The sequence below is a fragment of the Pseudomonas sp. HN2 genome, from assembly GCF_020736465.1.
Taxonomy (GTDB): domain Bacteria; phylum Pseudomonadota; class Gammaproteobacteria; order Pseudomonadales; family Pseudomonadaceae; genus Aquipseudomonas; species Aquipseudomonas moraviensis_A.
Genome location: NZ_CP085885.1, coordinates 2,639,228 through 2,696,898 on the forward strand (window position 1 = coordinate 2,639,228; position 57,671 = coordinate 2,696,898).

The window sequence follows — 57,671 nt, forward strand, 5'->3', positions numbered from 1 at the left end:
TCAATCCAGATCAGCAGATCAGCACGGGCCACGCGGTTTTCCCACGTGGTCGAATGGCCACCTTCGAATATCCAGCGATCGCGCGCCTCGACCTCCAGGCAAAGACGCGTCTTCTCATCCGGGCTGCGCTCGTTCCAGCCTGGCTGCCAATGGATCGTGTCGATATGCAACACCGGCAACCCCGTGCGCTCACCCAGCTTGCGCGCCAAGGTACTTTTGCCAGATCCTGGTTGGCCAACAATCATCACCCGTTGCATCGAAGCTCCTTCTCGCTCTGCAAGCTGATTTTTTGGGCGGGCGATTCTACGGCAATGCCGGTCTCCGTCAATGACTCTTCAACGCTAGGCGGGGGTTTGGCGCGCTGCCGACACACTGGATTGTCGGTCCGCCCGGTCGCCGAGCCGCCAACCCAGCAGACCCCATAGCAGTGCACACAGCGCGCCGACCAGCGCTGCCATGCCTGCACCTTGGCTGAGGGCGTCCAGCGCGCTTTTCGCCCAGGCACTGATGGCGTCGCCGGCGCGATAGACCACGGTGTCGATGACGTTCTTCGCCTTGTACTTGCTTTCGGCATCGAGCGGGGCAAACAGCATCTCCCGGCCTGGGCGCACGAAGGCGTACTCTCCGATGCGACGCACGATCATCAGCGCCGCGATCAGGCCGAAGCTGGGCGCAAAAATCAGGCCGATGAACCCCGCGCACATGACCAGCGGCACCATGGCCAACAGCACGCCGACGCCGAGCTTTTGCGCGAGGCGTCCAGTGATGAACAGCTGGCAGAGCAGGGCGCCCGCCTGCACGACAAAGTCGATGATGCCGAACACCCGCACCTGCGCCTCGCGGTCCGGGAAGTGTTCGGCGACGACACGTGCCTGCTCGAAGTAAAGGAAGGTGGAGACTGTCGCCAACAGCACCACAAAGCCGCAAATACCGAGCAGATAGGGTGATTTCAAAACGGCCGTCATACCGCTGAACGGATTACCCGGCAACGGCCTGCGGGGGCTTTCGCTCGACGGGGCATCGGGGCGTCCTGCGCCACCCCGTTCACGCCAGTGCATCAGCCTGCGCTTGAACAACATGGCAGCGCCGAGCAAAACAGCGGCCAGCAACATCAGGCCGGACTCACCCAGCGGACCGATCAGCAAGGCGCTCAGCGCAGGGCCACTCAGGCCGCCGACGCTGGCGCCCGCTGCGATGAAAGCGAACAGGCGTTTCGCCTGGGCACTGTCGAACACGTCGGCCATCAGGCTCCAGGCGACCGATACGACAAACAGGTTGTAGACCGATATCCAGACGTAAAACACGCGCGCCAGCCACGGGCTTTCCTCACCCACAAACAAGACGGCGAACAACAGCAGGTTGGCGCAGAAAAATCCGTACACCCAGTCCACGAAATGCAGGCGCGGCACGCGTGCGCTGAGCCAGGCGAACAGCGGAACGGCCGCCAGCATCACCAGGAAGGTCGCGGTGAACAGCCACTGCAGGTTCTCGACGCCGGCAGTGATGCCCATCGATTCGCGGATCGGGCGGAGCATGAAATAGCCGGCGAACAGGCAAACGAACAGCAGAAAGCCATGGAGCGCAGGGCGCAGCTCGTGCGCCTCGGCATTGATGATGGCGCCGGCGCGGTGGGCGAGAAGAGACGTATCCATGTTGCGCTCCTGTAGGAGTGTCGAGGCAATGGCACGGGGCTTGGCCGTGCCGGCGCAGTCAGCGGTAAGTGACGCCGGTCAGTCGCTCGGAGAGTTGCCACAGTGTGTCCGAATTCGAGCGATCGGCAGCGGCCGGTGGCATCCTGGCAAAGCCCAGCGGCCCGCGCTTCTCGTTGTCTCCGGTGGGCCCATAGTAGGCGCCGCCGACGGCCTCCAGCGCCGTCGCCGCATACAACGTCGGCAGCGCGCCCTGCGCTGCGGAATGATACATGTCCCGCTCTACAGCCCATTGTTTGCCGAATTCACTGTCCAGGCCAGGCCCCCGGGCGATCAGCTCCGTCACGGCAACGCCGGGGTGAGCGGCGATGCTGCGTATCCCCCAACCGGCGGCATCGCTGCGCTGCTGCAGCTCGATACTCCACTTTAGAACCACCAGTTTCGATTGGCTGTAGCTGGCGAAAGGGTCGTAACTGCGCTCAGCCTGCAGGTCATCGAAGTTCAGGCTTGCGCGTCCGGCGGCGATGCTCGACAGGCTGACCACCCGAGCATCGTCGCTTTTGCGTAGCAGAGGCATCAGCAGGCCGGTCAAGGCGAAATGCCCCAGGTAATTGGTCGCCAGCTGCATCTCGTAGCCGTCGGCCGAAACGCCTCGAACAGGCGGCGACATGATCGCGGCATTGTTGATCAGCACGTCGAGCCTTGGCAGGCGCCCTTGCAGACGGTTGGCGAGGTCGCGCACCGATTGCAGATTGGCAAGATCCAGGGTTTCGAATTGCACGCGCGCCTCAGGCACGGCCTGTTTGATGTTGGCGATCGCTTCGCGGCCGCGCTCGGCGTTGCGTGCGGCGATGATCACCTCGGCACCGGCTCGTGCCAAGGCCAGCGCGTCCTCGTAGCCCATGCCGCTGGTCCCTCCGGTGACCAGTACGATGCGGCCTTTCTGGCTGGGCATGTCCTGGGTGGACCAGTCCGGCTTCGGCTCCGTTCGGGGAGTGGCCTCCGCAGCCAGTGTGCCGGTCAGCGCGGAAATGGCGAACAGCGTTCGGGCGGCCTTGAGGATGCGTTGGGTCGCGGTATTGCTCGGCGTAGCGGGTGAATGAATCATCGGGGAGTTCTCATTCGCGTCATAGATTCCCGGTTGGCGGGGCGAGTGAGCAGTATCGGTGTACGACTGCGCGAGGATAAGCCGGGCATTGGTGGATGGCCCGTACGGTATGGCGTACAGTCAGTTGCCTGCGGAGGAAGCGTCCATGCGTAAACCAAACCTTACCGATGTGTCGATATTTGCTGCGGTGGTCGAGGCGGGGGGATTTCGTGCTGCGGCGCAGAAGCGCGGTTTGTCCGCCTCGTCGCTGAGCGACTGCATGCGTCGGCTGGAAGGCGATCTGGGCGTGCGCCTGCTCAATCGAACCACCCGCAGCGTCACGCCAACGGCAGCCGGCGAGCGACTGCTCGAGCGCCTGCGCCCGGCCTTGCAAGAAATTGACGCCGCTTTCAACGATCTCGACGACGACGCTCAGCGCCCGGTCGGCACGCTGAAGCTCAACGTGCCAGTGCCGGTGGCACGCTTTCTGTTGCCCGACCTGCTGGCGCGTTTTCTGCGCCTTTATCCAGGGGTCAGTGTCGAAGTCGTCATAGATAACACCTTCGTCGACGTCAACGCTGGCGGGTATGACGCCGGCGTGCGCTATGAAGAGAGCCTGGCCAAGGACATGATCGCCGTACCCATCGGCCCTCGTCGCCAGCGCTTCGTTGCAGCGGCCGCCCCGCGCTATCTGGCTGAACGTGGGACACCCACTCACCCCGAAGAACTGCCAGGCCATGACCTGCTTGGTCATCGATTCGAGAGTGGAAAAGTGGGCGTATTCGAGTTCCATCGAGACGGCCGTACCGTGCGTATCCCGCCTCAGGGGCAACTGCTGACGTCGTCCCACGATTTGACAATTCGTTCGGCCATTAATGGGCTGGGCATCATCTATACCTTCGAGGATTTTCTGCGCGAGCCGCTCTCCGATGGTCGACTGGTGCCGATCCTCGAGGACTGGTGGCAGGCCTTCGACGGGCCGTTTGTTTACTACCACGGACGCCGTCATATGCCTTCGCCGCTGAGGGCGTTTGTGGATTTTTTGCGTGCTGAACAGCAGATTGCGGAGAGTTCAGGTGTCTTTAGCATCGTTTCGTAAGGCCAATCACCCCTCAATCGAACTCTGCATCACCCCCAATGCCCCAATCTGGGGTACATATGGTTGGCGACCCTTCTTTTATGCCAGAATTCCGCTGATTCTAATTTTACAAGGATGTTAAAGATGTCAGGCAAACCTGCCGCTCGCGTTACCGATCCTACTTCTTGCCCTCTGCCTGGTCATGGCGTTAATCCAATTGCCTCTGGGTCTCCAGACGTTTTCTTCGATGGGTTAGCTGCCGCTCGGCAAACTGATAAGAGCGCATGTGGCAGCCCTATCGTCGGAGATGTAGCGTCGACGGTGCTCATCAATGGATTACCTGCAGCAACCGTTGGTAGCACTGGCGCCCATGGGAATAACGTCATCGCTGGCTCCAGTACCGTAATAATTGGTAACTCGCATACTCCAGCGGATTTCACACCTCCTTCCGCAATGCCGCTTTGGGCACTGGTCTTCGATGAGCAGTTTCGTATCGTTGGTACTGATGGTCAGCCATTAGCTAACGTTCCCTACCACATCAAAGATGAGTCAGGAATGGTCTATACCGGGTTTTCAGATGAGTCAGGACGTACTCCGAGAATTGCTACGAGCAAACAAGAAACTCTGGAAATTACTACAGGAGTTGCGGCCCTTGAAAAGTGGGGTGAAGCATGACGGAGTTTTCTTGCAAAGTACCCACAAACAAGGAAGCCGGCTCGGTAAGTAACGTACCTGGCTATGCGATGCCGGCGAATATTCATCTTTTCGTCGCAGTCGATGAAATCGGAAAGGATGGATTTTTAGTTAGAAAAATTTACTCGTCTCCGGACAATCCTCATCTTGTTGCAAAAAATTTACCGGAATTCCAGATGAAACACGAAGTCTGGCCCGAAAAATATGGTATGCGCCCCGTCGCTCCGAACTCAAATGCCACCGTAGCAGAACACGTATTCAGCAGCAGGAAATATCCATCAAGCTATCTTTCAACAAGCTCCGAGTTTCCCGGTGGCTCTCCAAGGTTCGACGGAAAAGTTGTCTATATCGACATTGAGAAAGCGAAGGCGGCTGGGGCAAAGCTAGTTACGACGGAGGAAATCCTTAAGTCGTTAGAAGACTATAAAAAAGTAGCTCCGAAGAACTCGGCGAGAATCGACCAGATTGCTAGCTGGGTGAGAGATATCGACAAAGAAGTACTGGTGAAAGCAGAAAAAGTACCAGCTAATGCGATTTTCACACCAAGGTCTTATCAAGTGACCAATACGCTCATGAAGGGTGCAAGAGTCGTAAGGGTTTTCGCCATTGGATTTACTGCGTATGACCTAAAATTAGCCACAGAAGAATCAATTAAGCAGAAAAGCGTCAAACCTATTTCTGTCGAAGTGGTGAAACAAGCAGGCGGCTGGGGAGGCGCGATGGCCGGTGCAAGGATAGGGTTCGTTGCAGGTGCTGCGGTTGGTATAGAAACCGGGCCTGGTGCATTTGTAAGTGGTGCAATCGGTGGAATAATATTTGGCACTGCAGGGTACCTGGGCGCGACCTGGCTCGCTGACTACCTACAAGAGTGAAAAAGTATATGAGCTGGTTAGGTCGTATGAAAAACGTGTTCAAGACTACCCCCGAGGAGCAAATCATTGGTTATTCGGTTGTAGAGTTAAAATCTATATTTGGAATCACGGTCACTGAGGCTGTAGCAGGACATCGAAATTACCCTGTTTACTCAGCGTTGACTCCTGCAGGAATACAAGCCTATTACTCAAGTTTTGTCATCGACAAAGCTGAGGTAGCTGATCTTGAAAGCCTCATTAAAGAACGGTTCACACCTATCAATGAAAGAGTGTTCAATGGATTGGTCGTAACCCGCTTTCAACATCGACTGAGTGGTGAGCAGCTTATATTTTCTATTTCATATAAAGAATTCAATAGCGCTACGATTCGGCTGGTCACCAACAGTTCTGAGCTATTGTCCCTGTTAAGCGAAACAAAAATTGCGGCTCCTCCTCCGTGGTTGGTCTTCGATGGATACGAGGCGTCTTGGTGGGGAGGTGACATGCAGGGGGCACAAGGTTTTTACAACGACAACTATTTCTTTCCGTTTTTTTCATCGCTAAGTCCAGCAGAAAGAACCGCTTATTACGCAAGATATTCCGCATCTGAGGAGTGGATCAGGAGCCTAGAGTTGACTCTGGATCTCGAATAGCGATAGCTATAGCTCTGCTTCGGTCAAAAGTAGGGCACAGTTCGATGGCTGCTTTCGGCCAAAAGCGGTCATCCTCCACCGTTAGGTGTCGACCCATTGCGGCCATTCACAGGAGCCACCAGAATCGGAGGACTGTTGGTGGTGAGGTGACGCATAGTGAGGATTGAAGTATCAGAAGAAGCCGACTGGAAGCTTTTCGAGGACGTGGCCCGGGTTATCGAGCAAGGGCTGGGCGGTTGCTGGAAAGAGAGGCTCGATGGCCTGGGCCAGCGCTATTGGGATCTGTTGGTGGGTGAACACACGCTTACCCTACACCTTGAACACTATTTAGGCATTTCAGTGGTCATTCCCGATAGCGCAGATGACATCGCTCGAAGAGTATGTGCGTTGCTTAAGCAGCCTCCTTGCGGGTAAGCCCGCTCTAACAAAGATCCCAGCTGATTTAGAAGGCAGCTGTGAGTCGATTTCTGCCTGTAGCTACCGTCAGCTTCTGGCCGAAACCCGACATTCGGTAGCTGGCCCCTGCGTATATCTTGTAGCTTCTTGCGGGCAAATACTTCAGTCGCTCTTGGCGGGCTTATTTATTCACCATCGCCTGCTTTAAGCGGAATTCGCCTGATAACGTCGTCATAAGGCACCAAGTCGAGAAAGGCATTGACTTCGACTGCCCGCATATTTCGCATGCGCATAATCCATACGTAGCTGTTGCGATAAGGCGCGCCGTCGGCTGCGGTGGCGCTGCCGTCCCAGTACACGATGACGTCATCGCCTTCAGCCCAGATATCCGTCACCGTCGGGCGAACGGGCGAGGCAAGCCGTTTTGCGAAGGGTTGGACTGCGCGTTTCAGGAAGTCATCTCGGCCCCGATAAGTACCCGCCGAAGGGCTCGTCCCCTTGATTGTCCAGATCACATCGGGAGCCAGGACATCTGTGAAGAACGTCCGGCCGCCCTGAGCCCACTGGTTGAACGCTTGCGCGATGAATTGGCGATTGCGTTCCGTAGTCGGTTCGCTGGCCACGGCGGGCGCCGGCCCTGCAATGAAAGTGGAGAGGACTAGTGCTACCGCTGTAGCGAGGCGTTGAATAATCGTCATTTCCTGTGTTCCTTAATCTGTCCGATGAGCCCCGCCGAGTTCGATGGGCCGTTGTTGTCATCTGTAAGCCGCTAGTTGCGTTCCCCGACGCCGTTGTTCTATATGGGTCTTTCGCGAAGAGTCGTCGGCGCGGGACACTAACCTCCGGGCTTCATCTGAAGTGTGGCTTACGAGCGGAGGAGGGCTGTTGCAGGATCGTCCTGATTTCTTGCTTGATTATCCGATACCAGTTGTTTAACCGCCGCATGCCCTCGTTTTGGAGTTGCGTTTGAATTCCCTTTCCAAGCTTGTCGATATCGTTGGTCGTCACGCTCAGAGTGATGGCATTCACAGCACCGCGATTCCGGGTGTCAGCTTGATTCGCTCGGCTTCGCCCACGATGCCTATGCCGGTGGTGTACGAGCCGACGCTTTGCCTTGTGGCTCAGGGACGAAAACAGGCGATGCTGGGTACTACCGCTTATGTTTACGATCCGGCCAAGTACCTGATTGCATCGGTAGACCTTCCGGTGATGGGCTCGGTCATCGAGGCGAATGAGGCTGTTCCTTATCTGTGCCTGGCGCTGGATCTTGATACGACTGTGTTGAGCGAACTCGCGCTGCGCCATCCGCTACGAGAAGAGAGCGTCAGTGCGCCTCCCGCAGGCATCGTGCTCAACGATACGACTCCAGAACTGCTCGATGCCGCGGTTCGGCTGGCCGGGCTGCTCGACAGGCCTCGGGATATCGAAGCGCTCGCTCCGCTGGTGATTCGCGAAATTCTTTATCGCCTTCTAACCGAAAACGGCAACAGCATCATCAGGCAGATGGCGCAGGCAGGCAGCCGCTTGAACCAGATCGCCAAGGCCATTGCCTGGTTACGCAGCCATTACAACGAAGCGTGCCGGATAGATGACCTCGTCGGTATCGCCGGGATGAGCCGTTCCTCGTTTCATGCGCATTTCAAAGCGATTACCTCAATGAGCCCGCTGGAATTTCGTAACCAGTTGCGGCTACAGGAAGCCCGGCGGCTGATGGTCACCGAAGCGGTCGACGCCGCAGAGGCAGGATATACAGTCGGTTATGAAAGTCCCTCGCAGTTCAGCCGAGACTACGCCCGCCTGTTCGGTATGCCGCCGGCGAAGGACGCCTGGCGGCTGCGCAGGGCGGTCGAGGTGTCGAGCGGATGACCGGGCGACGGTTGCCCTGCTGGCTAAAGCAGTTGGCGTCCGGAGACGTGGTCCATAGCCGTCACAGGGCGGTATCGATTAATCCACCGGCACGACGTTATCCAACGCCTGATTAACTGCCAGCTCGCCGAGCATGACGACCTGCGCGATACCTTGCAGTGTCTTGCGAGCAGATCCTTCAACCATCCCAATCACATCACTCAACATCACCGAAGCCGAGCCCAGCGATTCGCTGGCGTTGACCAGCAATTCTTCGGTCGCGGTTTTCGGGTTGGCGAGGAACATGCTGCTGGTTTGGTAGGGCGTGGTTTTGAGGGTGTCGGTGGGTTTGAGGTAGTGGTCGAGGGCGCGGTCGGCGGCTTCGTGGAGTTTTTTTGAGTCGAGGGATTCGTAGGGGGAGGTTGGGTCCGACTGTGGCGGGTTAGGCGTTACTTTGAACATGGTGAAGCTCCATATGTGACCAAGGGAGCCATCACTCTCGCTACCAAACGAAGGGTGGTGGCCATACGAAGGTTGGTAGACCGGCCCACATGGAAAAACCGGCGCGCTCGAAAACGCCCTGCGCATGGCCACCATAAAACCGATGCGAAAGCATCTGCAGACGGTGACGTTATGCGCCATGTGGAAAGCGGGCTACCAAACCCGATCACTGCTTTTCAGTGACCGGCCAACGATAGAACCACGGCCCGAGGCGCACAAGCCGGCGGATTCTGGCGTAGTCGTAGGCAATGGCGCAAGGCGTTGTAGCTTGCTGGCATGGTCTGGATATCGCTTTTAAACGAGGTGTTTAGGAAATTGGGTTTGGCTGATGTTGTGTGTTGACTGGGCTGGAGTCTTCGCGAGCAGGCTCACTCCTACAGGGGAGGCACTTTGTACTCTGCGGTTCATCCCATCACAGATTTTGAACTTTGCTTTCGGCGCCATTTCCATTGTTTGAGGTGACAACCACCAGCTCCTCCACATCTGAACCAAGGAATGACCGTGACGGCTCCCACTGATAAAACTTCTCTGCGCCGGGCTATCACTTTCCCGATGCTGTTTCTGTTTATTCTCGGCGATGTACTCGGCGCGGGGGTTTATGCCCTCGCCGGAACGATCGCAGGGGAGGTGGGCGGCGCGATTTGGGTGCCGCTGCTGATTGCGCTGTTCTTCGCCATGTTGACGGCGGGTTCCTACGCGGAGCTGGTGACCAAATATCCCCACGCCGGCGCGGCTTCGGTGTTCGCTGAAAAGGCGTTCAAATCGCCGCTCATTTCCTTCCTCGTCGGTTTTTGCATGCTGGCCGCGGCGGTCACCAGCGCTGCGGGTTTGTCGCTGGCGTTTGCCGGTGATTACTTGAACGCCTTCGTCGACGTATCGCCGCAGGTTGCCGCGCTGGTGTTTCTTCTGGCTATCGGCCTTCTCAATGCGCGGGGGATCAAGGAGTCGCTTGGGGCGAACCTGGTGATGACCGTGATTGAGCTGTCCGGGCTGCTTCTGGTGATCGTCGCTGCTGTCTGGTATTTCCGCACAGGCGAGGCGGATCTGGGACGGACGCTTACGTTCAAACCGGGCGTTAGTCCCATGCTGGCAGTTCTGGGTGCGGCATTGCTCGCGTTCTACTCCTTCGTGGGTTTCGAAACTTCGGCCAATCTGGCCGAGGAAATCAAGGACGTGCGCAAGGTCTACCCGCGCGCCTTGTTCGCGGCTTTGATTACGGCTGGCGTGGTTTACATGGCAGTGGGTGTGGCGGCTTCTTCGGTGTTGCCTACCGAGAAACTGGTGGCGACGTCGGCGCCTTTGCTTGAAGTTGTCCGCACGTCGACCCTCGCAATCCCGCCGGCGCTGTTCTCTTTCATTGCGCTGATCGCTGTGGCCAACGGTGCGCTGTTAACCATGATCATGGCCAGTCGATTGACGTATGGCATGGCCAATCTGGGTCTGTTGCCGGGGGTTTTGGGGGCGGTGCTGCCTGAACGAAAAACTCCTTGGGCGGCCATTGTCGCAACCACCCTGGTGGCAATTGCGCTGACGCTCACGGGCACTTTGGCAACGCTGGCAGAGACGGTGGTTTTACTGTTGCTGTTCGTGTTTCTGAGTACCAATGTGGCGGTGCTCGTGCTTCGTCGCGACAGGGTCGAGGAGGATCACTTTCGCGTGCCGACCTTCGTTCCGGTGCTTGCGATCGTGTCGTGTCTGGTGTTGCTCAGTCAGCAGGGCTGGGAGACGTGGTTGCGGGCGGGGGCGTTGATCATTGTCGGGATGTTGCTGCATGGCTGTTCTCGTATCAGGTTGTCTGCGATCAGTAAGGCCGGTTAGCGTCGCGGTTCTTGGCAGGTGATGGGCAGGAGAATTGGTGTCGTTTGGGCGGGCGTATTCGCGAGCAGGCTCGCTCCCACAGTGGATGGGTGGTGATATTAAGAATATGCAACACGTTGTCAGTCGGCGGGCGGGTGAGTAAGCTGCCGACATGAATCAGACCTCCGTTTCCCCATCCTTCCCCGGCCCGCGTGGGCCAGTCGATCACGACATTCGTGATCAGATTGTCGCGGCGGCCAACGAGCATTTCAGCCAGTACGGCTACGCCAAAACCACGGTATCCGATCTGGCCAAGACCATCGGTTTCTCCAAGGCGTACATCTATAAATTCTTCGATTCCAAGCAGGCAATTGGCGAGGCCATCTGCGCGAACTGTCTGGCGCAAATCGTTGCGGCGGTCGAGCAGGCGATCAACGAAGCCGACCTGACGCCCACCGAGCGCTTCCGCCGTTTGGTGAAAACTGTGATTGCTACGGGCGTGAACCTGTTCTTCAACGATCGCAAGCTTTACGACATCGCAGCCTTTGCCGCCGGCGAAAACTGGCCGAGTGCGCAGCGTTACGATGCGCAGATCAAGCGCTTTATCACCGACATTGTCCGTGAAGGGCGCGAGGTCGGTGAGTTCGAGCGCAGGACGCCGCTGGATGAAACCGTAGAATCGATCCACTTGGCCCTGCGGCCCTTCGTCAATCCACTCATGCTGCAACACAACCTCGATTTCATCGAAGTGGCGCCCACGCTGACTTCGAACCTCATCTTGCGCAGCTTGATGCCTTGACCGTCTGCTGATCCGAGGAGTCGGATCAGTCGCCCCAACCCAATCCTGTTCCTGACGAAACGACATTGCCGCTGTTCTGGGTATGACTGTTGACTGGTACGGTCACTAGGACTACATGGCCGCCGCAGTTTGGTTATTTCAGTGCTGCGTACCGGGTTCCCGGTTGATCAGTCTCCGACCAACAACACCAATCGCTTACCGCGTATTCAACGACACCTCGGTAGGCAAAGGTTCGTACAAGGCCAAATACGTGAACAGCGCCAGCGGCCTCGGCACTTCTGTCAGCTACCGCTTCTGATTCAACGCTGAAAATCGGGCCGGCGACTCAGTGACCGTTGACGATACTGGTCACAAGACTGAGAATATGATGATCATCCTATTTTCAGTAAAGGAATTCCATGCGCCGGCTCCGACCTTTCCCCCTCGCGGTATGTTTGTTGCCCTTGGCCCTGACGGCGTGTGGTGATTCTTCCAGCGCAAAAGACCCGCGTACCCTGGCGCCCTTGGTGAGGTCGGCTGCGGTGCAACTTGCAGAGGACGGCTCCCGATCATTCACCGGTGTCGTGGCGGCGCGAGTGCAGGGCGACTTGGGCTTTCGCGTCTCGGGCAAGGTGCTTGAGCGTCTGGTTGATACCGGCCAGACGGTCAAGCGCGGGCAGCCACTGATGCGTCTTGACCCGATCGACCTCGGCCTGCAGGCGCGAGCGCAGCAAGAAGCGGTGAGCGCCGCTCGCGCCCGGGCAAATCAGACAGCCGGTGACGAAGCGCGCAATCGCCGGCTCGTCGCCGCCGGCGCCATTTCGGCATCGGCCTACGATCAGTTCAAAGCCGCCGCTGACACCGCCAGGGCGCAACTCAATGCCGCTGTCGCGCAGGCGGACGTTGCGCGCAACGCTTCCGGTTACGCGGTGCTGGTGGCGGACGCTGATGGCGTGGTGGTGGAAACCCTTGTGGAACCGGGGCAAGTCGTCAGCCCCGGCGAACCGGTGGTGCGACTGGCGCGCGCCGGTCAGCGTGAAGCCATCGTTCATCTGCCCGAAACCTTGCGCCCCGCAGCAGGCTCAACCGCTCAGGCAAAACTGTATGGCGATACGTCGGCTGCCGTCAGTGCAAAACTGCGTCTGCTTTCCGACTCCGCCGACCGCGCCACTCGCACCTTTGAAGCGCGCTATGTGCTTGAAGGCAAACTGGCCGATGCGCCGATCGGCTCGACGGTCACCATTGAAATCCCGCAAAGTTCTGCGGCAAAACAGGCGCTGAAGGTGCCCATGGCCGCAATCTACAACCCGGGCAAAGGCCCCGGCGTTTGGGTGATCGCAGGCACACCGGCGAAAGTCTCCTGGCGACCGGTCGAGGTGCTCGGATTGAGTGACGATTCGGCGCGCATCGCTGGCGAACTCCAAATCGGTGAGCCGATTGTCGCGCTGGGTGCGCATCTGCTGCGCGATGGCGAAGAAGTGCGATTGCTTGCCCGCGACGATGGCCAGGTTGCCGGGAGCCGTCCATGAGCGAGGGCCGGTTCAACCTTTCCGCGATCGCCGTTCGCCAACGGGCGATCACGGTGTTTCTGATTTTTCTGATTGCCGTCGCCGGTGTCCTGTCGTTCTTCAAGTTGGGCCGGGCGGAAGATCCGCCGTTCACGGTCAAGCAGCTAACGGTGATTACCGCGTGGCCGGGGGCGACCGCGCAGGAGATGCAGGACCAGGTCGCCGAACCCCTGGAAAAGCGTTTGCAGGAATTGAAGTGGTACGACCGCACGGAAACCTACACGCGCCCGGGGCTTGCATTTACCGTGGTGTCGTTGCTCGACAGCACACCGCCGGGGCAGGTGCAGGAAGAGTTTTATCAGGCACGGAAGAAACTCGACGACGAAGCAATCAGGCTGCCGGCGGGTGTCATCGGGCCGATGGTCAACGACGAGTTTTCCGACGTGACCTTCGCGCTGTTCGCCTTGAAAGCCAAGGGCGAGCCGCAGCGCTTGCTGGTGCGCGACGCAGAGACATTACGCCAGCGCCTGTTGCATGTGCCGGGGGTGAAAAAGGTCAACATCATCGGCGAGCAGGCCGAGCGGATATTCGTTTCGTTTTCCCATGATCGGTTGGCGACACTGGGTTTGTCGCCGCAGGACATCTTCGCCGCGCTGAACAATCAGAACGTCCTGACCCCCGCCGGATCGGTCGAAACCAAAGGGCCGGAGGTTTTTCTGCGCGTCGATGGCGCGTTCGATACGTTGCAGAAAATCCGTGACACGCCTGTGGTTGCGCAGCAGCGAACCCTCAAGCTATCTGATGTCGCGACGGTCGAGCGTGGCTACGAAGACCCGGCAACCTTTCTGGTGCGCAACAATGGCGAGGAAGCGTTATTGCTCGGCGTGATCATGCGCGAGGGCTGGAACGGTCTCGATCTGGGCAAGGCGCTGGATGCCGAAACGATCAGGATCAACGAGGAAATGCCCTTGGGCATGTCCCTCTCCAAAGTCACCGATCAGGCAGTGAATATCGACTCGGCCGTCGGCGAGTTCATGGTCAAGTTCTTTGTCGCGCTGCTGGTGGTCATGCTCGTGTGTTTTCTCAGCATGGGCTGGCGTGTCGGCGTGGTAGTCGCAGCGGCGGTGCCGTTGACCCTGGCGATCGTGTTTGTGGTGATGGCAGCCACCGGCAAGAACTTCGACCGGATTACCTTGGGTTCATTGATCCTGGCGCTGGGGCTGCTGGTCGACGACGCGATCATCGCCATTGAAATGATGGTGGTGAAAATGGAGGAGGGCTACGACCGCATCAAGGCCTCGGCTTATGCCTGGAGCCATACCGCAGCGCCGATGCTCGCCGGTACGCTGGTCACGGCGATAGGTTTTTTGCCAAACGGGTTCGCCCAGTCCACGGCGGGCGAGTACACCAGCAACATGTTCTGGATTGTCGGCATCGCGCTCATTGCGTCGTGGGTCGTCGCCGTGGCTTTCACGCCGTACTTGGGCGTGAAGCTGTTGCCGGACATCAAGAAAGTCGAAGGCGGGCATGCGGCAATCTACGACACGCCGCGCTACAACCGCTTCCGGCGGATTCTGACGTGGGTGATTACGCGCAAATGGCTGGTGGCCGGTGCGGTGGTCGCGCTGTTTGCTGTTGCGATCCCAGGCATGGGGCTGGTGAAGAAGCAGTTCTTTCCAACCTCGGACCGCCCCGAAGTGATGATCGAAGTGCAGATGCCTTACGGCACGTCCATCGAGCAGACCAGCGCGGCGGCTGCCAAAGTCGAAGCCTGGCTGCAAAAGCAGGAAGAGGCCAAAATCGTCACGGCCTATATCGGCCAGGGCGCGCCACGGTTTTTCCTGGCGATGGCGCCGGAGTTGCCGGATCCATCGTTCGCCAAAATCGTCGTGCTCACCGACAGCCAGGAAGCCCGCGAAACTCTCAAGTTGCGATTGCGCGAAGCCGTCGCTGAAGGGCTTGCTCCAGAGGCACGCGTTCGGGCCACGCAAATCGTGTTCGGCCCGTACTCGCCATTCCCGGTGGCCTATCGCGTGATGGGGCCTGAACCGGCGAAGCTGCGCGACATCGCCGAGCAGGTCAGGGCGGTGATGCAGGACAGCCCGATGATGAGAACCGTCAACACGGACTGGGGGCCACTGACGCCGACGCTGCACTTCAACCTGAATCAGGATCGCTTGCAGGCGGTGGGGCTGACGTCCAGCGCGGTGGCCCAGCAGTTGCAATTTCTTCTGAGCGGCGTGCCGATCACGGCGGTTCGCGAGGACATCCGTTCAGTCCAGGTCGTCGGCCGTGCGGCGGGCAATATCCGCCTCGACCCGGCACAGATTGAAGGCTTCACCCTGGTCGGCGCGGCGGGGCAGCGCATCCCGTTGTCGCAGATCGGCCAGGTCGAAGTGCGCATGGAAGATCCGATCCTGCGCCGCCGTGATCGCACGCCGACCATCACCGTGCGTGGCGACATCGCCGAAGGTTTGCAGCCACCGGACGTCTCCGGCGCGATCATCCAGCAGTTGCAGCCGATCATCGAAAACCTGCCATCCGGTTACCGGATTGAACAGGCGGGCGCCATCGAAGAATCCGGCAAGGCTGGCAAGGCGATTCTGCCGTTGCTGCCAATCATGATCGCCATGACGTTGCTGATCATCATCGTGCAGGTGCGTTCGATCTCGGCGATGATCATGGTCTTCCTCACCTCGCCGTTAGGCTTGATCGGTGTCGTCCCGACGCTGCTGATCTTCAATCAGCCGTTCGGCATCAACGCGCTGGTCGGGTTGATTGCGCTGTCGGGGATTCTGATGCGCAACACGCTGATCCTGATCGGGCAAATTCATCACAACGAGCAGGAAGGCCTGGCGCCGTTCCATGCCGTGGTCGAAGCGACAGTGCAACGGGCGCGGCCGGTGTTGTTGACCGCGCTGGCAGCCATTCTCGCGTTCATTCCGCTGACCCACTCGGTGTTCTGGGGCACGCTGGCGTACACGCTGATCGGCGGCACGTTTGTTGGCACCATCATTACGTTGGTGTTTTTGCCAGCGATGTATGCGATCTGGTTCAGGATTCGGGCTGAGAACAACCAGCAGGCTGCAACGGTGAGATCAGCCTGAAGCGAAGTACAGGCATAAGAGGCTCGTCACGCGGCGGGTCTTTTTTTTTGGCACAAGAACAGCGCCGCAGAGGCTCTGTGACGGTTTGAGTGATATCATCCCGATATCACTCTTCACCGGAAACGGCCGCTGTTGACGAAGCAGCCGTAGGTATCTCAACAAGGAAGAACAATGCGTTCGTCGCTATTCAATTCACCACTCAAGTTATCTGCGGTTCTGCTGGCAGCCATTTTCACCACCGCCTGCTCCAACTATCACTACAAGGATTACCAGGGTGAATGGGCGCCGGAATCGATGACGCCTTATGATCTTTCCAATAACGCTCCCGACGCCGCGCTTGTGTACTTCGCGACCACTCAATTTCGCGCTATCGGCGTGCCCTTTCACCGACTGCTGCTGGCCACGCAAGTGGATGACCAACCGTTGCCGGGCGCCGGGCGTGCGTCAATTCTCGACGTCTCCGGTAAGCAGGCGCTACGCCTTACGCCCGGAAAGCACTCATTGGGCTGGTGCTGGGTATCGATGAACGGGCTAGGTACCGGCGGCGCAAAATGCGGCTTCGGTGCACGCGATGTCGAATTGCGCGCCGGCCAGCGCTATGTGGTGGACTTCTCCACCAGCACCGCTATCAGCGGACCTCGCGGACGCGAGGTATCAACCATCAGCATCGAATCCGAGATTCGCAACCTGGACACCCAGCAAGTCATTTATCCCACCGCACTGGCTCAACAGGTGAAGGAATGACTGGCAGACCCGCGAGCAGGGTTTGTGGCAGCGTCAAGCTCCTGCCGAGCTGATGCGCGATTTCTTTCGCCGAAACCAGGACGAAGAACAGGATGCGCCTTTTAGTGCAAGGCGCTTCCACATCGCCAACACCTTTTGAACTTTCAACCTGCGATTGTCGACGTTTGAGAAAAATTGAACGGCATTCCACCAGCCCCGCCTAATACTGAGCCTGTGGGCAATTCCGCAGGCAGTGCGCTAATGTCAGCACTACTCCGAGAGGTGGTTAACGTGGCTAAAGATGACAAGAAGAGCAAAGGTGAGACTTCGAAAGCCAGTAAAGAATTGAAAGACAAAAAGTCGTCATCGGCGAAGAAATCGGATGCGGCTTCGACGCTATCGAAGTCCTCCGACAAGAAAGAAAAGCCCTCTGACAAGAAAGAAAAGAAAAAAGACGCCAAACCCAAGGATTTCGCCAAGAAAGCTGACAGCAAACCGGAGAAGGCAAAGAAATCAGAGAAGGCCGACAAGCCAGCGAAAAAGAAGAAGTGACATTTGCCAGGGCTCTGCGCCCTGCCTTGAGCTCAAGGCAGGGCTACGCTCAGGTTGGTCGCAAGCTCTGACTCTGTGCAGACGCAGGAAAGTAAAATTGAAGCTTCGGTTGCTCGCCAGCGACCCTGTCTTCTGTCTTTTTTAGTAGCGACCAGCCTGGTCGCTACGATTTTTTATCCAGTCACTTCTCCGTCCAGCTCTATCAGCTCACCACCGTCCTTTTCCAGCCGCTGCAAAAACACCTGCGCGTCCAGCAACTGATACGGAAAATACAACCCCGGCCTCACAGGCGCTTGCCCATCCAGCCCAACCAGTCGCTCCAGCAGCATGGCCACGCTGAGCCCGGTCAATGCCGCCGCACCTGCGCGGTGAACCACGGCGTGCCGTGTGCGCAACGCAGATCCCTTGTTATCCGTGCCTTCTATTTCGATCAATATCTCTGTCGACATCGGCTGGCCCTGACGCCGGGTCGAGCTGACGCCGCTGGCGAGGTTGAACTCGACATTCGGCGCGTCGGTGGCGGCGGCCAGGCCGGTGACGTCGATGGAGGAAAAACCGGCGCCTTCCAGAGTGGTACCGTCGACGGCGCGGAAGCTGACCTTGGCGTCGTCGCCTTCGCGCCAGATGAACTCGCCGTCACGGCGGGTCAGCGCGGCCGGCAGCATTTTGTTCAGGTGTTCGAAATCGACCGCCACGGTCGGGCCGCCGCCATCCTGTTCGTCGACCAGTGCGTGGATGCGGATGTCGTGCACACGGGCGAAGGCCTTGGCGAGGTGCAGGGTCGCTACCGTGGTCGCGCCGACCATCCATTCGTAGCCGAGAACGATCGGCGCCGCGTCGGGCGTGTGAATGAAACTGGCGATTTGCGGAGCGATTTCGAATACGCCGGAAGAAATGCTCAGGTGCGGCACCTTGCGCTTTTGCGCAAAACGCAGCCCGGCGAGGGCGTGGTCCATGTAGAAAAGGGCGAGGGCGCTGACCGGGCGATCACCCAGTCCCAGATCTTCTGCGCGAGCATCGATGACCACACCCTGGGCATTGCCGATTTGCTCGGCGGTTTGCTCAGCCTTGGCGAGGTCGCGCCCGCCGATCAGCAAGGGTATGTCGGGATGCGCCGCGCGCAATGCGCGGGCCGTCTGGTGGCCGATGGCGCCGGAACCGCCCATGAACAGAATGGGATGAAGTGGCATGGATCCTCCTCATTTTTTCCTGGATTGAAACGTGCTTTGGCTAGACACCCTAGCACGCACTTTCCGGATTGCCCGTGCGGTTGTCCGGCGCACCGACGAACGTTCATTTGAGCAAATGCGCAGCGTGCGCCTGATCACAGCGCCACACCGGCTCCGACAGATACTCGGCAAAGAAGTCGGACAGCGCGCGGATCTTCGCTGGCCGACTGCGTGCAGACGGCGTCACGAAATACAGCCCACCGCGAGTCATGTGCCACTCCGGCAGCAACACTTCCAGCCGCCCATCGGCCAGGTATTCGCTGGCGATGAATTCCGGCAATTCGGCAATCGCCAATCCCTCGAGCAACACCGGCAGCAGCGCATCGGAATTGGTCACGCGCAACGGGCCTTTCGGCACGACATCTTCCTCGATGCCGCTGTGATGGGTGAAGCGCCAGACTTGCGTGCGCGCGCGGTATGCGTAACTCAGGCACGAACGCGTCGCCAGATCACGCGGGTGCATGGGGCGTCCGTGAGCTTCCAGGTAGCCGGGAGACGCCACCAGCAACTGACTCACGGCGCATAGCCGACGCGCGACCAGCGATGAGTCGGGCAGGGCGGCGATACGCAATGCGGCGTCGAAGCCCTCGGCGATCAGGTCGACCGAGGCGTCGTGCAAATGCAGGTCGACGAACAGCTCCGGATAGCGGCGCAGCAACTCAGGCAACAACGGCGCGACCCAGCGCAAACCGAATGACATGGGCACGGCGAGGCGGACTTGTCCACGCGGCTGCACCGAAAGGTCTTGGGCTTCACTCTCGACTTCCTCGGCCTGCCGGTAAATGTCCCCGGCTTTGGCTGCCATGCTCGAACCGAATTCAGTCAGCGCCAATTGCCGCGAGGTGCGGTTGAACAGGCGACCGCCCAGGCGTTCTTCGAGCCGCGACACCGCTCGCGACACCGTGGGTATCGAGACGCCCATGACCCGCGCGGCGGAGGCGAACGAACCTTCCTCCGCAACTTTGGCGAACATCGCCAGACCTTCAAAATCAGGCAGTTTGCTCATTTCAATTCTGCAACGATGAGTTTCAGACAATTCTATTTTGAAAGGTCGGTAGCGTCGATAAGCTTTTCCCCAGCTCGAAACCAAACCCCGATCAGCTTTAATCACGTTCTGGAGAAGACTCATGACTGGCAAACTTCAAGGCAAAATCGCTCTCGTTACCGGCGGCACCACCGGCATTGGCCTGGCCACGGCCAAGCGCTTCGCTGAGGAAGGCGCTTACGTTTACATCACTGGCCGTCGCCAGGCCGAACTCGACGCCGCGGTTGCGCTGGTCGGCAACGCCAAAGGCGTGCAGGTTGACTCGACGAACCTCGAACAGCTTGATGCGCTGTATCAGCAAATTGCTGCCGAGAAGGGCCATCTCGACGTGCTTTTCGCCAACGCCGGCGGTGGCTCGATGCTGCCGCTGGGCGAAATCACTGAGGCGCACTACGACGACACCTTCGATCGCAACGTCAAGGGCGTGCTGTTCACTGTGCAGAAAGCCTTGCCGCTGTTGGCCAAAGGCGCTTCGGTGATTCTCACCGGTTCCACGGCGGGCAGTTCCGGCACGGCGGCGTTCAGCGTGTATTCCGCGTCGAAGGCTGCGGTGAGGGCTTTTGTGCGCAGCTGGATTCTGGATCTGAAAGACCGCAACGTGCGCATCAACACGCTCAGCCCGGGCGCTACCAAAACTCCGGGTCTGGTGGAGCTGGCCGGTCCGGACGCCGAACAGCAGCAAGGTCTGCTCGATTACATGGCGTCGCAGATCCCAATGGGGCGTGTTGGCGAGCCGGCAGAAATCGCTGCTGCCGCGGTGTTCCTCGCCTCGGACGACGCTAGCTTCGTCAACGGTATCGAGCTGTTTGTCGACGGTGGTCAGGCACAAATCTGACGCGCAAGGGGACGATGGCAATCATCGTCCCAACCTCGCTACTTGGATCCAATCATTGACTGACTATATCGCTCGCCGACAAGCGGTAGGCTCAGACTATTGCTGAAGTGATGGCGCAATGACATATTGCAGCACCTTCCCTCACTTCAAGATGTACCGAAAATGCGCCCCCTCAAGTCACTTGTTGCAGCGTCGATGCTGCTCAGCGGGTGCAATGGAATGCCAGTCGCTTTTGTTCAGGATCCTGTTTTAGACCAAGCCTTTGTCGTTCACTCCGGCGCGCCTTTGCCTTACGTGCTGATGGGTTCGGCTGTGCAATGGAATGAAGATTACGCGGTGACGGTGAAGCACATTCCCTACTTGTCGGGCACGGTTTTCCAGGGGCAGGCAGACGTGCAGTTCTTCCGCCACAAGGCCAATAGCGTGCCGGGATGGCGCGGCTACAAGCCGGGCGAAGAGCTGACCTCGGTGGGGTTCAATTCGCTGTACATGTCGGTCAAGGGCACCGGTCAGGCTCTGCCGGCGATGGTTCGCCTCGACGTCAAAGAGGGCAACGTGCTTTACGGCACTCACAATGGCGCACTGGCCAAAGGCATGTCCGGCGGGCCGGTATTTTCCGCCGATGGCAAGGTGGTCGGCATCAACGTGGCGTTTTTGACCCGCGATGACGTCAGTCGACTCAAGCGCCCGGACCTGCTTGATCAACCGCGCGTGAGCATTTTCCTGCCGTACGCGGAGATCAATCGCGAGTGGGCGCGTTATCAGGCGAGTATTACCCCGACGGCGCCGTCGGCGACCAAACTGGCGAGTCGCTGATCAACGTTCGCGCAACGCTTCGCGGGCGCGGTTGAGCGGTTTGATCAGGTAGTCCAGCACGGTTTTTTCGCCGGTACGAATGTCGACCGTAGCGATCATCCCGGGCACGATGGCGAAGCGTTTACCGGCCTTGTTACGCAGTTCATCCGACGACGTGCGGATGAACACGCGGTAGTAAAAAATCTCCGGCTTGGCTTCGTCCTGAATCGTGTCCGGCGAGATCGTTACCACTTCGCCGTCGAGGCTGCCATAGATCGAATAGTCGTAGGCGGTGATTTTGACTTTCGCCGCCTGACCCGGATGAATGAAGGCGATGTCGCGCGGCGAGATGCGCGTCTCGATCAGCAGTTGCTCATCCAGCGGCACGATCTGCATGACCTGGCCGTTGGGCGCGATCACCCCGCCAATGGTGCTGACTTCGATGTCCTTGACGATACCGCGCACCGGCGAACGCAGGGTCAGGCGCGACAGCGAATCGGTACGACCACGGATCACCGCCTCGAGCATCTGCGCTTCGGCGTTGGCTTTGGCCAGGTCTTCGCGGGCGCGGACCATGTAATCGGAACGGGCTTCGGTGGCCTTCAATTCCAGCTCCGAGCGCTGACGGGTCAGGCGTAGCACTTCGACCCGGCTCGAGGCACCGATCTTCGCCAGGTTTTCAGTGATCGCCAGTTCGCTGCGCACCAGTTTCAGCGAGCTCTGGATACCGTCGAGGGTTTCCGCCAGACCTTTGCGACGGGTCTGGTAGAGCTCGGTTTCGGCGCGGATCAACTCGGGAAACTCCTGCAGCGAGGCGTCAAAGGCCAGCGGTTTTTCGCTGACCTCGGCCTGCAAGCGGTTAACGCTCGCCAGCGCCGCGCGGTACTTGGCCGCGCTTTCGCCGACGTTGGACTGGTTCTTCACCGGGTCCAGTTGCGCGAGAATCTGGCCGCGCTCGACCAACGCGCCTTCAGTAACGTTGAGCTGCTCGAGAATGCCGCCCTCCATCGACTGAATCACTTGCTCGCGCGAGCTCGGCACCACTTTGCCGGTGCCGGTCGAGACCTCGACGATCTCAAACCACGCCGCCCACGCGACGAAGCAGGCGAGCATCAGCGCGCAACCCCAGATCACCTTTGCACCACCGGCCAAGGCACGCTCATCGCGGCCGTCGAGATAGGACATCGGGTCCGGTACGTCGGTCATCATCGGTTTCATACCGCCACTCCTTTGCCCGGTGCGCGCAGCCGCGCGAGTGCCGCGTCGCGATGGTCGTCAATGACGATGCGCCCGTTGTCGAGAACGATGATCCGCTCGACCAGTTGCAACACGCTGACCCGGTGCGTGGCGACCACCAGCGTTCGGCCCTGAGTCCAGGTCGCGAGTTTTTCCAGCAGCAGTCGCTCGGTGACGTCATCCAGCGCCGCGGTCGGTTCGTCGAGCAACAGCACTTGTGGCTGACGGATCAACAAGCGCGACAGCAGCAAGCTCTGACGCTGGCCGCCAGACAATCCCAGCCCGCCTTCAAGTACCAGGTGATCCATGCCTTTGGGCAGTTGGCGAACGAAATCCAGCGCACCCGTGACGGTCAGCGCGGCGATGATCTCCTGATCGCTGGCCTGACCGGCGCCGAGGGTGATGTTGTCGCGCAGGGTGCCGTGAAACAGCCGCGCCTGTTGCGACAACAAGCCCACGTCGCGGCGCAGGTCAGCCGGGTCGAGATGCGCCAGGGCGATGCCGTCCAGGGTGGTTTCGCCGCTGCTCAGATCCATGGCGCCGCCCAGTGCCTGGAGCAAGGTCGACTTGCCGGCGCCGTTGCGGCCGAGCAGGGCGATGCGCTCGCCGGGGCGAATGCTCAGGTCGATGCTGTTGAGCGCCGGGGACGATTCCTCGCTGTAGCGGAAACTGGCCTGACGCAAGCGGTAGTCGCCGCGAATCGCCGGCAAGTGCACGCGCTGGCTGCCTTCGGGATGATCCACCGGCATCTGCATGATCCGGTTCAGGCCTTCGAGCGCGACCTTGGCCTGCTGCCAGCGGGTGAGCACGTGGGTCAGTTGCGCCATCGGCCCCATCATCCGCGACGACAGGATCGACGCCGCGACCAGACTGCCGGTGGTCAGGTCACCGGCAATCACCATCGGCGCGCCGAACACAATGACCACCGCAAACACGCCGCCCTGCACATTCTGCGTCCAGGCCACGAGGCTGTTGGTCAGGGTGCGCAAACGCAGACTGCTGTCCGCCGAGGCAGCGTTGTATTGATTCCACTGTTGCTGGAAACGTTGCTCGGCCTGCAGTGCCTTGATGTCGTCGAGGCCTTGAATGCTTTCCACCAGCATGGCGTTGCGCAGCGCGGCTTCGCGCATCGAGGCATTGGCCAGTCGGGCCAGACGCGGTTGCGCGATGATCCCGGGCAGCAACATGAACACCAGCGCCACCAGCGGGATCAGCACCAGCGGCCCGCCGATCAAATAGAACACCAGCAGGAACAGCAGGAAAAACGGCATGTCCGCCAGCGCCGTGGCGGTGCTGGAGGTGATCAGATCGCGAATCTGTTCCAGCTCGCGCAGTTGCGAGATGAACGAGCCAGTGGATTTCGGCCGCGCCGAATTGCGCAGGCGCAAGGCATGGCCGAACACCAGATCGGAGACGCGCAAATCGGCGCGCTTGCCCAGCACATCGGTGATGCGCAGACGCAGGATGCGCATGACGAAATCGAACAGCAGCGCCAGCATTACCCCACCGAACAGCACGTACAGGGTCGGCAGCGATTCGGCCGGAATCACCCGGTCGTACACCTGCATGGAAAACAGCACTCCGGCCATCCCCAGCAGATTCGCCACCAGCGAGGCGATCATCACTTGGCTGTAGGGGCGCAGGTCGGTGAGGACGATGCGCCGGAACCAGTGTTCGTCGTACGGCTTGATGTAGTCGTTGGTGCGCACGTCCGCCACCGGTTGCGTCGGGCGCAAAATCACCGTGCGCAGGGCCTGCTCGGCGAGAGCGGCGGCGTCCATGCGGCTCTGCAAACCCTGATCGCCGCTGAAGCAGATGCCCAGCTCGCCGGTCTCGCCAATGCTTTCAAGCACGCCGACCTGACCATCGCGCAGTTGCACCACCAGCGGCGTGCGCCAGCGGCTCAGGCTCTTGTTGTCGAACACCGCGAACTTGACGCTGAGTCCGGCCTGACGCGCCATGTGCCGAACCACTTCTTCGACGCGGCCTTCGCTGTGCACAGAAGCCAGGCGCACGCTTTCCGGGGAGACATCGAGGCGATAGTGGCGGGCGACCTTGAGCACCGCTTCCAGCCACGATGAATAATCCTCGCGAGCCTCGGCAGCGGCGGGTTCAGCAATAGTGATGCTGGCATCGGTCATGGCAGGATCTCGACATTCTGGATGGCGCTGTGGTCGATGCCGAAGACCCGGCGAATCGCACCGCTGTTGTAGAAGCAGTCGATCTGCAGACGTTGCAGATCGGCTTGGGTGTTGACCAGATCAAAGCGCGACTGGTGGATTTCCTGCTCGGCGTTGAGCAAGTCCAGCAGCGGCCGGGTGCCCAGCTCGAGGTATTGGCGGCCGTACAACATGCGCGCTTCGGTGATGCTGGTCTGGCGAAATTCCAGCGAGCGCAGCCGCCGGTTCAGGCCCGAGGTCTGCGCCTGGGCTTCAGCCAGACCCTGGCGCGCTTGCAGGCGCGCGAAGTCTTCGGCCGAGTCCGCTGCGGTCAGCGCATGCCCGGCGGCGCGGCTGCGCGCGCTGATCGCACCGCCCTGATAGATCGGCACTTCGAGGTTGAGAAAGATCCCGACCTGGGTGCGATCAGCGCGGGAGTTCTGATCATCGTAGTGGTCGTCCAGGTATTGATTGACCGACGGCTGCAACGACAGGGTCGGGTAGGCTTCGGCCTTGGCCTGGGCCAGTTCGGCCTGGGCCTGGGTGCGTTGCGCAGCGGCCTGGAGGACGGCGGGCAGGGTGTCGGAGATTTGCGAAACGTCACAGGCTTGGCTCAGCGTCGGCGTAGCAGCGTCACTCACCGCTGGCGGCGTGCGCCGTCCGAGCAGGCTGGTGAGGGTGGCTTGCCAGCGTGCGTATTGCGCCTTGAATTCCTGCAACGTCGCCGTCGCGCCTTCGGCCCGGGACTGCGCCTGAACCATATCGGAGCGGGTGCTGGCGCCCATGTCGCTGCGCTGTTTGGCCAGGTCGACGATGCCGCCAATACCTTGAATCTGTTCGCGCGCAACCTCGAGCAGATGCTGATAGCGCTGCACTTCGATGTAGGCCTTGGCGGTGTCGCGGGCAATGTCATCGATCGCCAGCAGAATCCCGGCCTGACTGCGTGCCACCCGGGCGCGGGCGGCGTCGACCGAACTGGATACCTTGCCGAAGTCATACAACATCTGCTTGAGGGATATGTTCACCGACTGGCTGCCGGCATCGCTGCCGTAACCGCTGGTGTAGCCACCCTTGATGCCGCCGGTGACCTGCGGGTAATAGCCGGATTCGGCGACGTTGACCCCTTCGCCTTGCTGGAACAGCGTGCCGATGGCCTCGCCGATCCGTGGGTGCCAGTCCACGGCCAGCCTGACCGCTTGTTCCAGCCCCAGAGCGTCCGCATCGGCGGAGGCCCTGGAAGCAGGGGCAGGGCGCTGACGACTGTCATTGCCTGCCGGTTGTTGCAGTTGCGACGGGCTGATGCTGCGCAAGCTGCTGTCGAAATTGTCGTCGGCGCGAACGCCGACGGTGAAAGCGGGGTAGAGGCCGATGGTCAACAGGACCACCGGCCATTTCTGGCGAAAAACTGACTCCACAGACTTCCCTTACTGTTGAGAGACGGACGGTGCTGATGCCTTTGTTTCAAACCACTTGAATGCCGTTCTGCACCCACAAGTGGTGGCTCGGATCCTCCTGCGCCGTGTATTGAACATAGTCGATGCCGTCGGCTTGCTGCGTGCCATCGGCGACCCAGCCATCGGTCATGTGCACGCTGTCCTTTTCGTCACCTTTGATCAGCAGGGTGTTGTTATCCGAGGACGTGATCGCCAGCAGGTCGCTGAGGTTCAGCGTCAGGGCAACCGCACTGGAATGGTTGAGGTCGAGGATCTCGACGTTGTGGATCTTGCTCTGCAGATCGCCGAGGTTGATCGACACGTCGCCACCGGCCCAGAGCAGGGTGTCGGTGCCGCTGCCGCCATCGACCGAAGCGAACTGCTGGTCGGCGATGATCAGCGTGTCGTCGCCCCCTCCACCTTGCAGGGTGACGGCGCCGCCGTGGGAGCCGTCGAGAGTGTCGTTGCCCTCGGTGCCCTGGATCAGCTCGCTGCCAGCGGCGTGGGCCAGACCCAGGTCATCGCTGGCTAGCGCCGAGAACGCGGTACTGGCGAAAGCGCCGGCCTTGTTCAGGTCGATGGTCAGCGTCGCGGTATCGACCGTGCCGTTCGGGTGGGTGAGCTGATAGGTGAAGGTGTCTTCCTGACCGATCACCGCATCGGTCAGCCCAGCCTTGAGTGTGTAGGTGTAGTTGCCGTTGGCCTGCACCAGCAGGGTGCCGTAGTTGCCGACCAGCGAGACGCCGTTGTAACCCGGCGCCACGTAATTACCGGCGACCAGTACGCTGAGCAAGGTGTACACCGAGCCCAACACATCGGCACCGCCGCCTGCGGTGTCGGTGAGCAGATTGCCTGACACCGGCGTGTAGCTGCCGACCACGAACTGGTTGTTGTAGGTCGCCACGTTGATCAGGCTGGTGTTGACGCTGGTCAGCAGTCCGAGGCCGCCGACCGCCACCCGCACCTGATAGCTGCCGGCGGTCTGGTCGTCGAACTTGATCCCGTAGTTGCCACCGCCGAGGTTGAGCAGGGCGTTGCCGCCGTAGCTCTTGACCAGCACATATTGGTTGGTCGCGGTGTTGAGTTTGTACAGGCCCACCGTCATCGAACCGAGCAGTGCCAACAGGTTGCTCGAGTTGACCACCACGGTCAGGTCACTGACGGTATCGGCCGCGACCACGGTGTTGTAGTTGCCGCTGCCGCCGCCCAGCAGCACATTGAACGTGCCGAGCGCGGAGTTGGTGGTGACTTCGCGGTTGACCAGAGTGACGTCGGTCGAGGCGATGTCCGGCGTCGCATCCACCACCAGTGCCGGGCTGCCAAGGTTGGCGTCATTCCACACTTCGGTGGCTTGCGGGCTGTCGATGCGCACATACAGATTGGCGGTGTCGCTCAAGCCGTTCGGGTGCACCAGTTGATAATTGAACACATCGACTTTGCCGACGCTGCCCACACTGCCGTTCGGTTTGTAGCTGTAGTTGCCGTTGGCGTCGATCGTCAGCGTGCCGTACAGCCCTTGCACGGTGGTGCCGGCACCGGCGCTGACCCAGGCGCCGTTCTTGAAGATCTGCAATTGCGCGCCGTTGTCCGGACCGGTCTGATCGACCGTGCCATCGACCCCGACGTTGGTGATGACGTTGCCGGTCACCGCCGGCCCGGCAATGCCGTTGAACTGGGTCAGACTGCTGACGTCCAGTTGCAGCTGGGTATTGACCGTGGTCAACACGCCGATGCCGGTGCTCGACACGGTCAGTCGATAATCGCCTGACAGCAGATTACCGATGTCGACCCGCACACCCTGGCCGGCCAAGGCAATCAGATCGAGCAGGCCACTGCTGCCGTTGACATCCAGGGTGACCCAGTTGCCGCTGGCATCCTTCACTTGCAGGGTATAGACCACGCCATCGATCAGCGAAATCAGGCTGCTGGTAGTCAGCGTCAGGGTCGGATCAAGACGCGTACCGCCGGCGACGGTGAAGGTGAAGGTTTTCGAGAACCCGGCCAGCAGGGTGGTGAACGAATCGTTGAAGGTCTGCGACGCGGTGACCGGGGCCAGCGTGACAGTGCCGACGGCGAGGTTATCGCTGGCGACCACTGGCGCGTTGACGTCGACATCGGGCGCGGTGACGTTGGCGGCCACCGAAACGTTGCCACGTGCGTCGCTGAGATTGACGGTGAGTTTTTCGCCGTTGATCTGCGCACTGTTCAGGGTGACGGTGAACACCCCGAGGTTGTTGACCGTGCCGGTGCCCAGAACGGTGCCGGTGGCCGACTTGATGGTCACCGTGGCGCCGGCCTCACCGGTACCGGTGACGGTCAGGCCGTCGGCACCGACCAGCAGCGCCGTGGCCGCCGCCGGAGGCGTGAGGTCCGGTGCCGTTGCGGTTGCCGCTGCCGATACGTTGCCGCTCGGATCCGCCTGGGTGACGCTGAGTACCTGACTATTGATCTGCGCCGACGCCAGCACCACCGAGAAGCTGCCATTGGCGGCGACGGTCGCGGTGCCGAGTACCACACCGCCGACGCCACGCACGCTGATCGTCGAGCCGGGCACGCCGACACCGGTAAGCAAGGTGCCGCTGCCGTTGACGCTGACGCCGGTCGGTGCGCCGGGGGCGGTGACGTCCGGTGCTGTCACGCTGGCGTTGGGCGAAAGATTACCGGCCGGGTCGACCAGGCGCACGGTCAACAATTGCCCGTCCAGTTGCGCGGTGTTCAGGTTGAAGCTGAACGTGCCGCCACTGCCCACGGTGGTGGTGCCAAGCAGCGCGCCGCCCGGGCCGTAGACGTTGACCGTTGCACCGGCTTCACCGGTACCGCTCAAGGTCAGACCGTTGGCAGCGAGCGTCAGACCGCTGGCCGCGACTGGCGCCTGCACATCCGCTGCCGTCAGGTTGAATACCGGCGACAGGTTGCCGGCTGGGTCTGCCTGCTGAACGTTCAGCTGCTGGCCGTTCAGTTGGGCGCTGGACAGTTGCACGGTGAACGTGCCGCCGGCATTGACCACGGCGGTACCGAGCACGGTGCCCGCCGCATTGGTCACGCTGACTGTGGCGCCGGCTTCACCGGTGCCGCTGACGGCCAGGCCGGTACCGTTCAGGGTGACATTGCTCAGCGGTGCCGGCGCTGTCGTATCGGCGACGCTGAGGTTGGTCGCTGGCGAGACGTTGCCCGCCGCATCACTCTGCGTGACGCTCAGTTGTTGGCCATTGAGTTGTGCGGAGGACAAGGTCACCGAGAAAGTGCCATTGCCCGCTACTGTCGCAGTGCCCAGCACCGCGCCGCCGACACCGCGCACGGTGACGGTGGCGCCGGCTTCACCGAGCCCGCCGAGCACCAGACCGGCGCCGCTGAGCACCAGCGCCGTCGGAGCCGCCGGAGGGGTGATGTCTGGCGCGGTTACGTTAAGGCCGGGCGAAGTGTTGCTGGACGCATCGGTCTGAGTCGCATTGAGCACCTGACCGTTGACCTGCGGCGCATTGAGCTGCGCGCTGAAGGTGCCGTTGGCGCCCACCGTCGCATTGCCCAGCACCACGCCGCCGGCGCCGGTGATGGTCACAGTTGCGCCGACTTCGCCGCGACCGGTGACCAGTGTGCCGCTGGCGTTCACCGCCAGATCGCTGAGTGGCGCCGGCGCCGAGGTGTCCCCCGCGGTGATTTCAGTCGGCAGCGACGCGCCGCCCAGTGCGGTGTTGGCGGTGACTTCCAGGCTCTGGCCGTTGGTTTGCGCCGGCGTGAGCACTACGCTGAAGGTGCCATCCGCGCCAGTGAGGCCAGTGCCGATCAGACTGTTGTCAGGCCCATAGACATTGATGGTGGTGCCGATCGCCGCCGTACCGGTCAGCGTCACGCCGTCGGCTGTCAGCACAAGATTGTCCGGCGCATCGGGTGCTGGAACCGCCGGAACGGTCAGGATGGCGTCTGCCGAGACGTTGGTTGCGACGTCGGTCTGATTCACCGTCAGCACCCGGCCGGCGGTGATGCCTGGATCCAGATCGATCAGGAAAGTACCGTTGGCCGCCACTGTGCCAGTGCCGACCACGTTACCCAGCGCGTCGGTCACTTCGACCGTCGCGCCGGCTTCGCCACGACCGGCGAGTTGGGTCAGATCGCCGCTGATGGTCAGACCGGTGACGGCATCCGGTGCGGTGGTGTCAGCCGCCGGGTAGAGCAGCACCGGCGATACGTTTTGCGCCTCATCCGTTGCGATCACCGACAACAACTGACCGTTGGCCTGGGGCGGATTCAGGGTGATTGTGTAGGTGCCGTTGCCCAGCGCCACCGCCGTGCCGAGCACGGTGCCGTTGGCAGACAACACGGTGACGGTGCTGCCGGCTTCGGCGGTCCCGGCGAGCAAGGTGCCGGCGCCGGTCAGCGAAGTGACTGTTGGCGCGATCGGTGCGGTGCTGTCCGGCGAGTCGACCAATACCGGCTCGGACAGGTTGTTTTGCGCGTCGGCCTGCACGACGGACAGTGCGCGGCCATCGATCTGCGCGGCGGACAGGGTGACGCTGAAACTGCCGTCTGCGCCCACCGTCGCGGTGCCGAGCACCACGGTGCCGTCGCGCACGGTGACGGTTGCCCCAGGCTCGCCGGTACCGGTTACGGTCAAGCCATCCGGACTGACGTTGAGGTCGGCGACTTCCAGCGGATCTGTGGTGTCGCCTGCCTGCACGGGTGCTGATGGCGAAGTGTTCGACGCCAGATCGGTCTGGTTGACGCTCAGCAGCTCACCGTTCACCTGCGGCGGATTGAGGGTCACGCTGAACGAGCCATTGCCGGCCACGGTTGCCGAGCCCAGCACGGTGCCAGTCGCGCTGAGCACGCGTACGGTGGCGCCGGCTTCACCGGTGCCGGTCAGCGTCACGCCGTCGGCAGTGAGCACCAGGCCGGTGGGCGCGGCCGGCACGGTGACGTCCGGTGCAGTGACGGGGACGATTGGCGAGGGATTGCCCGCCGCATCGCGCTGGATCTCCGACAGGGCTTCGCCGTTGAGCAGCGGTTGATCGAGGGTGACGCTGAAACTGCCGTCGGCCTGCACGGTGCCAGTGCCGACGATGGTGCCCAGTGCGTTGGTGACGACCACTTGCGAGCCCGCCGCACCGGAACCGGTGATCAGGCTGCCGCTGGCGTCGATATCGACGTCGGTCAATGCGGCAGGAGGCGTGCTGTCAGGTGCCGTCAGGGTGCCGGCAGGCGAGGCATTGCCGACCGCATCCGCCAACACCACGAACAGCGCCTGGCCATTGGTTTGCGCCGGGGTCACGCTGATCTGGAAGCGTCCATCGCTGCCGACGGTGCCGGTACCCAGTTCGGTGCCGTCCGCCGCTGTCACCCGCACAGTGGCGCCGACTTCGCCGGTACCGGTGAGCGTGTCGCCATCGGCATTCAGCTGCAGCTCGGCCGGGGTCGCCGGCGGGGTCAGGTCCGGCGCGACGACGGTCACCGGCGCGCTGACGTTACCGGGTGGATCGGCCTGCTGCACGCTGAGAATCTGTTCGTTGATCTGCGGCGGATTGAGGGTGACGCTGAAGGTGCCGTCGCCGAGTACCACGCTGGTGCCGAGCAAGGTGCCGTTGGCGTCGCGCACGGTCACCGTCGCGCCCGGTTCGCCAGTGCCGATGACCAGCGCACCCGACGAGTTGATGTCGACGTTGGCGAGCGGATCGGGCGGAGTGAAGTCCGGTGTGGTCAGGTTCACGGCAGGCGAGTCGTTGCCGGCCGCGTCGGCCTGGACCACGGTGATCACTTCGGCGTTGGTCAGCGCCGGGGTCAGGGTCAGAGTGAAGGTGCCGGTCGGGCTGACCACGGCGGTGCCGAGCACGTTGCCGTCACTGTCGATGACTCGAACCTGCGCGCCCGGTTCGCCGCGCCCGGTCAGGCTTGCACCATCGCCGCCGATGGTCAGTTGCGTGACAGCCGCTGGCGCTGTGCTGTCGACTGAGGTGAACGGTGTGGCCGCCGAAGTGTTGCCCGCCGCATCCGTCAGCGATACGGTCAGTGCCTGACCGTTGGCTTGCGGTGTGGTCAGGGTGATCGCAAACGTGCCATCGATGCTCACGGTGCCGGTACCGACCAGCGTACCGGCGGCGTTGTACACATTGACCGTGGTGCCGGCCTCGCCGGTACCTGACAGCAGCGCGCCGTCAGCGCTTGCCACCAGCGCCGCTGGCGGATTGGGCGCGATCAGGTCCGGGGCGATCAGATTTACGCTGTTGGACTCGTTGCCGGCGGCGTCGGCCTGGCTCAGGCTCAGGGTCTGGCCTGCGGTTTGCGCCGGGCTGAGGGTGACGCTGAACGTGCCATTGGCCGCGACTACGGCGCTGCCGAGAACAACCCCGCCGGTGCCGAGCACCGTCACGGTTGCACCAGCTTCACCGCGACCGGTCAACGCAGTGCCGTTGGCTGCCAGACTCAGTTCGCTCAGCGGGGCTGGCGCAGCAATATCGGCAGCGGTGTAGTCGGTCGGGGACGAATTGACGCCGGTGCTCGACGTCGCTACGGCAGACAGCTGTTCGCCGTTCAGTTGTGCGGCATTCAGCGTGACGCTGAAGGTGCCATTCGCCGCCACCAGCGCGGTGCCGAGCAACACGCCCGAGGCATTGCGGATGCTCACGGTGCTGCCAGCGGTGGCCGAGCCGGTCAGGGTCAGCCCGTCAGCGCTGAGGGCCAGATTGGTCGGTGCGCTTTCCGCCAGATTACCCGGCGCGGTGACCGGGCTGGCCGGCCCGGTGTTGCCAGCGGCGTCGATCTGCACCACGGAAAGAGTCGAACCGGCCACGGCTGCTGGAGACAGGGTGACGCTGAAATTGCCGTTGCTGCCAACAGTGGCGGTGCCCAACAAAGCACCGCCGGCGTCACGCACTTCTACGCTGGCGCCGATTTCGCCGATGCCGGTGAGCGTTGCACCGTTGGCGCTGACTGCCAGATCGCTGGCCGCCAACGGGGCGCTGCTGTCGGCAGCGTTGACAATGGCCGGCGCCGACGGATTTCCCGCCGCGTCGGTGGCCGTCACGTTCAGCGCCTGGCCATTGGTCTGCGGGCTGTTCAGCGTTATTTGAAAGGTGCCGTTTGCAGCGGCCGTGGTGGTGCCGAGAAGATTGCCCTGGCTGTCGCGCACGGTCACCGTGCTGCCGGCCTCGGCATTACCGGCCAGTTGCACGCCAGCCGCGTTCAGGGTCAGCGCGCTCGGAATCGCCGGTGCAGTCAAATCCACCGAGATGACTTCAACCGCCGTGGACACGTTGCCCGGCGGATCCTCTTGGGTGACGGTCAGCACTTCGGCATTCAGTTGTGGCGCGTTGAGGGTGACGGTAAACGCGCCGCCGCTGCCGACTTGGGCGGTACCGAGCAAGGTACCGTCAGCGCTGCGCACAGACACGGTGGCGCCGGGTTCGCCGTGGCCGGTGACGGTGACGCCATCGGCATTCACGGCGACTTGGGTCAGTGCCGCCGGTGGACTGATGTCCGGCGCATTGACGCTGGTCGACGGCGAGACATTGCCGGCAGGGTCGGTCTGGCTGATCGCCAACGCCTCGCCATTGGTCGGTGCTGGCGCCAGGGTCACGCTGAACGAGCCATCCGCGCCGACCACGGCGCTGCCCAGCAGGGTGCCGTCGGCGGTGGTGACATTCACCGTCGCACCGGCTTCACCAGTGCCGCTGAGGGTACTGCCATCGGCGCTGATCAACGGGTTCTGCACGGCGGCCGGTGGGGTGCCGTCGACGGTAATCACGCCGGTGGACGGCGAGGTGTTGCCGTTGGCGTCGGTCAAGGTGACCTGCAGGGTTTCGCCCGTGTTCTGCGCATTGGGCAGGGTGACCTGGAAATTGCCGCTCTGATCGACCAGACCAGTCGCCAGGACATTGCCGGCGGCATCGCGCACGGTCACGGTGCTGCCGGCTTCGCCTTGGCCTTTGACCACGGTGCCGACGTCATTGATGCTGACACCGGTAGCGGCGGCGGGCGGTTGCAGATCCGTAGCGATGATGCTGGCCGGTTGCGACAGGTTGCCGGCGGCATCGCTCTGGACTGCCGTGAGCGCCTGGCCATTGAGCTGCGCCGGGGTCAGCGTCAGGCTGAAGGTGCCATTGCTGGCGACCAGTGCAGTACCGAGCACGGTGCCTGCCGGGTCGGTGACGGTGACCGTTGCGCCGGCCTCGCCGCGACCGGTCAGCGCCGTGCCGTTGGCATTCAGCACCAGATTGGTCACCGCGTCCGGCGGAGTGCCATCGGCAGCGGTGACGGTGCCAGGCACCGACACATCACCGTCGGGGCTGGTGGCGGTGACTTGCAGGACTTGCGCATTGATCTGCTTGACGCTGAGCAGCAGGGTGAAGCGCCCGAAGCTGTTGATCAGGCCGGTGCCCAGGACATCGCCATTGCTGTTGGTCACGGTCACTGTGCTGCCAGGCGTGCCCGCGCCGGTCAGGGTGAAACCGTCGGCACTCAACGCCAGATCGCTCGGCGTGGCGACTTGAGTGCCATCGGGACCTGCCAGCGGCACCGCCGGCGAGTCGTTGCCGCCGCCGTCAGTGCTGATCACTTCCAGAGCGCTGCCAGTGCCTGCCGCTGGATCCAGTGTGACGACGAAGCGGCCATCGGCACCTGCCGTCGCGGTGCCCAGGACGCTACCGCCGGCAATGCTCACGGTGACGGTGGTGCCGGGCTCTGCGAGACCGGACACCTGTGTGCCGGCGGGATTGATCGCCAGATCACTCACCGCCGCCGGCGGCGTGCTGTCCGGTGCGCTGACGCTACCTGGCAGCGAACTGTTGGTGCCGTCCGACACCACCACCTGCAAGGCTTCGCCATTGGTCTGGGCGGTATCCAGATTGACCGTGAATGCGCCCGTGCCGTCAGCGGTCGCGGTACCGATGACGTTGCCGTCGGCATCCAGCACCTGCACGGTGTTATTCGGCTGCGTAGTGCCAGTGACCGTGGCGCCTGCCGGGTCGATGACCAGCCCGGTCGGTGCGGGCGGCGCGGTGATGTCGGGAGCCGTGACCGGAGTGACCGGCGAGGGCAGGGCGCTCGCATCGGTCTGGATGACGCTCAATACCTGCCCGTCGAGCTGGGCTGGGCTCAGGTTGACGGTAAAACTGCCGTCGCTGGCAACTACCGTGGTGCCAAGCACCGAGCCATCCGGCGCGCTGACCGTGACGGTGCTGCCGGCCTGTCCGGTCCCGCTCAATGTCACGCCGTTGCTGCTGAGCACGACGTTGTCAGGCGCGAGCGGCGCCGTGGTATCCGCTGCCGTCAACGGCGTGTTGGGAGAAACGTTCACGCCGTCGGACTGGCTTACTTGCAGCTGCTGACCATCGATCTGCGGGCTGTTCAGTGTCACGGAAAACGCGCCGGTACCGTCGACGATCGCCGTGCCCAGCGTGTTGCCGGCCGCGTCCTTCACCGTCACGGTGGCGCCGGGCTCGCCTGTACCGCTGAGCTCAGTGCCGGTGGCGTCCAGCGCCAGATCCGATGGCGCGGCGGGGGCCTGAATGTCGGGCGCTTCAACCGGTACCGCCGGAGAGCCTGTGGGCGAGCCATCGGTCTGCACGACGCTGAGGTTCTGACCATTGGTTTGTGGCGAGGACAGCGTGACTTCGAAGCGTCCGTTGCTGCCGACCACCGCCGTTCCCAATACCACCCCGCCCGCATCGGTGACGGTAACGGTGGCGCCGGCCTGACCTGCGCCGGAGACCACTGCGCCGTTCGCCGAAATGCTCACATCAGACACCGCAACCGGGATCGTCAGGTCGGGTGCGGTCACGTTGACCGGCACAGACGGATTGCCACTGGCGTCGGTTTGAATCACTTGCAGTTGTTGCGCGTCGGTCTGCGCGGTCGAGAGGTTGACTGTGAAATTGCCATCGGTACCGACCGTGCCGGTGCCAATGATGTTGCCCGCCGGATCGCGCACGGTGATCGAAGCACCGATTTCACCTTTGCCGGTCAGCGTCTGTCCCTGACCATCGAGAGTGAGGTCGGACACCGCCGCCGGGCCCTGGGTGTCCGGCGTCTCATAATTCAACGGCGGGGAGGTATTGCCGGCGCTGTCGCTTGCACTGATCTGCAACGTATCGCCATTGTTCTGTGGCGTGCTCAGTTGCACGGTAAACGTGCCGTCCGCTGCGACCACTGCCGAGCCGAGCAGATTGCCGTTGGCATCGCGGACAGTCACCGTCGATCCGGCCTGGCCGCGCCCGCTCAATCGGGTGCCGTCCACGTTCAATGCCAGATCGCTCGGTTGGGTCAGGCCATCAAGGTCGACGGCGATGATGGTAACGGCTGGCGAAGGATTGGCGGCGGCGTCGGTGAGCTGCACGATCAGTGTTTCACCGTCGATTTGCGCCGCGCTGAGCGGGACGCTGAACGAGCCGTCCGCTGCGACGAGCGCTGTGCCGAGCACCACCCCTTGCGCATTGGTGACGCTGACGGTGCTGCCGGGTTCGCCACGGCCAGTCACCGACAGCCCGTCATTGCTGACGGCCACCTCGGTTGCAGCGGCGGGACCCGTGATGTCCGGCGCATTCAAGGTGACTGTCGGCGATTGCGCACCGACGCTATTGATTGCCACGATACTGATGACTTCGCCATTGGCTTGCGCGCGGATCAGCGTGAGTATGAAAGTACCGTCAGCACCCACCGCCGCACGTCCGAGCAATTCGCCATTGGCGGCGCGGACCTCGATAGTGGTTCCCGCTCGGGCGGTGCCGGTCAGTTGGCTGCCGTCGCTGCTCAGGCCCAGATTGGCCGGCGTCTGTGGTTCGACGATTTCAGGTGCGCTGACCGTCGTGGCCGGCGACGCATTTCCGGCCGCATCGGTGGCACTCACGCTTAACGGCTGACCGCCGGTTTGCGCAGGGCTGAGCACAACGCTGAAGGTGCCGTCCGCTGCCACGACGGCGCTGCCGAGCAGGGTGCCATCGGCGCCGCGCACCTGAATGGTCGCGCCGGCTTCACCGGTCCCCCCTAGCCGCGCGCCATCGGCGCTCACACTCAGATTGGCTGGCGCCGTGGGCGCGGTCGTATCGGGTGCGGTAATCGTACCTGGCGTGGACACGTTACCCGCAGGGTCGGTCAGCGTAACGTCCAAGGGTTGTCCATTGTTCTGCGGCGTCCCCAGGTCGACCTGGAAACTGCCATCGGCGCCGACGGTTGCGGAGCCCAGAAGATTACCCGCCGCGTCGCGCACCTGAACGACACTGCCCGCTTCGCCAAAACCACTCAGCACTCGCCCGTCCGCGGACAAGGTCAGTCCGGTCGCAGCAGCAGGGGGCGTCGCGTCGCCAGCGTTATCACCGCCGCCACCACCACCGCCGCCGCCACCACCCGCAGCGGCCGCCGCACCACCCGCGCCCAACAGACCGAGCCCGGCAATCGCCCACGCGGGCGTTGCGCCGTCGACCACGCCGACGCCGGCGATCAGTTCGTCGAGCGAGTCAATTTCCTCGAAGGTGAATCCGTTGAACGGTTCGGCGCTGTAGCGCGCCTGCCACAGCGTCGCGTCGTCGCCTTGAAAAACAATGTCATTGGGTACGCCGTCAGGGCTGGTGACAAAGAAATTGGAGATTTTGATTTGCTCGCCAGACTTCAGATTGACGATCAAATCCTGACCGCTGCGACTGGTCGACGCCAGTTGGTCCGGACGCACCGGCATTTGTATAACTGACGGCTGACTGAGCTGAACATTGCCCCAGTTCTGGGCAGTGAGCTGAGAATTGGCTTTGTCGGCAATGACGATGTTGTCCATTACTACTCCCTGTAAATGGTGGGCGGACGTCCACGGATGGTTTTAAAACCATAGATAGGGAGTTTGAAATGAGGCTGCCTGATTTTTGGCGAGTGCGGTGATTGGCATTTTGCCAACTTTTATCTGTTTGAAATCAATGGATATTCAGAAAGTTACCGTTTGTCGGGACGTTGGATCCAACCGATTTTTGGATGCAACAAAATGTGTCGTCTTTTACGTTTACAGAATAGGTCGCAGAAAAATGACGACGTGAAGAGTGACGGATAATGGCTAACCAATATCGAAATGCCGACTTCCGATGACGACCTGCGCAGTCACCCATCTGCGAAGGTATTAATCAATAAGCGCAGAAAGTGCGAAAGGCTTTGTATAAGAAATCGGGCTTTTTCGTTTCAGCGGATTTTCAGGCCGTCGAGCATTTCATGCGTTAGCTATCGATCGCTGAAGTGATCGAACGATGTCCCGGGCTGATTGATCGGTAACATTTCCGGGTTGTTGATCAAACATATGCGGCGCACCAGGATAGACATGCAGCTCGACGGCAACACCGGCGCGGGACAGACGCATGGCGAATGCCACGTCCTCTTCCAGAAACAGATCCAGCGCCCCGACGGCCAGAAACGTCGGGGGCAGGTTACTCAAGTCCTCCTGCAGGCCCGGTGAGAACCAGCCGATTCGCGAGTCATCCAGCGCGTGGTTGCCGCGCAGGCACTGCCAGCAGAACTGGTTGGCTTGTGGCGGCCAGCCAATCACTCCGGTCGTACCGTTTTGGTGAGGCGAAGCAGAGCTGCCCGAGCGGTAATCGAGCATTGGATAAATCAGCACCTGGCTGGCGATGCAATATTCGCCGCGATCCCGCGCCAGGATCGCCAGCGCTGCTGCCAGACCTGCGCCGGCACTGTGGCCCATGACAATCACTTTGTCGGCATCGATATTGAGCGCTTGCTGATGGGCGAAAACCCAGCCGAGCGCGGTGTAACTATCTTCGAGGGGAATGGGGAAGGGGTGTTCCGGGGCGAGGCGATAATCGACGGCGACGATGATTGCCTCGAGTTCTTCGGCAAGATCGGCCAGATAGTCATCGGCCATTTCCGGCCTGCCGAGGACGAAACCTCCGCCATGCAGATAAAGGATGACTGCCGGTTTTTTTTCCCGTGCCGCGCTGGCGGGCCGGTAGAGGCACAGGCGCAAACCCTCGCCGTCGTGGGCCGTTGTCCATAGGCTTTCACAGCGCGCTTGTTGTTCGGATTTGAATGTCCCGTGAACACGTTCTCGAATCGCCGGCAGCGTGTCCAGCGTCCAGGTTTCTGCGCCGGGCGTGAGAAAACTGTTGAAGTCGGGATCAAGCAGTTCATGTGCTTTCACGTTCTGCCTCTCTTTTTACGGATAAGCGGGCGCCGCGAATCGAAGCGCCGCTCCTGATGAGGTTACAGCCAGGCCTTGATCTGCGTGCAGACGGCCGGGGTCGAAATGCCATAGCGATCATGCAGCGTCGGCAGGGCGCCGGCATCGAGGAAGGCGTCGGGCAAAGCGATCTGTCTGAAGGTGGGCGTCACGCCGTTGCGCAACAACAACCCGGCAACCGCTTCGCCCAAACCACCGATGATCGAGCTGTTTTCCGCGGTGACCACCAGACGCCCGGATTTGCGTGCTTCGGCGAGAATGGTTTGCTCATCCAAAGGCTTGATGGTCGGCACGTGCAGCACGGCCACATCAATGCCATCGGCCTGCAATTGCTTGGCCGCTTCCAGTGAACGCATGGTCATCAGGCCGGTGGAGATGATCAGCACATCATTACCGGTGCGCAGGGTCTTGGCCTTGCCGATCTCGAATTGGTAACCGTACTCGTCCAGCACCAGCGGCACATTGCCGCGCAGCAAGCGCATGTAGACCGGACCTTGGTGCGCAGCGATGGCCGGCACGGCCTGTTCGATTTCCAGCGCATCGCACGGGTCGACAATCATCAGGTTGGGCATGGCGCGGAAAATCGCCAGGTCGTCAGTGGCCTGGTGGCTCGGCCCGTAGCCGGTGGTCAGGCCGGGCAGGCCGCAGACGATTTTGACGTTGAGATTTTCCTCGGCGATGGCCATGCAGATGAAGTCGTAAGCGCGGCGCGAGGCGAATACCGCGTAGGTGGTGGCGAAGGGCACGAAACCTTCGCGCGCCATGCCGGCGGCAGCGCTCATCAGCAATTGTTCAGCCATGCCCATCTGGTAGAAACGCTCCGGGTGCGCCTGGGCGAAGATGTGCAGGTCGGTGTACTTGGACAGGTCAGCAGAGAGCCCGACGATGTCCGCGCGCTGCTCTGCCAGTGCGGCGAGGGCGTGGCCGAACGGTGCCGAGCGGGTCGCCTGACCCTCGGAAGCAATCGAGGCAATCATCGCCGAGGTGGTCAGGCGCTTTTTCACCGGCTCGCCAGTAGAAGTCGAAGTCGAAGTGTTGGCGGCGTTGCTCATTGGTCTTTTCCTTCTGCAAGATTGCTCAGTGCCAGGTCCCATTCGTGTTCTTCAACGCGAATGAAGTGGGTCTTTTCCCGGTTCTCCAGAAACGGCACGCCTTTGCCCATTTTCGTGTCGCAGATGATCACCCGCGGTTGATTGCCCGAATGCTGGCGTGCGGCATCGAAAGCAGTCACCAGTGCGTCAAGGTCATTGCCATCGACGCGCTGGGTGAACCAGCCGAAGGCTTGCCAGCGATCGACGATGGGTTCGAACGAAAGAATCTCGCTGGAGTAGCCGTCGGCCTGCTGGTTGTTCACGTCGACGATGGCGATCAGGTTGTCGAGCTTCCAGTGCGAAGCCGACATGACTGCTTCCCAGGTCGAGCCTTCATTCAGTTCTCCATCGGACAGCAAGTTGTAGACGAACGAGGACGAACCTTTGCGCTTGAGTCCAAGGCAAGCGCCGACCGCGATGCCCAGGCCCTGACCCAGCGAGCCGCCGGTGATTTCCATCCCGGGCGTGTAGGCGGCCATGCCCGACATCGGCAGGCGGCTGTCATCCGAGCCGTAGGTTTCCAGCTCATCGAGAGGGATGATTTCGGCTTCGATCAGCGCTGCGTAGAGAGCGATGGCGTAGTGGCCGATGGAGAGATAGAAGCGATCGCGCTGCTCCCATTGCGGATCTGCCGGGCGATGGTTCATCGCATGAAAGTAAGAGACCGCCAGCAAATCAGCCGCGCCGAGGGCCTGACCGACGTACCCTTGACCCTGAACCTGGCCCATGCGCAGCGCGTGGCGGCGAATGTTGTGCGCGCGTTCGGTCAGGCTCGGCGATACAGCGTGTGAAAGATTAGTCGTCATGATGAAACTCCGTTAACTCAACGATTGACCAAAGCGGCGGGAATGCGCAGGACCAGACTGGCGCCGAGGAACAGCACACCGGTGATCAGGTACATGCCGATGGCACTGGAGCCGGTCAGGGTGGTGATCCAGCCGATCAGATAAGGCGAACAGAAGCCGGCGAGGTTGGCGAAGCTGTTGACCGCCGCAATGCCGGCAGCCGCAGATACCCCGCCGAGCAGCGTGGTCGGCAGCATCCAGAACAACGAGGTGGCGGACAGAATGCCGGAGGCGGCCAAGCACAGACTGAGGATCGACAAGGTCGAATTGCCGCCCATCATCGCTGCCAGGCTCAAGCCGATGGCCCCGGCTATCATTGGCACGATCAGGTGCCAGCGGCGCTCGCGATGTTTGTCACCACTGCGCCCGACCAGGAGCATGGCGGCGATGGCGCACAGGTAAGGCAGGCTGGTCAGAAAACCGATGTGCAGCGGGTCGGAAACCCCCGCATTGCGCACCAGTGTCGGCAGCCAGAAGGTGATTGCGTATTGGCCCATCACCACACAGAAATAGATCGCCGCCAGCAGCCACAAGCGTCGGTCGCGGATGAACTCGCCGACCGAGGCGTGGGTGACTTTTTGCTGGTCGTCTTCGGCCAGTTCGCGAGTGATCAAGGCTTTTTCTTCGTCATTGAGCCAGGTCGCCTGATGCACGCCGTCCTTCAGATAGCTCAGCACCAGCAGGCCGACGACCACGGTGGGCACCGCCTCAAGGACGAACATCCATTGCCAGCCGGCCCAGCCATGCACGCCGGCAAAATGGTTCATGATCCAGCCCGAGAGCGGGCCACCGACCATGCCTGACAGCGGAATGGCGATGAACCACAACACCGTCATGCGCGCCCGCCGATAGGACGGAAACCAATACGTCAGGTAGAGCAACAGGCCCGGCGCCAGACCGGCTTCGGCAATCCCCAACAGAAAGCGCAGGGCATAGAACTGCCAGGCGGTTTCGACGAAGGCGAACAGCGCCGAGACGATGCCCCAGGTGATCATGATCCGCGCAATCCAGACTCGCGCGCCGACCTTGTGCAGGATGATGTTGCTGGGCACTTCGCAGAGGAAATAGCCGATGAAGAACACGCCGGCGCCCAGTCCGTAGACCGTTTCACTGAGGGCCAGATCATTCATCATTTGCAGTTTGGCGAAACCGACGTTGACCCGGTCCAGATACGCGCACAGGTAGCACAGCATCAGGAATGGCATCAGGCGCCAGGCCGTTTTGCGATAGGCAGAAGAACGCACGGTCGAAACCGCTTCGAGCGACAGGGTAGTCATGATGGTCTGATCTCTTGTTTTTATTGACCGCCAGGCCATCAGGCCCGGCTGCGTCATCGATCCAGAACCGCACGGGCCACGCGGGCCCGCCCAGAGGTACTCAGTGAATCAGCATGCCGCCGTTCACATCGAGGGTGATGCCGGTCAGATAAGCGGACAGGTCGCTGGCCAGAAACAGCGCGGCGTTGGCGACGTCCTGCGCTTGACCCAGGCGACCCAGCGGGATGCCTTCGATGATGGCGTGTCGACGTTCGTCCTGCATCAGGCCGCCGGTGATGTCGGTGTGAATCAGCCCCGGGGCGATGGAGTTGACCCGGATGTTGTCCGGCCCCAGTTCCCGCGCCATGGCTTTACCCAGACCCAGCACCCCGGCCTTGGCCGCGCTGTAATGCGGGCCGCCGAAGATGCCGCCGCCGCGCTGGGCAGACACCGACGACATGCAGACGATGCTGCCGCAAGACTGTTGCCGCATCAGCGGAATCACCGCCTGCGACATCAGCAGCGTGCCGCGCAGGCTGACGTCCAGCACCTTGTCGTAGTCCGAAGGGCGGATATCAAGGGTCTTCAGCGGTTGGGTGATGCCGGCGTTGTTGACCAGAATATCAATGCGCCCGAAGTGCTCGATGATGGCGGCGACGGCTTGCTGAACCTGCGCTTCGTCGGCCACGTTGGCCGCCAGGCCGAGATGACCTTCGCCCAGTGATGCGGCGGCGTCCCGCGCGGCGGCGGTATCGAGATCGAGAATCACCACGCGAGCGCCGTGTTGCGCAAACGTGGTCGCGGTGGCGCGGCCAATGCCACGGGCAGACGCGGCACCGGTAATGATTGCGACTTTGTCTTGAAGAAGCATGGAGGAGGCCCTCGAATTGTTTTTATTGGGTCGGTCTGTGAAAAACCGATGACTCAGCTTGTCCTTCGAGGGGAGGGTGAGCAATAACGCGAAAGTCACTCAATGCTGAAAAAAATTCAGTACTCGTCAGGTCTGCTCGCAGATGGTTGAATGAAACCGGTCCGTACATCACAAGAAATCACCACGGAGTCCCCATGCGTCCAGAGACTGAGGCACCTATCGTCCTGCCACCGCTGAAAGCAATTCAGGCCTTCGAACAAACAGCGCGCTTCGGCAATGTCGCCAGGGCAGCAGAAGTGCTGGACCTGACCCCCTCGGCGGTGAGCCATCAACTAGCGAAACTTGAAGGGATGATCGGCCGGCAATTATTCGTCCGTGCTGCTCGGGGTGTCTCGCTGACGCCGGTGGGCGAGCAATACCTCAAGGAAGTCTCCGGCATTCTGCACAGCCTCGCTGTAGCCACTGAACGCGCGGCCAGCGACGTCAGCCTGGATTGCCTGCGTCTGCATTCGTCACCAAGCTTCGGCCTGCTCTGGCTGATGCCGCGCCTGGAAGCGTTTCGCGCGAGTCATCCGGACATTCAGATCAATCTGTCCTGTTCCTATGAATCGCTGCACTTCAGCCGCGACAAGATCGACGTGGATATCCGCCATGGTCTGCCGAACTGGCCAAGCTATGAGGTGCGTACGGTCAGGAACGAAACATTTGCGGTGCTGACCTCACCGAAACTGCTCGCGCAACGACCGGTACGCGGCGCGGCGGATCTGCTCGAATGCGACCTGATTTTATCGGAAGCGACCCTGCTCAAATGGCCGCAATGGTTTGCCCAGCATGGTTTGGCGCGTCCGGAACGCCCTTACGCATTGAGCTTCGATCGTTCGTACATGTCGCTGGAAGCGGCGAGTCATGGCTTGGGTTTCGCGCTGGAAAGCACATTGCTTGCGCAGAAGTATCTGGCGGCGGGCACGTTGGTTGAAGTGGCGCCTGAGTCATTGAGTGCTGCGGTGGCAGCGCACCACCTGGTGTTTCCCAAGGCGCATTCGAGCTTTCCGCGTGTCCGGCGTTTTCTGGCGTGGATGGAGAGCGAATTGGGCCATGAATTTGCCTATTGAGTCGGAGTCAATTCTTTCAAACTCTCTTACGCGGCCAAGGTCAATCCATTACCGGTCTTGATCATTCACGTCAGAGGTGAAGGAATGGATAACTACCACATCAACAAAAACCAGCAGCATTGGGAACTGGTCAAAGAGGGCGCGCAGCGTGCGTCCAAAACGGCTGAGACCAAAGCCGAGATCACCCAGATCGCCAGTGACTATCTGCAGGGTAAAACTGCCTCTCTGAAAATCCACAAAGAGGACGGCACGATCCAGGAAGAGCGCACCTTTCCGCGCGCTGCCGATCCGCGAAAAACCAAAGGCTGAGTCTGCGTATGGTCATTGCATGTCTGGGATGGGGGTCGCTGATCTGGAAACCGCAGGGTTTGCCGCTGGCGAGCGAATGGTTTGCTGATGGCAGCGCCAGGTTGGGGTGGTAATGATGAACGCTCGGCGCCAGGCGCAGATTGTCGCGATCTTTGACCAGTTGTTGGCACTGCGAGAAAGCGTGGACATTCTTCAGCATGTGGAGAACGGTAGCGTCGAGTCGCTTCGTGGCCATCAGACCGTCGACGCCCCCGAATCGCTGGATCTGGTGTTTCAAAAGCTGCATGAGGACATCGCCAGCATGGAGGAAACGTTGGCGACCATTGCCGAGGCTACCGGCGATGTGTCGAAGTTGTGAGGGTTTCGCGGGGTTGCCATGCAGAGATGATTTGCCTGATCTGACGCCTTCGCGAGCAGGCTCACTCCTACAGGGTTTTTCATACGCCGCCTGATTGCTGACCCACCACGAACCCAATGTAGGAGCGAGCCTGCTCGCGAAGGCGGAGTGTCAGTCAACTGTGCATCAACTGACAGACTGCTATCGCGAGCAGGCTCACTCCTACAGGGCTTTTCATGCACCGCCTGATTGCTGACCCACCACGAACCCAATGTGGGAGCGAGCCTGCTCGCGAAGGCGGAGTGTCAGTCAACGGTGCATCAACTGACAGATTGCTATCGCGAGCAGGCTCGCTCCCACAGGGTTTTTCATACGCCGCCTGATTGCTGACCCACCACGAACCCAATGTAGGAGCGAGCCTGCTCGCGAAGGCGGAGTGTCAGTCAACTTTGCATCAACTGACAGATTGCTATCGCGAGCAGGCTCACTCCTACAAGGGGGCTGGGTCTCTCATCACGCGCAGCGCATCCACCACCAGTGAAAACGCCGGCGACGGTTGGCGGCGGCTGGGGTAGTAGAGGTGAAAGCCGCCGAAGGGTTCGCACCAGTCTTCCAGGACTCTGACCAAGCGGCCTTCAGCCAGATGCGCGCCGAACTCGTCTTCAGGCAGATACGCAACCCCCAACCCGCTCACAGCCGCGTCGGCGATATGCACAGTCGAGTTGAACACCAGTTGGCCGTCGACCCGCACTTTCAGCTTCTTGCCCTGACGCTCGAATTCCCAGGCATCGACACCGTCGTAGGTTGGAAAGCGGATGTCGATGCAGCGATGCGCCGCCAGATCGCGTGGGTGTTGCGGGGCCGGGTGCCGGGCAAAGTAGCCGGGCGAGGCGACCACGGCCATGCGCAGAGGCGGTCCGATCGGCACGGCAATCATGTCCTGGGCGACGGTATCACTGAAGCGCACGCCTGCATCGAAGCGGTCGGCGACGATGTCGCGGAAACCATAATTGATGTCGAATTCGACTTTGATATCCGGGTATTGCAGCAGTAGCGGTGTCAGCTTCGGTAGCAGGGTGGTCTTGATGATGTTGTCGCCGCAAGTGATGCGCACCGTGCCGGCGGGCTTGTCGCGCAACTCGGTGAGAGCGTCGAGCTCGGCTTCGATTTCATCGAAACGATGGCCGACGGTGTGCAACAGCCGTTCACCCGCCGCTGTCAGTGACACGCTGCGTGTGGTGCGCGTTAACAGGCGAATCTTCAGACGTGCTTCGAGCGCCGAGACTACCTGGCTCACCGCCGATTGCGTCACGCCCAGTTGCACCGCCGCGCGGGTGAAACTGCCGGAGCGGGCTACGGTGACGAAGGCGAGCAGATCGTTGAAGTTGGGTTTGGCCATGGTGCGCGCTCGGGTTGATTGATTAGCAGCGTTTATAACCGCATTAAGCACTCATTAGCTAATCAAAGCCTCGAGCCTGCGCAACAATATCTCCATCCCGGCCTCGCCTGGTTTCTCGATCAAGGACGCCCCCATGAAACGACTGTTCGTACTGCTCGGGTTTCTCCTGAGTTCATTCACTGCATTCGGAGCTGACATGTCCCACGGTGCCGATAATTTCTTTAAAAGCGATAAGGTGACCGTGCAGAAGGTCAGCTTCAAAAACCAATATCAACTCACGGTCGTCGGCAACCTGTTCATGCCCAAAGGGCTGGATCCTGCAGCGCGCAGCGCAGCGATTATCGTCGGCCATCCGATGGGCGCGGTAAAAGAGCAGAGCTCCAATCTGTATGCGCAGAAACTGGCGGAGCAGGGCTTCGTCACCCTGTCGCTGGACCTGTCGTTCTGGGGCGAAAGCGAGGGCGCGCCGCGCAATGCTGTCTTGCCGGACATGTATGCCGAAGACTTCAGCGCCGCCGTCGATTACCTCGGCACACGGCCATTCATCGACCGCGAGCGCATCGGCGTGCTGGGCATCTGCGGCAGCGGCAGTTTCGTCATCAGTGCTGCGAAAATCGATCCACGTATGAAGGCCATCGCCACGGTCAGCATGTACGACATGGGCGCGGCCAACCGTGACGGCCTCAAGCACTCGCAAACGCTGGGGCAGCGCAAGCAGATCATTGCGCAAGCGGCCGAACAGCGTTACGCGGAGTTTACCGGCGGCAAAGTCGAATATACCGGCGGCACGGTGCTGGAACTGAAGGCCGACACGCACCCGATCCAGCGCGAATTCTTCGACTTCTACCGCACCCCGCGCGGCGAATTCACCCCGGCCAGCTCGACCCCGCAACAGACCACGCGGCCAACGCTGAGCAGCAACACCAAGTTCATGAACTTCTATCCGTTCGTCGATATCCAGAGCATTTCGCCGCGCCCGATGTTGTTCATCGCCGGCGCCGACGCACACTCCCGAGAATTCAGCGAAGAGGCGTTCCGGTTGGCTGGGCAGCCGAAAGAACTGGTGATCGTGCCGAATGCCGGCCATGTCGATCTGTATGACCGGGTTGACCTGATTCCTTTTGCCAAGCTGACACAGTTCTTCAAGAGCAACCTGAAGTAGCTTTCAGGCGGACGGAGCAGAGGCATGCAAATCTTCGCGGGAATCTGGATGGGATGTGTGCTGATGCCATGGATGTCTTTTGCTCTGTCTGCCACTACCTCTACGCAGGACACTACGATGTGGATGACTATCGGAAAACAGCGCTTTGCCATTGCCCTGGATGACAACCCGAGCACTCGGGAATTGCTCACGCGTTTGCCGCTGAGCCTGGACATGACCGACCTGCACAGCAATGAAAAATACGCCACCGTGCAGCCGCCATTGCCCACTCATCCGTACCGGCCGGGCACCATCCACAATGGCGATTTTCTTTTGTATGGCGACGATACGTTGGTGGTCTTCTACAAAACCTTCGATTCGTCTTACCGCTATTCGCGTCTTGGTCGCATCGACCGGCCGCAGGGCCTCGCCGAGGCCTTGGGACGCGGCGATGTGCGGGTGACGTTCACTTCTGATGAGTGAGGAGAGTCCTTGATGAATCGGAATACGCTGCATCAACGGCGCCTTCTTCGAGCCCTGGCCCTCGGCTGCGCGGTGCTCGCCAGTGCTGCCTGCGTGAATCCTCTTTGCGCCAATCCTTCCCGATCACCGGAGAAACTGATCATGAAAGAACAGCCTTTGACCCCTAAGCAACTGGCGATCGCCCCGATTGCCGCCAACACGGCCATCGGCGACATGCCACGTTTGCACGACGCGCTCAATCGCGGCCTCGACGCTGGTCTGAGCATCAGCGAAACCAAGGAAATTCTGGTGCAGCTGTATGCCTACGCCGGCTTCCCGCGCAGCCTCAACGCCTTGTCCCTGCTGATGAAAGTCGTGGAGGAACGCGCTGCGCGGGGCATCGACGACGTGCCAGGACGCGAGCCCGGTCCGGTGCCGTCGGGGTATGCGCTCACCGAGCTCGGCACCGACAATCAGACCCGTCTGGTCGGCGCGCCAGTGTCCGGCCCGCTATTCGAATTCGCCCCGGCGATCGATCAGTTCCTCAAAGTGCATCTGTTCGGCGACATCTTCGCCCGCGACAACCTGGAATGGACGGATCGGGAGTTGGCGACTGTTGGTGCACTGGCGGCAATGGCTGGAGTGGAATCGCAGCTGGAGTCGCATCTGAAGATCAGTCTGAACGTAGGACTGACGGTCGAGCAGTTGCGTCAGGTGGCGCAGGAACTGGAGGCGCGCGGCGATTTACAGGCTGCTGAGCGGGTGAGCGCGGGGCTGGGCAAAATCCAGCGGTGAGGGCGCTCGGATTCATCGCCGCCTTCTTAGTGCGATTCTTGTATTGCGCGCTGGCGCCGACTCGCTCCCGGCGAGTTTCCCGTTATGCGCTTGAACGCGCGACTGAACGCGGCCTGGGAGGTGTAGCCCAAGCGTTGCGCCACTTCTTCGATCGGCAGCCTTTCCAGCGTCAGCCACTGACTGGCCAGGCGCATTCGCAGTTCGGTGGCGTAGCGCAGCGGCGGGGTGCCGAGGGTGGTCTGGAAGCGTTCGGCGAAGACTGAGCGTGAGGTGTTGCAGAGCGTTGCCAGTTCGGCGACGCTCCAGTCGCGGCCCGGTTGCTGGTGCAAGGCCAGCAAGGCCTGGGCCAGACGTGGGTCGCGCAGTGCGGCGACGAGACCGGAGGCATTGCCGCAAGCGCATTCGACCCAGCCGCGAACGATCATCGCAGCCACGACGTCGGCAAGGCGGGCGAGAATGCCGGCGAAGCCGATGCGCGCTGCGCTGACTTCGCGTTCCATGGTCGCGAGGATCGGCATGAGGCCCGGATAGCGCTGGCCGCCTGCGTCGATCAGCATCAGTCCCGGCATCAGCCGACCGAGGCCTTGCAGGCTGCCGAGTTCGAATTCCATGCAACCACTGAAGAGCAGGGCGCTATCGGGCGAATCGGTGCTCTGCCCGACCTGAACCGCACAGACCGTGTCGCCGAGTGGCGCGGCAACGGCGCTGGCAATGTCCTGCACCTCGGCGCCGGGGTGTGACAGCAACTGGTGCGCAGCACCGTGGGCGATGAATACCGCATTGCCCGCCGACAATTCGTACAGACTGCCGTCCTCAAGCTGCAACACCGTCGAACCAGCGGCGACGAAGTGGAAATACGCATGGCCGGACTTGTCGCTGAAACCCAGGCCATACGGCGGACCGGCGTGGATCCGCCGGTATTGCACGCCACGCAGACGCATGCTGCGCAGCAACTCAGTGATGAGGTCCGAGGACAGTGAAAAGGGATCAGTGCTGCTCATGTTCGGGGTTTCGATCAAAAGTTCAAGACTGTGCATCATAGATCATCCGGATTGCCACCCATAGACTGCGCTTTTGAAATGTCCGAGGGAGTCTTGCGATGAATGATTGTGTATGTGACGGGCGATCCGCTGTGGGTGCGCACGCTGACGAGGAGCCGCTGGTGCCTGCGTGGATGGCGGTGTTTTCACTCGCGATGGGGGTGTTCGGTCTGCTCACGGCGGAATATCTGCCGGCCAGCCTGTTGACGCCGATGGCGCTCGATCTCGGCGTGAGCGAAGCGTTGGCCGGACAAGCTGTGACGGTGACAGCGGTGGTCGCGCTGTTTGCCGGATTGCTGGTGCCAGGATTGACCCGCAGCCTTGATCGGCGCTTGGTATTGCTCGGTTTTTCGGCTCTGATGATCGCATCGAATCTGCTGGTCGCATTCTCGTCCAGCCTCGCAGTGTTGCTGATCATGCGAATCCTTTTGGGCATCGCCCTGGGCGGATTCTGGAGCATGGCGGCGGCCGTGGCGATGCGCCTGGTCCCGGCGGCGCTGCTGCCCCGCGCGCTGTCGATCATCTTCAGCGGGATCGCTGTGGGTACCGTGGTGGCGGTGCCGTTGGGCAGTTACCTCGGCGGGCAGTTTGGCTGGCGCAGTGCGTTTTTCGCAGCGGCGGCGGTGGGCGTGGTGACACTGGTTTTTCAACTGTTCACGTTACCGAGTCTGGCGCCCCACCGTCCGTCACGCCTGCGCACGGTACTGGAGGTTTTGCTGCGACCGGGTATTGCCATCGGCATGTTCGGCTGCGTGTTGGTGCACACCGGTCACTTTGCGTTGTTCACCTACATCAGGCCATTTCTGGAAAGCACCACCGGCGTCGGCCCGCAGACGCTGGCACTGATGCTGCTCGGTTTCGGCGTGGCGAACTTTGCCGGCACGCTGTTCGCCGGGTGGCTGTTGCAGCGCAGTCCACGGGCAACCCTGGTGCTGATGCCGGTGCTGGTGGGCGTTGCTGCTCTGGCGCTGGTCGGCTTCCCGGCCTCAGTCACCGGGCAGGCGGTGCTCCTGGCGCTCTGGGGGATGGCTTTTGGTGGTGTGCCGGTCGCGTGGTCGAACTGGGTGGCGCGTTCGGTACCCGATCAGGCCGAAAGCGCAGGCGGCATGGTCGTCGCGTCGGTGCAGTCGGCGATTGCCGCAGGCGCTGCCGCCGGCGGTTCGGTGTTCAGTTTCAGCGGCATCAATGGTGTGTTTGTCGCGGCCGGCATTCTGATGTTGCTGGCCGCGTTGCTGATAGCACTGAAGGTCAATGTCGACGTGCCGGAGCCGGGCTCGGCAGCGGTGCCGGTGCATCTGTGATTTGATCAGAGAGGGGTGCGAGTGGCGGCAATGTCCCAGGTTTGCATGATCCGAGTAATGGCAGCATCGATGCTTTCCAGCGCGGTGTTGTCTCTGGCGAGTATGGATATGCCTTGCAGGAAACTGTCGAATACCGTCGCCATCGCCGCCGAATTTGTGTCGCTGGCCAGCTCACCGGCATTCACAGCGCGCTCGACGCAGGCTTGAATTCCCGCGCGGGTGCGGTGGCGTGAGTGGGTCAGGGCTCGCACCACGTGGGCATTTTCCGGGCTTGGTGCGCTCATGACGCCCAAAGTGACCATGCAGCCCTTGGGATGCGCGTCGTCGCACTGCATGCGTGCCGACTGGCGCAACGCGCTCTCGATGGCGTCGCGCGGTGCCAGACTTTCGTCCCACAGGCATTCGGTGACTTGCGCGTAGGTCGTCAGATAACGCTGCACACATTCATCGAACAAGGCTTCCTTGGAACCGAACGCGGCGTAGAAGCTCGGCGCTGAAATCCCTCCGCCAAGTCCGGCCTTCAATTGGGCGAGCGATGTCGCGTCGTAGCCGCGTTGCCAGAACAGCTGCATGGCCTGATCGACAGCGTCGTCGCGATCAAACTGACGGGGGCGACCGGTTCTCGCCATGGCAAAGCTCCTCGTTGAATTCATATAAAGACTAGTCGATACAGAAATTGTTGACAACGCTACTTGTGCACCTTCAGGATCTAGATCGATCGGTACTTATATCAGCGAAGGCTTTTCAAGGAGCATCCCGTGACACCATCAATAACGTTGTCAGCCACCCCAAAACGCCTTCCCATCGGCGCCTTGCTGGCGCTGGCGATGACAGGCTTCATCTGTATCGTCACCGAAACCCTGCCCGCCGGCCTGCTGCCGCTGATCAGCGAGGGTTTAACGATTTCGCCGTCCATGGCAGGGCAAATGGTGACCGCATACGCATTGGGGTCGGTACTGGCGGTGATCCCGATGACCATCGCCACCCGCGGCTGGCGGCGCCGCAATGTGCTGCTGCTGACGATTGTCGGCTTCCTGGTGTTCAATTCGATCACTGCGCTGTCGTCACACTACGGCGTAACGCTGGTCGCGCGCTTCTTCGCCGGGGTCGCAGCGGGGTTGGCGTGGAGTTTGTTGGCCGGCTATGCGCGACGCATGGTCGAACCCGAGCAGCAGGGCAAGGCACTGGCACTGGCAATGGTCGGTACGCCGATTGCGCTGTCGCTGGGCGTGCCGCTGGGGACGTGGCTCGGCGGGCTGGTCGGCTGGCGCAGCACATTCGGCCTCATGTCGGTGCTGACCCTGCTATTGATCGTCTGGGTGCTGGTGAAAGTGCCGGATTACCCGCCGCAACCGGCCCATCAACGCCTGCCGCTGCGCAACGTCCTGACCACCCCGGGCGTTCGCCCTGTGCTTGCGGTGGTGATCAGCTGGATGCTCGCGCACAACATTCTCTACACCTACATTGCGCCGTTCATTGCGCCGGCAGGAATGGCCGATCGTGTTGATCTGGTCTTGTTGGTCTTTGGCATTGCTGCGCTGGCGGGCATATGGCTGACGGCGAAGCTGGTCGAGCCGCTGCTGCGTTCGACGGTCCTGTTGAGCCTTGCGACGTTTGCCGTCGTCTGCGTGGCGCTGGGTTTTGGCGGGGGTATGCCGGAGGTGATCTACGTTGGCGTGGCGGTGTGGGGTTTGACCTTTGGCGGTGCGGCAACTTTGCTGCAAACCGCGCTGGCGGATGCGGCGGGCGACGGAGCAGATGTCGCCTTGTCGTTGAACGTGGTGGCGTGGAACAGCGCGATCGCTGGCAGCGGTGTCGTCGGCGGCGTGTTGCTCGATCGCTGGGGCGTTGCCGCATTCCCGTGGGCCATGCTGGCACTGGTCGCTATCGGCTTCGCCATTGCCTGGGGTGCCCGGGCCCACGGTTTCAAGTCGGGCCCGCGCGCTGTCGGAGCTTCGGTAGTGGCGGCGCATTGAACCCCGCCATCACCCGTTTCTTTAAGCGCGCTTCGGCAGTTTCCAGTTCGGTCGGATGAAGTGGCAGGTGTAGCCATTCGGAATCCGCTCCAGGTAATCCTGGTGCTCGGGTTCCGCTTCCCAGAAGGGGCCGGCCGGTTCGATCTCGGTGACCACTTTGCCCGGCCATAGCTTCGAAGCGTCGACATCGGCAGCGGTGTCTTCGGCGACGGCGCGTTGCTCGTCGTTGAGGTAGTAGATCGCCGAGCGATAGCTCGGGCCAAGATCGTTGCCCTGACGGTTCGGCGTGCTCGGGTCGTGGATCTGGAAGAAGAACTCGAGGATCTGCCGGTAGCTGATCACCGCGGGATCGAACTCGATCTCGATTGCTTCGGCGTGGTTGCCGTGGTTACGGTAGGTGGCATTCGGCACATCGCCGCCGGTATAACCGACGCGGGTTTTCAGCACGCCCGGGTAGCGACGCAACAGGTCCTGCATGCCCCAGAAGCAGCCGCCGGCGAGAATGGCAGTTTCGGTTTGAGTGGTCATGGTGTGTCCTTCCTCTCGGAGACGATGGGGATATGCATTGTTATGAGGGCGGGTTGAAAGAATCCAAGGGCGCGCTCATCAGAATCGACCACTCGCCCTCTGATCAAGCGACATGCAGACGACTGCGATCTCGTCAGAACGTATTCAACCAAAGCCAAAAAAAGAACGCAGCTTGCTCGGTGACTTGCGTTCGTAGAACGGTTTGGTCTCCTTGAGGAAGTAATCACTCAGCCCGGCTTCTCCCGTCAGCACGCGACAAAAATCAACCGGTCCGCCATCTGGCGCTGTGTCCCCAGCGACGTTGCCGGCTTCGCGCATGACCCGCTCGATATCGCCATCTGCTTCGATGCCGACGATCAGGTGCGGTTTTTCATCGATCGAGGCGTCGTGCATCAGTGCCAGAAATGCGCGCTTCACGTTTGGATGTTTGGCCAGCAGTTGCGACAGCGAGTGAACCATGGCCGATGGATAGTCCGAAGGTTGTCCAAGCAACACATTGGTTTCTTTCTCAACCGTGCGCTGCGTGGCGGGACGGCCGATTTCACCCGAGAGCAGGTGTTGCACTTCATCCGGGACGAACTCTTTGCCGTAGGGCGACTTGGGATTGAGGAAGAGCAACGCGCCCAAGGTGATTTCGAACAGTGACCGGGCGGGGATCTCAACGTAGCTCTGCTCGCTGTCGATGGATTGTTGCAGTGTTGGCAGCGAGGAGAAGAACGGAATGACCGGCGTGCCATCGGGCTTCTGCCAATGGGCGATGCTGATGTTGCTGCCGGCTTCGAGATTGACATGGCCTTGAGCAGCACCCGCTGTGCCGAGGATGTAGACGGTGGAATCCAGGAGCGTGCGATAGAACTCTGGACGATGCGCGGGTTCGTCGGCGGCCAGTCGGAGTGATGTTTCCAGAGGGTTTTCTTGCGAAGTATCCATGAGATCAGTCCGTTATTTTCGATGGAATGCGATGATTATCCCGCCGCGACGAATATACCTGCATTCACGATGGGGCTTGTCTGAAGATACCGGATCCAAAGACTTTCAGACACCAGAGCCGGCGCAGTAAGTTGCGCTGCTCTACCCAGCACCACAAAACCAACTGTGGGAGCGAGCCTGCTCGCGAAGGCGTCGTGTCAGGCGAATAATTCATAAACTGATACACCGCTTTCGCGAGCAGGCTCGCTCCCACATTGGAATTGGGTTGGGCTTCACAACAAACTCCAGGAAACCCCAACATAGACCCCCATCCCTTCACCCGGTGTCGACCGTGCGGCATCCAGCCCTTTGTCGTCATACCCCGGGGTGACCGTTGCTGCGTAGCGTTTGCCGGTCAGGTTGCGCATGTCCACCCAGCCTTGCCAGTCACCCTTCGGCGCGTTGTAGCCCAGCGTGGCGCCGAACAGGGCGTACGGGTCGGCGTAATAGCTGTTGGCGTAGTCCACGGCCACTTTGGATACCAGCTGCGTGTTCACGGCCGCGAAGAAACCTTGCGGCCAGTCGTAGCGCAGCTCTCCCTGGTAGTAGTGCATCGGCAAACCGGGCAGGCGGTTGTCGTCGAAGCGTTCATCGTCGCGGTAGTGGAAATCGCTGAACGTGTAGGCTTGGCGCAAGCTCAACTGGCGCCCGTCGGCGGCGGTCCAGAGTTTGCTGTCGAGGCTGGCCTCGATGCCTTGGTGCACGGTCGGGCTGGCGTTGAGTTCGTAAGGCGTGACGGCGTTGGCGTCGGGCAGTACCGAGAGCAGTTCGTGACGAACTTGCGCGTAGTACCAGGCAAGGCTCCATTCGCCGAAGGCGCTGTCGCCACGGCCGCCGAGTTCCAGGGTGGTGGCAGTCTGGTTTTGCAGTTCGATCGGGTCGCGCTGGGTGCCGGTGGCGGCACCGTTGCCGGCAGGGAAGCGAACGTTGGAGCTGTAGATCAATGACCACGGATGGGGTGCTTCGACGGAGCGGCTGAGGTTGCCGAACACTTGCACGTCCGGTGTGATCTGGTAGCGCAGGCCAATGCGCGGTGCGTAGTCCCAGTCGTTGAGACTGGTTTTGCCGCCGCCCTGCGGGTAGGTCACGGCGCTCTCGCGGCGGGTGTAGATGGCGGCGAGGCCGGTGGTCAGCCAGAGGTCGTCGGCGATTTCCAGGTCGTTACCGAAATGCAGCACGGTGTCCGACCCCTGATAAGTGAAGTTGCGCATACGCGTGCCCGGTGCATAGCTGGCGGTGTTGCCGCTCGGGATGCGCACGAACTCGCTGGCGCCATCGTTGGGCAGGTGCTTGGTGACGCGCAGCCCGACAGTGCTGCGGCTTTCCAGGCCGAACAGGGTGTCGCGGCGCTTGTAGTCGAAGGTGCCGCTGACGTCGGTGTAAGCCACCTTCAGCCGGTTCGGGCCTTCGCGCAAATCCATCGGGTAGTCGTGGTAGACGAGGCCGGTCTGGATGCTCGAATCGTCGTCGAGGTAGAACGTGGTCTTGTTGCCGATGAAGGTACTGCCGGGTTGTTTGCGGCTGTCGTCGCGCGCCACATACGCCGGGTTGGCTGCCCGAGGACTGTGTTCGATGGAATGTTTGGTCACGCGGCCGGCGAGGTCGTTGTCGGTTTCCCGGTAGCGGAAGTAGAAGCGGGTTTCCAGGTTCGGGTTGAAGCGATAGCCGAAGTTGGCGATCAGGCCTTTGCTTTCACTGGCGGTGTGGTCCTGATAGCCATCGGCGTCGGCACCGGTCAGCGACACGTAGTAATCGAAATCCCCCAGCACTTGCCCGGAGCTGACCTGTCTTTGCTGATAACCATGGCTGCCGGTGGCGTAGCGCACTTGCAGTTTCGGCGCGGTATAACCGGTGTGGCTGACGTAATCGATAGCGCCGCCCAGCGCCAGCGCGCCGCGATCAAAGCCGTTGGCGCCGCGCAGCACTTCGACATGGTCGACCCATAGCGGCTCGAGCAATTCATACGGAGTGCCGCCGGGGCCGGTCAACGGCAGGCCATCGAGCATCGTATACAGCCCCGAGGCGTGGGCGCCGGGTGCGCGGTTGATCCCCGATCCGCGAATGGAAATCTTCACGCCTTCGTTGCCCGCCGACTGCGCATACACCCCTGGCTGATAGGCCAGCACGTCCTGATTGCTGGCCACGCGGCCCTGCAACGGCTGGCGCATGTCGACCACGTTGCTGCCGCCGGGCACCTGTTCGAGGCGTTCGTGAGCCTCTTCGACCGCTGCATCCGTGCCGCTGCGCTCATCCGCCGAAATCAGCACTTGCCCCAGCTCCAGACCCTGGGTCTCGGCCATTGCCGGACAGGCCAGGGCCAGACCGAGCAGGGCAGTGGGCAGTGATTTGGACGACGGCATCGAAAAACTCCAGCAAACAGGGGATCGGGCAATGAACAGTGCGACGTCAGAACAAACGCAGGAAACACATGATGATCCGGCTTTTTTCCCCGGCAATGGCAAACAACCGGGCGTGGACTAACCTCACGGATCAGGCCTTCAGGGTCAATAAACAATTTCACTGCGCTGTTGAAGCGCGAGGATCGATTCATGGCGAAAGACAAGAAGAAACCCGCAAAGGCCATTGAACGCCCGCGCTTGAAAAACAAGGACTACCTCGACCAGTTGCGCAAGCTGCACGTGGAGCTGGTCAAGCTGCAGGAGTGGGTCATCGCCAAAGGTGTCAAGGTGTGTATCGTCTTTGAAGGCCGCGATGGTGCCGGCAAGGGCGGCACGATCAAAGCGATTACCGAGCGCGTGAGCCCACGAGTGTTTCGCGTTGTCGCGCTGCCGGCGCCAACCGATCGCGAGAAGAGCCAGATGCATGTGCAGCGCTATCTGCCGCACTTGCCGGCGGGCGGTGAAGTGGTGATCTTCGACCGCAGTTGGTACAACCGCGCCGGTGTCGAGCGGGTCATGGGTTTTTGCACCGAGGAACAGGCCGACAAGTTTCTCAAGTCGATCCCGTGGGTGGAAAACGCCATCGTCGATTCGGGGGTGATCCTGCTCAAGTACTGGCTAGAGGTCAGCCCCGAAGAGCAGACCCGCCGGCTCGAAGCGCGAATCAATGACGGGCGCAAGATCTGGAAACTGACGCCGATGGATCTGAAATCCTACAGCCGCTGGTTCGACTA

44 protein-coding genes and 1 pseudogene (2 of these 45 running past the window's edge) are annotated in these 57,671 nt (G+C 61.3%); 23 read left to right on the top strand and 22 right to left on the bottom strand.

Annotation, left to right across the window (positions count from 1 at the left end; all coding sequences use genetic code 11):
• The 3 genes from LIS66_RS11640 to LIS66_RS11650 form a co-directional block, all read right to left on the bottom strand.
• Nucleotides 1–257, bottom strand: the 5' portion of a protein-coding gene (locus tag LIS66_RS11640; RefSeq protein ID WP_227974319.1) for an AAA family ATPase. Its footprint begins 286 nt before the window's first position; the window shows 257 of its 543 coding nt (coding positions 1–257); its start codon is at nucleotides 255–257; its stop codon lies beyond the left edge, outside the window.
• Between the two features lie 84 nt (nucleotides 258–341).
• Nucleotides 342–1,652, bottom strand: coding sequence for an NTP/NDP exchange transporter (locus LIS66_RS11645; RefSeq protein ID WP_227974320.1), 1,311 nt, complete (start codon nucleotides 1,650–1,652; stop codon nucleotides 342–344).
• Nucleotides 1,653–1,710: 58 nt separating this feature from the next.
• Nucleotides 1,711–2,757 (bottom strand): SDR family oxidoreductase, encoded by a 1,047-nt coding sequence (locus LIS66_RS11650; RefSeq protein WP_227974321.1) that lies wholly within the window; start codon nucleotides 2,755–2,757, stop codon nucleotides 1,711–1,713.
• 145 nt (nucleotides 2,758–2,902) lie between these two features.
• Here LIS66_RS11650 and LIS66_RS11655 point away from each other — a divergent pair, with 145 nt between their 5' ends.
• From LIS66_RS11655 to LIS66_RS11670, 4 genes are all read left to right on the top strand, one after another.
• Nucleotides 2,903–3,835, top strand: a complete 933-nt coding sequence (locus LIS66_RS11655) for a LysR family transcriptional regulator (RefSeq protein ID WP_227974322.1) — start codon at nucleotides 2,903–2,905, stop codon at nucleotides 3,833–3,835.
• Between the two features lie 123 nt (nucleotides 3,836–3,958).
• A complete protein-coding gene (locus LIS66_RS11660) occupies nucleotides 3,959–4,489 on the top strand; it encodes a PAAR domain-containing protein (protein WP_227974323.1) in 531 nt (176 codons plus the stop codon).
• Nucleotides 4,486–5,379: a hypothetical protein gene (locus LIS66_RS11665; RefSeq protein WP_039758853.1), complete on the top strand. Its 894-nt coding sequence runs from the start codon at nucleotides 4,486–4,488 to the stop codon at nucleotides 5,377–5,379. The genes LIS66_RS11660 and LIS66_RS11665 overlap by 4 nt, the downstream gene beginning before the upstream one ends.
• Before the next feature lie 26 nt (nucleotides 5,380–5,405).
• The gene (locus LIS66_RS11670) at nucleotides 5,406–6,011 is read left to right on the top strand and encodes a hypothetical protein (RefSeq protein WP_052512500.1); all 606 of its coding nucleotides are present in this window, start codon (nucleotides 5,406–5,408) and stop codon (nucleotides 6,009–6,011) included.
• A gap of 581 nt (nucleotides 6,012–6,592) precedes the next feature.
• On the opposite strand, the gene LIS66_RS11675 is transcribed toward LIS66_RS11670, so the two are convergent.
• Nucleotides 6,593–7,105 carry a nuclear transport factor 2 family protein gene (locus LIS66_RS11675; protein WP_155400940.1) on the bottom strand — a complete coding sequence of 171 codons (513 nt, stop codon included), beginning with the start codon at nucleotides 7,103–7,105 and terminating at the stop codon, nucleotides 6,593–6,595.
• Nucleotides 7,106–7,373: 268 nt separating this feature from the next.
• Here LIS66_RS11675 and LIS66_RS11680 point away from each other — a divergent pair, with 268 nt between their 5' ends.
• Nucleotides 7,374–8,273, top strand: a complete 900-nt coding sequence (locus LIS66_RS11680) for an AraC family transcriptional regulator (RefSeq protein WP_227974324.1) — start codon at nucleotides 7,374–7,376, stop codon at nucleotides 8,271–8,273.
• Between the two features lie 78 nt (nucleotides 8,274–8,351).
• Here the strand turns inward: LIS66_RS11680 and LIS66_RS11685 are convergent, their stop codons facing one another.
• Nucleotides 8,352–8,714: a DUF6124 family protein gene (locus tag LIS66_RS11685; protein WP_042610252.1), complete on the bottom strand. Its 363-nt coding sequence runs from the start codon at nucleotides 8,712–8,714 to the stop codon at nucleotides 8,352–8,354.
• A 534-nt stretch (nucleotides 8,715–9,248) separates the two neighbouring features.
• Between LIS66_RS11685 and LIS66_RS11690 the strand changes: the two genes are divergently transcribed.
• The 7 genes and pseudogenes from LIS66_RS11690 (at nucleotide 9,249) to LIS66_RS11720 (ending at nucleotide 17,218) form a co-directional block, all read left to right on the top strand.
• Nucleotides 9,249–10,571 (top strand): APC family permease, encoded by a 1,323-nt coding sequence (locus LIS66_RS11690; protein WP_227974325.1) that lies wholly within the window; start codon nucleotides 9,249–9,251, stop codon nucleotides 10,569–10,571.
• 151 nt (nucleotides 10,572–10,722) lie between these two features.
• A complete protein-coding gene (locus LIS66_RS11695) occupies nucleotides 10,723–11,349 on the top strand; it encodes a TetR/AcrR family transcriptional regulator (protein WP_227974326.1) in 627 nt (208 codons plus the stop codon).
• Between the two features lie 144 nt (nucleotides 11,350–11,493).
• Nucleotides 11,494–11,647, top strand: a pseudogene (locus LIS66_RS11700) (transporter); the annotation flags it as partial.
• Between the two features lie 100 nt (nucleotides 11,648–11,747).
• Entirely contained in the window at nucleotides 11,748–12,857 is a 1,110-nt protein-coding gene (locus tag LIS66_RS11705) for an efflux RND transporter periplasmic adaptor subunit (RefSeq protein ID WP_227974327.1), read from the top strand.
• Entirely contained in the window at nucleotides 12,854–15,943 is a 3,090-nt protein-coding gene (locus LIS66_RS11710; protein ID WP_227974328.1) for an efflux RND transporter permease subunit, read from the top strand. Before LIS66_RS11705 ends, LIS66_RS11710 begins: the two co-directional genes overlap by 4 nt.
• Before the next feature lie 171 nt (nucleotides 15,944–16,114).
• Nucleotides 16,115–16,687: a hypothetical protein gene (locus LIS66_RS11715; protein ID WP_042610257.1), complete on the top strand. Its 573-nt coding sequence runs from the start codon at nucleotides 16,115–16,117 to the stop codon at nucleotides 16,685–16,687.
• 261 nt (nucleotides 16,688–16,948) lie between these two features.
• Nucleotides 16,949–17,218: a hypothetical protein gene (locus LIS66_RS11720; protein WP_227974507.1), complete on the top strand. Its 270-nt coding sequence runs from the start codon at nucleotides 16,949–16,951 to the stop codon at nucleotides 17,216–17,218.
• A 173-nt stretch (nucleotides 17,219–17,391) separates the two neighbouring features.
• Here LIS66_RS11720 and LIS66_RS11725 read toward each other — a convergent pair whose 3' ends face one another.
• Both LIS66_RS11725 and LIS66_RS11730 read right to left on the bottom strand, forming a co-directional pair.
• The gene (locus LIS66_RS11725) at nucleotides 17,392–18,408 is read right to left on the bottom strand and encodes an NAD(P)-dependent oxidoreductase (protein WP_227974329.1); all 1,017 of its coding nucleotides are present in this window, start codon (nucleotides 18,406–18,408) and stop codon (nucleotides 17,392–17,394) included.
• Between the two features lie 103 nt (nucleotides 18,409–18,511).
• The gene (locus LIS66_RS11730) at nucleotides 18,512–19,453 is read right to left on the bottom strand and encodes a LysR family transcriptional regulator (protein WP_227974330.1); all 942 of its coding nucleotides are present in this window, start codon (nucleotides 19,451–19,453) and stop codon (nucleotides 18,512–18,514) included.
• Between the two features lie 121 nt (nucleotides 19,454–19,574).
• Here LIS66_RS11730 and LIS66_RS11735 point away from each other — a divergent pair, with 121 nt between their 5' ends.
• Nucleotides 19,575–20,327, top strand: a complete 753-nt coding sequence (locus LIS66_RS11735) for an SDR family NAD(P)-dependent oxidoreductase (RefSeq protein WP_227974331.1) — start codon at nucleotides 19,575–19,577, stop codon at nucleotides 20,325–20,327.
• Nucleotides 20,328–20,546: 219 nt separating this feature from the next.
• Nucleotides 20,547–21,143 carry a serine protease gene (locus LIS66_RS11740; protein ID WP_227974332.1) on the top strand — a complete coding sequence of 199 codons (597 nt, stop codon included), beginning with the start codon at nucleotides 20,547–20,549 and terminating at the stop codon, nucleotides 21,141–21,143.
• Here LIS66_RS11740 and LIS66_RS11745 read toward each other — a convergent pair whose 3' ends face one another.
• From LIS66_RS11745 to LIS66_RS11785, 9 genes are all read right to left on the bottom strand, one after another.
• Nucleotides 21,144–22,331 (bottom strand): HlyD family type I secretion periplasmic adaptor subunit, encoded by a 1,188-nt coding sequence (locus LIS66_RS11745; protein WP_416220757.1) that lies wholly within the window; start codon nucleotides 22,329–22,331, stop codon nucleotides 21,144–21,146.
• A 5-nt stretch (nucleotides 22,332–22,336) separates the two neighbouring features.
• The gene (locus LIS66_RS11750) at nucleotides 22,337–24,499 is read right to left on the bottom strand and encodes a type I secretion system permease/ATPase (protein ID WP_227974333.1); all 2,163 of its coding nucleotides are present in this window, start codon (nucleotides 24,497–24,499) and stop codon (nucleotides 22,337–22,339) included.
• Entirely contained in the window at nucleotides 24,496–25,932 is a 1,437-nt protein-coding gene (locus LIS66_RS11755; RefSeq protein ID WP_227974334.1) for a TolC family outer membrane protein, read from the bottom strand. The genes LIS66_RS11750 and LIS66_RS11755 overlap by 4 nt, the downstream gene beginning before the upstream one ends.
• Before the next feature lie 46 nt (nucleotides 25,933–25,978).
• Entirely contained in the window at nucleotides 25,979–37,702 is an 11,724-nt protein-coding gene (locus tag LIS66_RS11760) for a BapA/Bap/LapF family large adhesin (RefSeq protein ID WP_227974335.1), read from the bottom strand.
• Between the two features lie 420 nt (nucleotides 37,703–38,122).
• A complete protein-coding gene (locus tag LIS66_RS11765) occupies nucleotides 38,123–39,067 on the bottom strand; it encodes an alpha/beta hydrolase (RefSeq protein ID WP_227974336.1) in 945 nt (314 codons plus the stop codon).
• A 62-nt stretch (nucleotides 39,068–39,129) separates the two neighbouring features.
• Nucleotides 39,130–40,158: a transketolase family protein gene (locus tag LIS66_RS11770; RefSeq protein ID WP_227974337.1), complete on the bottom strand. Its 1,029-nt coding sequence runs from the start codon at nucleotides 40,156–40,158 to the stop codon at nucleotides 39,130–39,132.
• Nucleotides 40,155–41,003, bottom strand: coding sequence for a transketolase (locus LIS66_RS11775; protein WP_064361839.1), 849 nt, complete (start codon nucleotides 41,001–41,003; stop codon nucleotides 40,155–40,157). The genes LIS66_RS11770 and LIS66_RS11775 overlap by 4 nt, the downstream gene beginning before the upstream one ends.
• 17 nt (nucleotides 41,004–41,020) lie before the next feature.
• A complete protein-coding gene (locus LIS66_RS11780) occupies nucleotides 41,021–42,319 on the bottom strand; it encodes an MFS transporter (RefSeq protein ID WP_042610267.1) in 1,299 nt (432 codons plus the stop codon).
• Between the two features lie 100 nt (nucleotides 42,320–42,419).
• A complete protein-coding gene (locus tag LIS66_RS11785) occupies nucleotides 42,420–43,169 on the bottom strand; it encodes an SDR family NAD(P)-dependent oxidoreductase (RefSeq protein ID WP_227974338.1) in 750 nt (249 codons plus the stop codon).
• A gap of 194 nt (nucleotides 43,170–43,363) precedes the next feature.
• Here LIS66_RS11785 and LIS66_RS11790 point away from each other — a divergent pair, with 194 nt between their 5' ends.
• From LIS66_RS11790 to LIS66_RS11800, 3 genes are all read left to right on the top strand, one after another.
• Complete coding sequence (locus LIS66_RS11790; protein WP_042610269.1) at nucleotides 43,364–44,281, top strand: LysR substrate-binding domain-containing protein; 918 nt, start codon at nucleotides 43,364–43,366, stop codon at nucleotides 44,279–44,281.
• A gap of 84 nt (nucleotides 44,282–44,365) precedes the next feature.
• Nucleotides 44,366–44,590 carry a DUF2188 domain-containing protein gene (locus LIS66_RS11795; protein ID WP_042610270.1) on the top strand — a complete coding sequence of 75 codons (225 nt, stop codon included), beginning with the start codon at nucleotides 44,366–44,368 and terminating at the stop codon, nucleotides 44,588–44,590.
• A gap of 112 nt (nucleotides 44,591–44,702) precedes the next feature.
• A complete protein-coding gene (locus LIS66_RS11800; protein ID WP_052512501.1) occupies nucleotides 44,703–44,948 on the top strand; it encodes a hypothetical protein in 246 nt (81 codons plus the stop codon).
• A gap of 469 nt (nucleotides 44,949–45,417) precedes the next feature.
• Here the strand turns inward: LIS66_RS11800 and LIS66_RS11805 are convergent, their stop codons facing one another.
• Nucleotides 45,418–46,326: a LysR family transcriptional regulator gene (locus tag LIS66_RS11805; RefSeq protein WP_227974339.1), complete on the bottom strand. Its 909-nt coding sequence runs from the start codon at nucleotides 46,324–46,326 to the stop codon at nucleotides 45,418–45,420.
• A 133-nt stretch (nucleotides 46,327–46,459) separates the two neighbouring features.
• On the opposite strand from LIS66_RS11805, the gene LIS66_RS11810 reads away from it, so the two are divergent.
• The 3 genes from LIS66_RS11810 (at nucleotide 46,460) to LIS66_RS11820 (ending at nucleotide 48,724) form a co-directional block, all read left to right on the top strand.
• On the top strand, nucleotides 46,460–47,488 hold the full coding sequence (locus LIS66_RS11810) for an alpha/beta hydrolase (RefSeq protein ID WP_227974340.1): 1,029 nt from the start codon (nucleotides 46,460–46,462) through the stop codon (nucleotides 47,486–47,488).
• 123 nt (nucleotides 47,489–47,611) lie between these two features.
• Nucleotides 47,612–47,950 carry a cyclophilin-like fold protein gene (locus LIS66_RS11815; protein WP_227974341.1) on the top strand — a complete coding sequence of 113 codons (339 nt, stop codon included), beginning with the start codon at nucleotides 47,612–47,614 and terminating at the stop codon, nucleotides 47,948–47,950.
• Nucleotides 47,951–47,962: 12 nt separating this feature from the next.
• Nucleotides 47,963–48,724 (top strand): carboxymuconolactone decarboxylase family protein, encoded by a 762-nt coding sequence (locus LIS66_RS11820; protein WP_416220752.1) that lies wholly within the window; start codon nucleotides 47,963–47,965, stop codon nucleotides 48,722–48,724.
• Nucleotides 48,725–48,750: 26 nt separating this feature from the next.
• On the opposite strand, the gene LIS66_RS11825 is transcribed toward LIS66_RS11820, so the two are convergent.
• A complete protein-coding gene (locus tag LIS66_RS11825) occupies nucleotides 48,751–49,761 on the bottom strand; it encodes an AraC family transcriptional regulator (RefSeq protein ID WP_083354322.1) in 1,011 nt (336 codons plus the stop codon).
• A 62-nt stretch (nucleotides 49,762–49,823) separates the two neighbouring features.
• On the opposite strand from LIS66_RS11825, the gene LIS66_RS11830 reads away from it, so the two are divergent.
• Nucleotides 49,824–51,065 carry an MFS transporter gene (locus LIS66_RS11830; protein WP_227974343.1) on the top strand — a complete coding sequence of 414 codons (1,242 nt, stop codon included), beginning with the start codon at nucleotides 49,824–49,826 and terminating at the stop codon, nucleotides 51,063–51,065.
• A gap of 5 nt (nucleotides 51,066–51,070) precedes the next feature.
• Here LIS66_RS11830 and LIS66_RS11835 read toward each other — a convergent pair whose 3' ends face one another.
• Nucleotides 51,071–51,694, bottom strand: coding sequence for a TetR/AcrR family transcriptional regulator (locus LIS66_RS11835; protein WP_227974344.1), 624 nt, complete (start codon nucleotides 51,692–51,694; stop codon nucleotides 51,071–51,073).
• Nucleotides 51,695–51,823: 129 nt separating this feature from the next.
• On the opposite strand from LIS66_RS11835, the gene LIS66_RS11840 reads away from it, so the two are divergent.
• Entirely contained in the window at nucleotides 51,824–53,041 is a 1,218-nt protein-coding gene (locus tag LIS66_RS11840) for an MFS transporter (RefSeq protein WP_227974345.1), read from the top strand.
• Between the two features lie 21 nt (nucleotides 53,042–53,062).
• On the opposite strand, the gene msrA is transcribed toward LIS66_RS11840, so the two are convergent.
• From msrA to LIS66_RS11855, 3 genes are all read right to left on the bottom strand, one after another.
• Nucleotides 53,063–53,569, bottom strand: a complete 507-nt coding sequence (gene msrA, locus LIS66_RS11845; RefSeq protein WP_042610277.1) for a peptide-methionine (S)-S-oxide reductase MsrA — start codon at nucleotides 53,567–53,569, stop codon at nucleotides 53,063–53,065.
• Nucleotides 53,570–53,713: 144 nt separating this feature from the next.
• A complete protein-coding gene (gene sseB, locus LIS66_RS11850) occupies nucleotides 53,714–54,499 on the bottom strand; it encodes an enhanced serine sensitivity protein SseB (RefSeq protein ID WP_227974346.1) in 786 nt (261 codons plus the stop codon).
• A 272-nt stretch (nucleotides 54,500–54,771) separates the two neighbouring features.
• The gene (locus tag LIS66_RS11855; RefSeq protein WP_227974347.1) at nucleotides 54,772–56,898 is read right to left on the bottom strand and encodes a TonB-dependent receptor family protein; all 2,127 of its coding nucleotides are present in this window, start codon (nucleotides 56,896–56,898) and stop codon (nucleotides 54,772–54,774) included.
• Between the two features lie 189 nt (nucleotides 56,899–57,087).
• Between LIS66_RS11855 and ppk2 the strand changes: the two genes are divergently transcribed.
• Nucleotides 57,088–57,671 carry the 5' portion of a polyphosphate kinase 2 gene (gene ppk2 / locus LIS66_RS11860; protein ID WP_227974348.1) on the top strand. It continues 232 nt past the right edge of the window, so 584 of the gene's 816 nt are visible here — the first part of the coding sequence; it begins with the start codon at nucleotides 57,088–57,090; the stop codon falls past the right edge of the window.

Excerpts from the sequence above, each read along its gene's own strand:
- LIS66_RS11645 (WP_227974320.1), bottom strand. The coding sequence starts at position 1,652 with ATGGATACGTCTCTTCTCGCCCACCGCGCCGGCGCCATCATCAATGCC.
- LIS66_RS11650 (WP_227974321.1), bottom strand. The coding sequence starts at position 2,757 with ATGATTCATTCACCCGCTACGCCGAGCAATACCGCGACCCAACGCATC.
- LIS66_RS11655 (WP_227974322.1), top strand. The coding sequence starts at position 2,903 with ATGCGTAAACCAAACCTTACCGATGTGTCGATATTTGCTGCGGTGGTC.
- LIS66_RS11660 (WP_227974323.1), top strand. The coding sequence starts at position 3,959 with ATGTCAGGCAAACCTGCCGCTCGCGTTACCGATCCTACTTCTTGCCCT.
- LIS66_RS11665 (WP_039758853.1), top strand. The coding sequence starts at position 4,486 with ATGACGGAGTTTTCTTGCAAAGTACCCACAAACAAGGAAGCCGGCTCG.
- LIS66_RS11670 (WP_052512500.1), top strand. The coding sequence starts at position 5,406 with ATGAAAAACGTGTTCAAGACTACCCCCGAGGAGCAAATCATTGGTTAT.
- LIS66_RS11675 (WP_155400940.1), bottom strand. The coding sequence starts at position 7,105 with ATGACGATTATTCAACGCCTCGCTACAGCGGTAGCACTAGTCCTCTCC.
- LIS66_RS11685 (WP_042610252.1), bottom strand. The coding sequence starts at position 8,714 with ATGTTCAAAGTAACGCCTAACCCGCCACAGTCGGACCCAACCTCCCCC.
- LIS66_RS11690 (WP_227974325.1), top strand. The coding sequence starts at position 9,249 with ATGACCGTGACGGCTCCCACTGATAAAACTTCTCTGCGCCGGGCTATC.
- LIS66_RS11695 (WP_227974326.1), top strand. The coding sequence starts at position 10,723 with ATGAATCAGACCTCCGTTTCCCCATCCTTCCCCGGCCCGCGTGGGCCA.
- LIS66_RS11705 (WP_227974327.1), top strand. The coding sequence starts at position 11,748 with ATGCGCCGGCTCCGACCTTTCCCCCTCGCGGTATGTTTGTTGCCCTTG.
- LIS66_RS11710 (WP_227974328.1), top strand. The coding sequence starts at position 12,854 with ATGAGCGAGGGCCGGTTCAACCTTTCCGCGATCGCCGTTCGCCAACGG.
- LIS66_RS11715 (WP_042610257.1), top strand. The coding sequence starts at position 16,115 with ATGCGTTCGTCGCTATTCAATTCACCACTCAAGTTATCTGCGGTTCTG.
- LIS66_RS11725 (WP_227974329.1), bottom strand. The coding sequence starts at position 18,408 with ATGCCACTTCATCCCATTCTGTTCATGGGCGGTTCCGGCGCCATCGGC.
- LIS66_RS11730 (WP_227974330.1), bottom strand. The coding sequence starts at position 19,453 with ATGAGCAAACTGCCTGATTTTGAAGGTCTGGCGATGTTCGCCAAAGTT.
- LIS66_RS11735 (WP_227974331.1), top strand. The coding sequence starts at position 19,575 with ATGACTGGCAAACTTCAAGGCAAAATCGCTCTCGTTACCGGCGGCACC.
- LIS66_RS11740 (WP_227974332.1), top strand. The coding sequence starts at position 20,547 with ATGCCAGTCGCTTTTGTTCAGGATCCTGTTTTAGACCAAGCCTTTGTC.
- LIS66_RS11745 (WP_416220757.1), bottom strand. The coding sequence starts at position 22,331 with ATGATGACCGACGTACCGGACCCGATGTCCTATCTCGACGGCCGCGAT.
- LIS66_RS11750 (WP_227974333.1), bottom strand. The coding sequence starts at position 24,499 with ATGACCGATGCCAGCATCACTATTGCTGAACCCGCCGCTGCCGAGGCT.
- LIS66_RS11760 (WP_227974335.1), bottom strand. The coding sequence starts at position 37,702 with ATGGACAACATCGTCATTGCCGACAAAGCCAATTCTCAGCTCACTGCC.
- LIS66_RS11770 (WP_227974337.1), bottom strand. The coding sequence starts at position 40,158 with ATGAGCAACGCCGCCAACACTTCGACTTCGACTTCTACTGGCGAGCCG.
- LIS66_RS11775 (WP_064361839.1), bottom strand. The coding sequence starts at position 41,003 with ATGACGACTAATCTTTCACACGCTGTATCGCCGAGCCTGACCGAACGC.
- LIS66_RS11780 (WP_042610267.1), bottom strand. The coding sequence starts at position 42,319 with ATGACTACCCTGTCGCTCGAAGCGGTTTCGACCGTGCGTTCTTCTGCC.
- LIS66_RS11785 (WP_227974338.1), bottom strand. The coding sequence starts at position 43,169 with ATGCTTCTTCAAGACAAAGTCGCAATCATTACCGGTGCCGCGTCTGCC.
- LIS66_RS11790 (WP_042610269.1), top strand. The coding sequence starts at position 43,364 with ATGCGTCCAGAGACTGAGGCACCTATCGTCCTGCCACCGCTGAAAGCA.
- LIS66_RS11795 (WP_042610270.1), top strand. The coding sequence starts at position 44,366 with ATGGATAACTACCACATCAACAAAAACCAGCAGCATTGGGAACTGGTC.
- LIS66_RS11800 (WP_052512501.1), top strand. The coding sequence starts at position 44,703 with ATGATGAACGCTCGGCGCCAGGCGCAGATTGTCGCGATCTTTGACCAG.
- LIS66_RS11805 (WP_227974339.1), bottom strand. The coding sequence starts at position 46,326 with ATGGCCAAACCCAACTTCAACGATCTGCTCGCCTTCGTCACCGTAGCC.
- LIS66_RS11810 (WP_227974340.1), top strand. The coding sequence starts at position 46,460 with ATGAAACGACTGTTCGTACTGCTCGGGTTTCTCCTGAGTTCATTCACT.
- LIS66_RS11815 (WP_227974341.1), top strand. The coding sequence starts at position 47,612 with ATGACTATCGGAAAACAGCGCTTTGCCATTGCCCTGGATGACAACCCG.
- LIS66_RS11820 (WP_416220752.1), top strand. The coding sequence starts at position 47,963 with ATGAATCGGAATACGCTGCATCAACGGCGCCTTCTTCGAGCCCTGGCC.
- LIS66_RS11825 (WP_083354322.1), bottom strand. The coding sequence starts at position 49,761 with ATGCACAGTCTTGAACTTTTGATCGAAACCCCGAACATGAGCAGCACT.
- LIS66_RS11830 (WP_227974343.1), top strand. The coding sequence starts at position 49,824 with ATGAATGATTGTGTATGTGACGGGCGATCCGCTGTGGGTGCGCACGCT.
- LIS66_RS11835 (WP_227974344.1), bottom strand. The coding sequence starts at position 51,694 with ATGGCGAGAACCGGTCGCCCCCGTCAGTTTGATCGCGACGACGCTGTC.
- msrA (WP_042610277.1), bottom strand. The coding sequence starts at position 53,569 with ATGACCACTCAAACCGAAACTGCCATTCTCGCCGGCGGCTGCTTCTGG.
- sseB (WP_227974346.1), bottom strand. The coding sequence starts at position 54,499 with ATGGATACTTCGCAAGAAAACCCTCTGGAAACATCACTCCGACTGGCC.
- LIS66_RS11855 (WP_227974347.1), bottom strand. The coding sequence starts at position 56,898 with ATGCCGTCGTCCAAATCACTGCCCACTGCCCTGCTCGGTCTGGCCCTG.